This window comes from Deinococcus fonticola, assembly GCF_004634215.1.
GTDB lineage: Bacteria > Deinococcota > Deinococci > Deinococcales > Deinococcaceae > Deinococcus > Deinococcus fonticola.
Genome location: NZ_SMMH01000008.1, coordinates 1 through 56,887, shown reverse-complemented (window position 1 = coordinate 56,887; position 56,887 = coordinate 1). Strand labels below are relative to the sequence as shown.

At 64.5% G+C, this 56,887-nt stretch carries 50 protein-coding genes (1 of these 50 cut by a window edge); 24 read left to right on the top strand and 26 right to left on the bottom strand.

Annotation, left to right across the window (positions count from 1 at the left end; all coding sequences use genetic code 11):
• Together E5Z01_RS06565 and E5Z01_RS06560 are read left to right on the top strand one after the other, a co-directional pair.
• Window positions 1-407, top strand: the 3' portion of a protein-coding gene (locus tag E5Z01_RS06565) for an ABC transporter ATP-binding protein (RefSeq protein WP_135228638.1). The gene continues 529 nt to the left of window position 1, outside the view; 407 of the gene's 936 nt are visible here — the last part of the coding sequence; the start codon falls outside the window, past its left edge; it ends in the stop codon at window positions 405-407.
• Window positions 395-1,138, top strand: coding sequence for an ABC transporter permease (locus tag E5Z01_RS06560; RefSeq protein WP_135228637.1), 744 nt, complete (start codon window positions 395-397; stop codon window positions 1,136-1,138). The genes E5Z01_RS06565 and E5Z01_RS06560 overlap by 13 nt, the downstream gene beginning before the upstream one ends.
• A 150-nt stretch (window positions 1,139-1,288) precedes the next feature.
• On the opposite strand, the gene E5Z01_RS06555 is transcribed toward E5Z01_RS06560, so the two are convergent.
• Window positions 1,289-1,993 (bottom strand): gamma-glutamyl-gamma-aminobutyrate hydrolase family protein, encoded by a 705-nt coding sequence (locus E5Z01_RS06555; protein ID WP_135228636.1) that lies wholly within the window; start codon window positions 1,991-1,993, stop codon window positions 1,289-1,291.
• Window positions 1,994-2,150: 157 nt separating this feature from the next.
• Here E5Z01_RS06555 and E5Z01_RS06550 point away from each other — a divergent pair, with 157 nt between their 5' ends.
• The 5 genes from E5Z01_RS06550 (at window position 2,151) to E5Z01_RS06530 (ending at window position 6,696) form a co-directional block, all read left to right on the top strand.
• On the top strand, window positions 2,151-2,639 hold the full coding sequence (locus E5Z01_RS06550; RefSeq protein WP_135228635.1) for a heme-binding domain-containing protein: 489 nt from the start codon (window positions 2,151-2,153) through the stop codon (window positions 2,637-2,639).
• A gap of 115 nt (window positions 2,640-2,754) precedes the next feature.
• A complete protein-coding gene (locus tag E5Z01_RS06545) occupies window positions 2,755-3,525 on the top strand; it encodes a 3-hydroxybutyrate dehydrogenase (RefSeq protein ID WP_135228634.1) in 771 nt (256 codons plus the stop codon).
• A gap of 129 nt (window positions 3,526-3,654) precedes the next feature.
• The gene (locus E5Z01_RS06540; protein WP_135228633.1) at window positions 3,655-4,353 is read left to right on the top strand and encodes a CoA transferase subunit A; all 699 of its coding nucleotides are present in this window, start codon (window positions 3,655-3,657) and stop codon (window positions 4,351-4,353) included.
• 67 nt (window positions 4,354-4,420) lie between these two features.
• Entirely contained in the window at window positions 4,421-5,050 is a 630-nt protein-coding gene (locus E5Z01_RS06535; protein WP_119766879.1) for a CoA transferase subunit B, read from the top strand.
• Between the two features lie 113 nt (window positions 5,051-5,163).
• Window positions 5,164-6,696 carry a hypothetical protein gene (locus E5Z01_RS06530; protein ID WP_135228632.1) on the top strand — a complete coding sequence of 511 codons (1,533 nt, stop codon included), beginning with the start codon at window positions 5,164-5,166 and terminating at the stop codon, window positions 6,694-6,696.
• On the opposite strand, the gene E5Z01_RS06525 is transcribed toward E5Z01_RS06530, so the two are convergent.
• The 16 genes from E5Z01_RS06525 to E5Z01_RS06450 form a co-directional block, all read right to left on the bottom strand.
• Window positions 6,656-7,816 carry an acyl-CoA dehydrogenase family protein gene (locus E5Z01_RS06525; protein ID WP_135228631.1) on the bottom strand — a complete coding sequence of 387 codons (1,161 nt, stop codon included), beginning with the start codon at window positions 7,814-7,816 and terminating at the stop codon, window positions 6,656-6,658. The genes E5Z01_RS06530 and E5Z01_RS06525 overlap by 41 nt on opposite strands.
• A 31-nt stretch (window positions 7,817-7,847) precedes the next feature.
• Entirely contained in the window at window positions 7,848-8,681 is an 834-nt protein-coding gene (locus tag E5Z01_RS06520; protein ID WP_135228630.1) for an alpha/beta hydrolase, read from the bottom strand.
• Window positions 8,682-8,762: 81 nt separating this feature from the next.
• On the bottom strand, window positions 8,763-9,503 hold the full coding sequence (locus E5Z01_RS06515; protein ID WP_135228629.1) for an ABC transporter ATP-binding protein: 741 nt from the start codon (window positions 9,501-9,503) through the stop codon (window positions 8,763-8,765).
• Window positions 9,493-10,239, bottom strand: coding sequence for an ABC transporter ATP-binding protein (locus E5Z01_RS06510; RefSeq protein ID WP_119766884.1), 747 nt, complete (start codon window positions 10,237-10,239; stop codon window positions 9,493-9,495). The genes E5Z01_RS06515 and E5Z01_RS06510 overlap by 11 nt, the downstream gene beginning before the upstream one ends.
• Window positions 10,240-10,372: 133 nt before the next feature.
• Complete coding sequence (locus tag E5Z01_RS06505; protein ID WP_135228628.1) at window positions 10,373-11,311, bottom strand: branched-chain amino acid ABC transporter permease; 939 nt, start codon at window positions 11,309-11,311, stop codon at window positions 10,373-10,375.
• Between the two features lie 79 nt (window positions 11,312-11,390).
• Window positions 11,391-12,311 carry a branched-chain amino acid ABC transporter permease gene (locus E5Z01_RS06500; protein WP_119767023.1) on the bottom strand — a complete coding sequence of 307 codons (921 nt, stop codon included), beginning with the start codon at window positions 12,309-12,311 and terminating at the stop codon, window positions 11,391-11,393.
• Window positions 12,312-12,416: 105 nt separating this feature from the next.
• Complete coding sequence (locus tag E5Z01_RS06495) at window positions 12,417-13,580, bottom strand: ABC transporter substrate-binding protein (RefSeq protein WP_135228627.1); 1,164 nt, start codon at window positions 13,578-13,580, stop codon at window positions 12,417-12,419.
• An 86-nt stretch (window positions 13,581-13,666) separates the two neighbouring features.
• Window positions 13,667-14,080 (bottom strand): RidA family protein, encoded by a 414-nt coding sequence (locus tag E5Z01_RS06490; protein ID WP_135228626.1) that lies wholly within the window; start codon window positions 14,078-14,080, stop codon window positions 13,667-13,669.
• A 104-nt stretch (window positions 14,081-14,184) separates the two neighbouring features.
• A complete protein-coding gene (locus E5Z01_RS06485) occupies window positions 14,185-14,637 on the bottom strand; it encodes a cupin domain-containing protein (RefSeq protein ID WP_135228625.1) in 453 nt (150 codons plus the stop codon).
• Window positions 14,638-14,714: 77 nt separating this feature from the next.
• Window positions 14,715-15,980 (bottom strand): styrene monooxygenase/indole monooxygenase family protein, encoded by a 1,266-nt coding sequence (locus tag E5Z01_RS06480; protein ID WP_167757800.1) that lies wholly within the window; start codon window positions 15,978-15,980, stop codon window positions 14,715-14,717.
• Window positions 15,981-16,126: 146 nt separating this feature from the next.
• Window positions 16,127-17,749, bottom strand: a complete 1,623-nt coding sequence (locus tag E5Z01_RS06475) for an AMP-binding protein (RefSeq protein ID WP_135228624.1) — start codon at window positions 17,747-17,749, stop codon at window positions 16,127-16,129.
• Window positions 17,746-18,906: an acyl-CoA dehydrogenase family protein gene (locus tag E5Z01_RS06470; RefSeq protein ID WP_135228623.1), complete on the bottom strand. Its 1,161-nt coding sequence runs from the start codon at window positions 18,904-18,906 to the stop codon at window positions 17,746-17,748. Before E5Z01_RS06470 ends, E5Z01_RS06475 begins: the two co-directional genes overlap by 4 nt.
• Window positions 18,906-19,766, bottom strand: coding sequence for an enoyl-CoA hydratase family protein (locus E5Z01_RS06465; protein ID WP_135228622.1), 861 nt, complete (start codon window positions 19,764-19,766; stop codon window positions 18,906-18,908). Before E5Z01_RS06465 ends, E5Z01_RS06470 begins: the two co-directional genes overlap by 1 nt.
• Window positions 19,763-20,260 (bottom strand): MarR family winged helix-turn-helix transcriptional regulator, encoded by a 498-nt coding sequence (locus E5Z01_RS06460; RefSeq protein ID WP_135228621.1) that lies wholly within the window; start codon window positions 20,258-20,260, stop codon window positions 19,763-19,765. The genes E5Z01_RS06465 and E5Z01_RS06460 overlap by 4 nt, the downstream gene beginning before the upstream one ends.
• Window positions 20,257-21,024: an SDR family NAD(P)-dependent oxidoreductase gene (locus E5Z01_RS06455; RefSeq protein ID WP_135228620.1), complete on the bottom strand. Its 768-nt coding sequence runs from the start codon at window positions 21,022-21,024 to the stop codon at window positions 20,257-20,259. Before E5Z01_RS06455 ends, E5Z01_RS06460 begins: the two co-directional genes overlap by 4 nt.
• Window positions 21,021-23,480, bottom strand: a complete 2,460-nt coding sequence (locus E5Z01_RS06450; RefSeq protein WP_135228619.1) for a bifunctional salicylyl-CoA 5-hydroxylase/oxidoreductase — start codon at window positions 23,478-23,480, stop codon at window positions 21,021-21,023. The genes E5Z01_RS06455 and E5Z01_RS06450 overlap by 4 nt, the downstream gene beginning before the upstream one ends.
• A 257-nt stretch (window positions 23,481-23,737) precedes the next feature.
• Between E5Z01_RS06450 and E5Z01_RS06445 the strand changes: the two genes are divergently transcribed.
• Window positions 23,738-24,013: a GNAT family N-acetyltransferase gene (locus E5Z01_RS06445; RefSeq protein WP_135228618.1), complete on the top strand. Its 276-nt coding sequence runs from the start codon at window positions 23,738-23,740 to the stop codon at window positions 24,011-24,013.
• A gap of 1 nt (window position 24,014) precedes the next feature.
• On the opposite strand, the gene E5Z01_RS06440 is transcribed toward E5Z01_RS06445, so the two are convergent.
• Window positions 24,015-25,019, bottom strand: coding sequence for a serine hydrolase domain-containing protein (locus tag E5Z01_RS06440; protein ID WP_135228617.1), 1,005 nt, complete (start codon window positions 25,017-25,019; stop codon window positions 24,015-24,017).
• A 138-nt stretch (window positions 25,020-25,157) separates the two neighbouring features.
• Between E5Z01_RS06440 and E5Z01_RS06435 the strand changes: the two genes are divergently transcribed.
• On the top strand, window positions 25,158-27,173 hold the full coding sequence (locus tag E5Z01_RS06435) for a S41 family peptidase (RefSeq protein WP_167757799.1): 2,016 nt from the start codon (window positions 25,158-25,160) through the stop codon (window positions 27,171-27,173).
• 83 nt (window positions 27,174-27,256) lie between these two features.
• Here the strand turns inward: E5Z01_RS06435 and E5Z01_RS06430 are convergent, their stop codons facing one another.
• The gene (locus E5Z01_RS06430; RefSeq protein ID WP_167757798.1) at window positions 27,257-28,768 is read right to left on the bottom strand and encodes an AMP-binding protein; all 1,512 of its coding nucleotides are present in this window, start codon (window positions 28,766-28,768) and stop codon (window positions 27,257-27,259) included.
• A gap of 283 nt (window positions 28,769-29,051) precedes the next feature.
• Here E5Z01_RS06430 and E5Z01_RS06425 point away from each other — a divergent pair, with 283 nt between their 5' ends.
• From E5Z01_RS06425 to E5Z01_RS06390, 8 genes are all read left to right on the top strand, one after another.
• A complete protein-coding gene (locus tag E5Z01_RS06425) occupies window positions 29,052-29,873 on the top strand; it encodes an ABC transporter ATP-binding protein (RefSeq protein WP_119766899.1) in 822 nt (273 codons plus the stop codon).
• Complete coding sequence (locus E5Z01_RS06420) at window positions 29,870-31,891, top strand: AMP-binding protein (protein WP_135228614.1); 2,022 nt, start codon at window positions 29,870-29,872, stop codon at window positions 31,889-31,891. Before E5Z01_RS06425 ends, E5Z01_RS06420 begins: the two co-directional genes overlap by 4 nt.
• A gap of 10 nt (window positions 31,892-31,901) precedes the next feature.
• Window positions 31,902-32,798 carry a branched-chain amino acid ABC transporter permease gene (locus E5Z01_RS06415; protein ID WP_135228613.1) on the top strand — a complete coding sequence of 299 codons (897 nt, stop codon included), beginning with the start codon at window positions 31,902-31,904 and terminating at the stop codon, window positions 32,796-32,798.
• Between the two features lie 39 nt (window positions 32,799-32,837).
• Window positions 32,838-33,911 carry a branched-chain amino acid ABC transporter permease gene (locus tag E5Z01_RS06410; RefSeq protein ID WP_135228612.1) on the top strand — a complete coding sequence of 358 codons (1,074 nt, stop codon included), beginning with the start codon at window positions 32,838-32,840 and terminating at the stop codon, window positions 33,909-33,911.
• Between the two features lie 224 nt (window positions 33,912-34,135).
• Window positions 34,136-35,326, top strand: coding sequence for an ABC transporter substrate-binding protein (locus E5Z01_RS06405; RefSeq protein WP_135228611.1), 1,191 nt, complete (start codon window positions 34,136-34,138; stop codon window positions 35,324-35,326).
• A 95-nt stretch (window positions 35,327-35,421) separates the two neighbouring features.
• Window positions 35,422-36,606 (top strand): ABC transporter substrate-binding protein, encoded by a 1,185-nt coding sequence (locus E5Z01_RS06400; RefSeq protein ID WP_135228610.1) that lies wholly within the window; start codon window positions 35,422-35,424, stop codon window positions 36,604-36,606.
• 66 nt (window positions 36,607-36,672) lie between these two features.
• Window positions 36,673-37,521, top strand: coding sequence for an ABC transporter ATP-binding protein (locus E5Z01_RS06395; protein ID WP_135228609.1), 849 nt, complete (start codon window positions 36,673-36,675; stop codon window positions 37,519-37,521).
• Between the two features lie 38 nt (window positions 37,522-37,559).
• On the top strand, window positions 37,560-38,708 hold the full coding sequence (locus E5Z01_RS06390) for a phenylacetate--CoA ligase family protein (protein ID WP_135228608.1): 1,149 nt from the start codon (window positions 37,560-37,562) through the stop codon (window positions 38,706-38,708).
• 77 nt (window positions 38,709-38,785) lie between these two features.
• Here the strand turns inward: E5Z01_RS06390 and E5Z01_RS06385 are convergent, their stop codons facing one another.
• A complete protein-coding gene (locus E5Z01_RS06385; RefSeq protein WP_135228607.1) occupies window positions 38,786-40,135 on the bottom strand; it encodes an ArsB/NhaD family transporter in 1,350 nt (449 codons plus the stop codon).
• 171 nt (window positions 40,136-40,306) lie between these two features.
• Here E5Z01_RS06385 and E5Z01_RS06380 point away from each other — a divergent pair, with 171 nt between their 5' ends.
• Together E5Z01_RS06380 and E5Z01_RS06375 are read left to right on the top strand one after the other, a co-directional pair.
• Window positions 40,307-41,194 (top strand): DNA repair protein, encoded by an 888-nt coding sequence (locus tag E5Z01_RS06380; protein ID WP_135228606.1) that lies wholly within the window; start codon window positions 40,307-40,309, stop codon window positions 41,192-41,194.
• A 138-nt stretch (window positions 41,195-41,332) separates the two neighbouring features.
• Entirely contained in the window at window positions 41,333-42,334 is a 1,002-nt protein-coding gene (locus E5Z01_RS06375) for a cytochrome P450 (protein ID WP_135228605.1), read from the top strand.
• Between the two features lie 71 nt (window positions 42,335-42,405).
• On the opposite strand, the gene E5Z01_RS06370 is transcribed toward E5Z01_RS06375, so the two are convergent.
• The 6 genes from E5Z01_RS06370 to E5Z01_RS06350 form a co-directional block, all read right to left on the bottom strand.
• Window positions 42,406-43,779: a TldD/PmbA family protein gene (locus E5Z01_RS06370; RefSeq protein WP_135228604.1), complete on the bottom strand. Its 1,374-nt coding sequence runs from the start codon at window positions 43,777-43,779 to the stop codon at window positions 42,406-42,408.
• Between the two features lie 88 nt (window positions 43,780-43,867).
• Window positions 43,868-45,262 (bottom strand): TldD/PmbA family protein, encoded by a 1,395-nt coding sequence (locus E5Z01_RS06365; protein ID WP_135228603.1) that lies wholly within the window; start codon window positions 45,260-45,262, stop codon window positions 43,868-43,870.
• A gap of 108 nt (window positions 45,263-45,370) precedes the next feature.
• Window positions 45,371-45,538, bottom strand: a complete 168-nt coding sequence (locus E5Z01_RS19425) for a hypothetical protein (RefSeq protein WP_167757797.1) — start codon at window positions 45,536-45,538, stop codon at window positions 45,371-45,373.
• Between the two features lie 262 nt (window positions 45,539-45,800).
• Window positions 45,801-46,697 (bottom strand): N-acetylmuramic acid 6-phosphate etherase, encoded by an 897-nt coding sequence (gene murQ / locus E5Z01_RS06360; RefSeq protein WP_135228602.1) that lies wholly within the window; start codon window positions 46,695-46,697, stop codon window positions 45,801-45,803.
• The gene (locus E5Z01_RS06355) at window positions 46,694-47,896 is read right to left on the bottom strand and encodes an anhydro-N-acetylmuramic acid kinase (RefSeq protein ID WP_135228601.1); all 1,203 of its coding nucleotides are present in this window, start codon (window positions 47,894-47,896) and stop codon (window positions 46,694-46,696) included. Before E5Z01_RS06355 ends, murQ begins: the two co-directional genes overlap by 4 nt.
• A 10-nt stretch (window positions 47,897-47,906) precedes the next feature.
• Entirely contained in the window at window positions 47,907-48,695 is a 789-nt protein-coding gene (locus E5Z01_RS06350; protein ID WP_240738211.1) for a GntR family transcriptional regulator, read from the bottom strand.
• Window positions 48,696-48,832: 137 nt separating this feature from the next.
• Between E5Z01_RS06350 and E5Z01_RS06345 the strand changes: the two genes are divergently transcribed.
• From E5Z01_RS06345 to E5Z01_RS06325, 5 genes are all read left to right on the top strand, one after another.
• Complete coding sequence (locus tag E5Z01_RS06345; protein ID WP_135228599.1) at window positions 48,833-50,602, top strand: ABC transporter substrate-binding protein; 1,770 nt, start codon at window positions 48,833-48,835, stop codon at window positions 50,600-50,602.
• Window positions 50,603-50,744: 142 nt separating this feature from the next.
• Window positions 50,745-52,481, top strand: a complete 1,737-nt coding sequence (locus E5Z01_RS06340) for an ABC transporter substrate-binding protein (RefSeq protein ID WP_135228598.1) — start codon at window positions 50,745-50,747, stop codon at window positions 52,479-52,481.
• Window positions 52,482-52,606: 125 nt separating this feature from the next.
• Window positions 52,607-53,578: an ABC transporter permease gene (locus E5Z01_RS06335; protein WP_119766916.1), complete on the top strand. Its 972-nt coding sequence runs from the start codon at window positions 52,607-52,609 to the stop codon at window positions 53,576-53,578.
• A 118-nt stretch (window positions 53,579-53,696) separates the two neighbouring features.
• Window positions 53,697-54,812 (top strand): ABC transporter permease, encoded by a 1,116-nt coding sequence (locus E5Z01_RS06330; protein WP_135228597.1) that lies wholly within the window; start codon window positions 53,697-53,699, stop codon window positions 54,810-54,812.
• Between the two features lie 92 nt (window positions 54,813-54,904).
• On the top strand, window positions 54,905-56,650 hold the full coding sequence (locus E5Z01_RS06325; RefSeq protein ID WP_135228596.1) for an ABC transporter substrate-binding protein: 1,746 nt from the start codon (window positions 54,905-54,907) through the stop codon (window positions 56,648-56,650).
• Window positions 56,651-56,887: the final 237 nt, after the last annotated feature.

Sequence of the window (56,887 nt, the reverse complement as noted above, 5' to 3'; positions counted from 1 at the left end):
CCTTTCGGCAGATTCAGCGGCAACTCGGCAAGACGGTGGTGATGGTCACGCACGACATCGACGAGGCCCTGCGCCTGGCCGACCATATCGCCCTGATGAACGCCGGGCGGCTGGAGCAGTTCGGTTCGCCGGACGACCTGGTGTTCCGCCCCGCTTCCGGGTTCGTCTCGCAGTTTCTGGGTGAGGACATCGTGCTCCGGCGCCTGGCCGCCGTACCCGTGATGCGCTTCGTGCAGCCCGGCCCGGCACTCGGCCTGCCCGGCGTACCCGCCGGCGTGTCGGCCCGCACCGCCCTGAGCCTCATGCTTCAGGAGCATGTGGACACGCTGGCGGTCGAGCAGGACGGCCAGCCCCTGGGCACCGTGACCTGGGACGACCTGCGCCAGGGCCGAACATGCCTTCCCTGAACCGGCCCTCTCTGAAACGTGGAAACTGGCGCCCGGGCACGCTGCTGTGGCCGGCGCTGCTGGGCCTGGCGCTGCTGCCGGGGGTGCTGCCGCGCCTGATCAACACCCTGAACCTGGGCGAGGTGCCGCTGAGCCCGGACACGCCGTTGTGGCGGCTGACCCTGACCCACCTCTTGCTGGTGGGCCTCGGCACGGTTCTGGTGGTGCTGATCGGCTGGCCGCTGGCGGTGCTGGTCACGCGCCCGGGCCGTGAAGACCTGCGTGACCTGGCGCAGACGCTGGTGGGCTTCGGGCAGACGGTGCCGACCCTGGCCATTCTGGCGCTGGCGGTGCCGCTGCTGGGCTTCGGCTGGCCGCCCACGCTGCTGGGCCTGGTGCTGTACGGTCTGCTGCCGGTGGTCGGCAACGCCGTGGCCGGGCTGCGCGGCGTCGACCGGGGCGCCCTGGACGCCGCGCGCGGCATGGGCATGACCGGCGCCCAGACCCTGCGGCGCGTCGAGTGGCCGCTGGCCCTGCCGGTCATGCTGGCCGGGGTGCGCACCGCCGGGGTGTACAACGTCGGCACCGCCACCATCGGCGCGGCGCTGGGTGCGGGCGGGCTGGGCGAACCCATCATCAACGGCCTCTCGCAGCAGAACACCGCCCTGGTGCTGCTGGGTGCTGTCCTGAGCGCCCTGCTGGCCCTCAGCTTGGACGCTGCCCTGAGCCTGCTGCCCACTTCCGGCGATTGAGGAAGTCCTACGCACGGCGTCCAATTCCATAGGATTGCAGCAAAGCACCGCAATCCTGGTCCATCTCCCGCAGCACGTGTTTTTTGCTTCTCCTTTCAGTAGGGTGATATCGCCGGGAAGCAGCGATATCACCCCAATTGGGATCAGGCACTACAACAGGCGACGAAAGGCCCGGAAAGTGCCCTGTGTGTCCGGGTGCGCTGCAAAAGTCAATTCGGGGTGCCACTGTACGGCGATGAGGCCCTCTCCCTCTAAGGCCTCCACGATGCCGTCCGGGGCGACGGCGGCGCAGCGCAGGGTGGGGGCCAGGCGGTCGAGCGCCTGGTGGTGGTACGAATTCACGAAGACCTTCTGGGCGCCGTGACACTCGGCCAGCAGGCTGCCCGGCGTGAACTGCACCTCGTGGCCCACGGCAGGCGGGCTGGCCTGCTGCGCGTGATCGACCCACGCCTCCGGCACGTCCGGCAGGTGCTGATGCAGCGTGCCGCCCTCCAGCACGTTCAGCAGTTGCACGCCCCGGCAAATGCCGAAGGTGGGTTTTCCGAGTTGCCGCGCCGCGCGGTACAGCGCGATCTCGAAGGCGTCGCGCCCCTCGTCCACGGTTCCCAGGCCGCGCCGGGGATGTTGCCCGAAATGCCGCGGGTGCACGTCCACACCGCCCGTGAACAGCACGGCGTCCAGCTGCCGGGCGTAGCTTTCGGCCAGCTCGGGCAGGTTGGGCAGCAGCACGGGCAGCGTCTCCACCGCCTCCAGGCCCTCCATGTAGCGGCGGGAGGTGCCGTTGAACAGGCGGCCCAGGCCGCTGTCCTCGCTGGGTTGAGAGGTGGTCAGGCCGATCAGCGGGCGGGCGCTCATGCCCGCAGCATAGTGCGCCCCTGGCAAGCCATCTATCCCTGGCAGCTTTCCCGACTAAACCAATGCGGATGCGGGTTGCTGCCGCCCTGCCGAAGCCCTACCCTGCACTTATCAGGAAGTTTTCCTATTCAGTTAGACCCTGAACAAGGAGAAGCCGATGCACCTCACCCGCCAATCACACTGGAGCCCCGCCCGCATCCTGGGCCTGCTGCTAGGTCTGTTTATTGTGCTGCAACTTGTGCCGTATGGTCGTGCCCATGCCAACCCGTCGGCAGCAGTGGAGCCGCAGTGGGACAGCCCCAGTACCAGAGCCCTGTTTGACCGCGCCTGCGCCGACTGCCACAGCCACCGCACGAAGTGGCCCTGGTACAGCAACGTGGCCCCGGTGTCCTGGCTGGTGCAAAACCACGTTGACGAGGGCCGCCACAAATTCAACATCAACACCCCCGGTTTTGGCCGCGACGCCGACGAGGCCGCCAGCCAGGTGCGCAAAGGGGCCATGCCCGAGAAAACCTACCTGCCCATGCACCCCGAAGCGCGCCTGACGGATACCGAACGCGACCAGCTTATCCGGGGGTTGCAAGCGACCTTCGGCGGCGAGCCGGAAGCCGGCAACGGCGAATCGGGTGACAACGACGGCGACTGAAGCCTCTGACCCGCACGCCATGAACGCGTCTGGATATTCACGGCTGTGGGGCAGTTCATACGGCCGGCTGTCAGGCTGTCACCACGCCGTAACGGCCGCTTTCTAGAATCACCGCATGACAGACCGCACAGAAAGTCGTGTCGCGCTGGTGACGGGCGGCACCAGTGGAATCGGCCTGGCCATCGCCCAGCGCCTCAAAGCCGATGGCCTCGCCGTCGCCGTCCTCGACCTGGATCGCCCGCACAGCCGCGAACTGGCCGAACGGGAGGGGCTGACCTTCATCGGCGCGGATCTGAGCCGCCGGGCCGACTGCCGCCGCGCCGTCGATGAGGTCGTGGCGGCGCTGGGCGGCCTGGACGTGCTGGTGAACAACGCCGGCTTCCAGCACATCGACCCCATTCCCGACTTTCCCGAGGACACCTGGGACACCATGATTCACGTGATGCTGACCGCACCCTTCCTGCTCAGCAAGTACGCCTGGCTGCACCTGCGCCGCAGTGGACAGGGCCGCATCATCAACGTCGCCAGCATTCACGGGCACGTCGCCAGCCCCTTCAAGAGCGCCTACATCAGCGCCAAGCACGGCCTGATCGGTTTCACGCGCACCGCCGCGCTGGAAGCCGGCGAGCAGGGCCTGACCGTGAACGCCATCTGCCCCGGCTACGTGCGCACGCCCCTGGTCGAAGGGCAAATTGCCGACCAGGCCCGCACGCGCGGCATTACCCCGGAGGAAGTCGAGCAGAAAGTCATGCTGGAACCTGCCGCCATCAAAAAACTTCTGAACCCGGAGGACATCGCGGCGCTGGCCAGCTACGTCGCCAGTCCCGCCGCCTGGGGCATGACCGGCGCTGTGCTGGACATCGACCTGGGCTGGACGGCCCGCTGAGGGCGCTGCCCACTCGACGGGGCTGGACGTCGGAAAAATCCCCTCCCGGCGTTCTTTTTCCACAATCCTTGCCCTGCTACTGACGGCGTACCGCGCCGCGCCGCCCGCGCACTTTACACTGGAGACACCATGAACAAGGTTTACGCGAGCGCCGACGAGGCGCTGAAGGACATCGTGAAGGACGGGCAGACGGTGGCCGTCGGGGGATTTGGCCTGTGCGGCATTCCCGAGGCGCTGATTCAGGCCCTGCATGACAGCGGCGCCACCCACCTGACCGCCGTGAGCAACAACGCGGGCGTGGACGGCTGGGGCCTGGGCAAACTGCTGGAAACCCGCCAGATCCGCAAAATGATCAGCAGTTACGTCGGCGAGAACAAGGAATTCGAGCGCCAGTACCTGGCCGGCGAACTGGAACTGGAATTCACGCCGCAGGGCACGTTGGCCGAACGCATGCGGGCCGGCGGCGCGGGCATTCCCGGGTTTTACACCAAAACAGGCGTCGGCACGGTCGTGGCCGAGGGCAAGGAGCACAAGGACTTTGACGGTCAGACGTACATCCTGGAGCGCGGCATCGTGGCCGACCTGAGCCTGGTGAAAGCCTGGAAGGCCGACAAAGCTGGTAACCTGGTGTACCGCAAGACCGCGCAGAACTTCAATCCGGTGGTCGCCACCTGCGGGCGGGTCACGGTGGCCGAGGTCGAGGAGATCGTGGAGGTCGGCGCACTCGACCCCGACAGCATCGACACACCCAGCATCTACGTTCACCGGATCGTGCTGAACGCGGCCCCCGAAAAACGCATCGAGCAAAGGACGGTCAGGTCATCATGACTGCCGCCAAGCCCAAGAACGGTGTTTTCCTTCTCTTGACGGAGACTTCGCGTCTCTGGAGGTTGTAATGCCCTGGAACCGTGACCAGATGGCCCAACGCGCCGCGAAAGAACTTCAGGACGGTTACTACGTGAATCTCGGCATCGGCTTGCCCACGCTGGTCGCCAACCACATCCCCGAGGGCGTGTCTGTGATGCTGCAATCCGAGAACGGCCTGCTGGGCATCGGGCCTTTTCCGACCGAGGATCAGGTCGATCCGGACCTGATCAATGCCGGCAAGCAGACGGTCACGGCCCTGCCCGGCGCGAGTTTCTTTTCCAGCGCCGAGTCGTTTGCCATGATTCGCGGCGGCAAGATCAACCTGGCCATTCTGGGGGCCATGCAGGTGAGCGAAAAAGGCGACCTGGCCAACTGGATGATTCCCGGCAAGATGGTCAAGGGCATGGGCGGCGCAATGGACCTGGTGGCGGGCGTGCAGCGCGTGGTGGTGCTGATGGAACACGTGGCCAAGGGAGACGCGCACAAGATCCTGAAAGACTGCAACCTGCCGCTGACCGGCCAGCGTGTGGTAAACCGCATCATCACCGATCTGGGCGTGCTGGATGTGACCGAGCATGGCCTGAAACTGGTGGAACTCGCGCCAGACGTAACCCTGGACGAACTGCGGGCCAAAACCGGGGCTGACATTCACGAGTAAAGGCTGACTTTTCGCTCTGCCTGGAGGGAACTTCCCTGCAGGCTTTTCTTTTGTTGCACACTTCCTGTAGGATTTTTCAAAGAAGAGAAACTCTGGGCCGCTGAGGGGGTGGGATGACAGCCAAATCGTTCTCGACGCCGCTTCAATCATTGCCTGACCCTGCCGCGCCCGCCCTGGAATTGCGTCTGCGCGGAGCTGCCGAGGTGCGCCTGCATGGCCGCAAACTGCCTTGCCCAGACCGCGTGCTGCGCCTGCTGGCGGTACTGGCGCTGGACGGCCCGCAAAGCCGCCTGCAGGTCGCTGACCTGTTGTGGGACGGTTCGAGTTCGCAGGTACTGCACAACCTGCGCATGGCCTTGCTGCGCCTGCGGCAACTGCTGGGCGCGGAGGCCCCCCTGCTGCAAAGTCAGCGCGGAGCCCTGCACCTGGATATGGGGCGCGTGTGGGTGGACGTTCTGCACGTCGGCACCGAGCCTTTCCCGGTGGAGGCAGACTGGCCGGAGTTCATGCCTGCCCAGCGCACCGGCGGCAGTGAACGCTGGCTGGAATGGGCCGCCGGCAAAGCTGAACTGTACCCGCCGCAGAGGCGGCGTTGCCTGCCCGCCACTGCTCTCTTTGACCCGCACAGCGAACCTCTGCTCCGCGCCAGGCCCGCCGACCAACGCGCCGCCGAACAGGCCGACGCCGCCATGAAAGCTCTGGTACAGGGCAAAACAAATTTGGCCCAGACCCTGGCGCAGGATGCCCTGACCCTGGTGAAAACAGGTGAAGGGGCAGCCCTGGCACTGGATGTGCTGACTCACGTGGCCCTGGAACAGGACGAGTATCAGCAGGCCAAACAGCTCAACCGGCGGGCCATGGAGTGCGCCCCGGCCCCTCTAGCCGACGTGTGTTACACCGCCGCATACCTGGCTGACCTGGACGGTCAGGCTGAGCAGGCCGAGCGGCTGGCTCTGCTGGGCCTGGCCCACCAGTCCAGGGGGCAGTCCCCGGCACTGTGGCTGGCCACCATCGCCAGTTCGTACGACACCCGCCAGGACTTTCACACGGCTCGCCTGTGGCACGAACTGGCCCTGAACGCTGCCCGGCGACACCCGGCCAGATACCAGCAGTGCGGCGCCACCACCTTCTACCTGTGGCACCTGAACACCACCGGCTTCGCGCCGCAGGCGCAGGAACTGGCGCGTGAGGCCCTGGATCTGGGGGAATTCAGCATGACCCCATATATTTACAATTCCCTGGCGGTGGCGCAGGTGCACCAGGGCAAGCTGGAACGCGCCCTGGAAACTTACCAGCGCGGCCAGCACCTGTTCAGTGAAAGCCTGACCCTGATGGCCAGTGCGAAAATGGCCCGCATCTATCACCTGCTGGGAGAAACCGGCGCCGCCATCGAGCGGCTGCTGGGCCACCTGCCCCGGCTGGAGCACTCGGATGACGGACGGGCCAGGTTCGAGTGGGCTGTGGCCGCCCTGACCGTCGCGCCAGCTGAACTCGGCCCCACTGAACTTGGCCCCGCAGCGTTGCGCGGCGTGCAGGGCTTTCAGACCAACGAACCCAACCTCATCCGGGAATTCCGGGAACTACGCGCCCGCCACGCCAGTGCCCTTACTCCAGGGCGCCCTGCCCGGTCAGGTGCCGCCCGATGATGAGGGTGTGGATGTCGTGCGTTCCCTCGTAGGTGTCCACCGTTTCCAGGTTCAACATGTGGCGGATCACGGGGTACTCGGTGGTAATTCCGTTTCCGCCGTGCATCTCGCGGGCCAGCCGCGCCCCGCTGAGGGCCACGCGGACGTTGTTGCGTTTGGCGTAGCTGACCTGTGCGAAGTTCATCTTACCGGCGTCCTTGAGTTGCCCCAGCCGCCACGCCAGCAGCAGGCCCGTGGTGTGGTCGGTCGCCATGCGCACCAGTTTGTCCTGAATGAGCTGCCGCGCCGCGATGGGTTTCCCGAAGGTCGTGCGGTCGGTCGTGTAATCGATGCTTGAGCGCAAGACCGCTTCCAACGCCCCGATCGCCCCCCAGGCAATCCCGAAGCGGGCCGAAGTCAGGCACGACAGCGGGCTTTTCAGCCCATTACTTTTCGGCAGCAGGTTCTGCGCCGGAATGCGGCAGTCTTCCAGCACGATCTCCCCGGTCACGCTGGCCCGCAGGCTCATCTTGCGGTGAATTTTCGGGGCGCTGAACCCCGGCGTATCGGTGGGAACGATAAAACCGCGAATCACGCCGTCATCGTCCTTGGCCCATACCACCGCCACGTCCGCCACCGGGCTGTTGGTGATCCACATTTTATTCCCGTTCAGCACGTAGGAATCCCCGTCCTTGCGGGCGCGGGTACGCATGGCGCCGGGGTCGGAGCCGCCGTCGGGTTCGGTCAGGCCGAAGCAACCGATCAACTCGCCCGCAGCCAGCCCGGGCAGCCATTTCTTCTTCTGCTCCTCGCTGCCGAATTCATGGATGGGAAACATCACCAGGCTGCCCTGCACGCTCGCCGCGCTGCGCAGACCGCTGTCCACGCGCTCCAGTTCGTACATCATCGCGCCGTAGGCACTGTAGGATGCGCCCGCGCCGCCGTATTCCTCGGCAATGGTCGGGCCGAGCAGGCCCATGCTGCCAAACTGCTTCATCACGTCCTTGACAGGAAAATCTCCGGAATCCCACCAGTCGGCGATCTGGGGCATGAGTTCCTCGTCACAGTAGGAACGGATCGACTCGCGCACCAGGCGTTCATCGGGTTGCAGCAGGTCATTCACTTTGAATTCATCGAACATGGCACTCCTTCGGGCTGGTCAGGCCAGGGAATTAAGGGTCAAGAGGCTCAGGATTCAGGCGGTCGAGCAACGGTTGGAGTAGCGTCAGCAGGTCGTCCGGGGCGTCGAAGTGGTGGCGTCCAGGCAGGTCGTTGGGCGGGGAGGCGACGGTGGGCCAGGCCGCAGTGAGCTTGCCGCTCTGGTCGTGGAAAGACTTGGACTCCAGGGCGCCGACCGCCACGATGAACGGGGCCGGGCTGGTGGGCGGGTGGCTGATAGGGCTGAGGGCACGGGCCTCGTCTTCACTGAGGTTCAAGTCCGGTTGCAGTTCGGTGAGACGCAGGGGCAGCAGGTCGTACAGGCCGCTGATGCCGATGCTGCCCGCCAGTTGCGGCGCAGGCAGTCCTTCGGCCGGCCAGTCGGTGCAGTGAATCATGGCCGTCAGGTGGCCGCCCGCCGAGTGCCCGGAAACGAACAGCGGGCCTGGATACGACTGGGCTACCAGCGAGGCCGCTTCACGCGCCTGCCGCACGATCTGCCGCAGCGTCACCCCCGGCGCAAGGTCGTAACTCATGACCGCCACGCGCACGCCCTCCCGCAGAAGTGGCGCGCCCACATAAGAGAAGTGATCTTTGTAGAACGCTTTCCAGTACCCGCCGTGAATGAACAGCAGGGTCGCCCGCGCCTCGCCCACGGGTTCAAACACGTCCAGGCGCTCATGCTCGCCGTGGCCGTAAGCCAGTTCCTGCGGCGGGTGCTGTTCACGCAGGGCAGCACTGTCCCGCGCCCACGCCCCGAAATACTCCCGCGCGTTGGGCACGCTCTGAGACGGCATGTACTCCGTGTTCACCGCAGGGTCAAACAGGTTTTGATGTGGGTCAGTCATTGGATTCTCGTCGGATTTCCGTCAAAGGGTCTGAGGGGAGGGGCTGAACGTCATTTCTGGCAGGACACCGGGTTCACGGCTCTACACGCTCAGGTACTCCCAGGCGGTTTTGTCGGCTTCCAGCTGGGCACTGTTGCCCTGCCACACGACCTGCCCGCGTTCCAGGATGGTGTGCTGGTCGGCCAGGGTCATCAGGCGGCGCACGTACTTGTCGATCACCAGGATGCTCTGCCCGCTTTCCCGCAGCAGGGTGAGGCAACGCCACACTTCCTCGCGCATGAGCGGAGCCAGGCCCTCGGTGGCTTCATCCAGAATCAGGAGCTTCGGGTTGGTGATCAGCGCCCGGCCAATCGCCAGCATCTGCTGTTCGCCGCCCGAGAGTTGCTGCCCTCCATGGTGACGGCGTTCGTGCAGGCGGGGGAACAGCTCGTAGACACGCCCCGGTGTCCAGTGGTTGCCGTGGCGCTTCAGGTGAAAGGCAATCAGGTGTTCTTCGACGCTGAGGTTCGGGAACACCTGCCGGCCTTCCGGCACGACCGCCAGCCCGCGCGCCACGACGGCTTCCGGCGAGAGCTTGGTCATGTCCTGCCCGTCGAACAGAATGCGTCCTGAACGCGCGGCATTCAGCCCCATGAGGGTGCGGACGGTGGTGGTTTTGCCCATGCCGTTGCGGCCCAGCAGGGCGTGCGTTTCGCCTTTGCCGACGCGGAACGAAAGGCCGTGCAGGACTCTGGCGCTGCCGTACCCGCCGTGCAGGTCGGTGACTTCCAGCAGCGCAGACTCAGGTGGCCCAGACTCAGGTGATGCCGACTCAGGCCGCATGGTCGTCCCCCAGGTAAGCTTTCTGCACTTCCGGGTCGTTCTTGATGGCGTCCGGCGTGCCACTGGCGATGATCTGCCCGTACACCAGCACGCTCACGTCGCGGGCCAGCGAGAACACTGCGTCCATGTCATGCTCGATCAGCAGGACGGAGCGCGTGGCAGCGATGCGCCGGATGAGCTGCACCATCTGCCCGCTTTCCTCGTGGCCCAAGCCCGCCATGGGTTCGTCCATCAGCAGGAAGCGCGGCTGGCTGGCGAGGGCCAGCGCCACGTCCAGTTGCTTGCGCTCGCCGTGAGACAGCGCCGAGGCCGGCTGATGGAGGCGCGAGGTCAGACCGACTTCCTCGGCAATGTCGGCGGCCTGACGGTACAGGTTCCGCTCGTGCGCGACGGGTTGCCAGAAACGGAAGGAGGAACCGCTGCGGCCCTGAACGCTCAGGGCGATGTTGCGTTCCACCGTCCAGTCCGGGTAAATGCTGGTGATCTGGTAGGTGCGCGACAGGCCGCGCGCCACGCGGCCCGGCATGTCCACGCGGCTCACGTCCTGCCCGTCCAGCAGCACCCGCCCGGACGAGGGGGTCAAGGCGCCGGACAGCAGGTTCACCAGGGTGGTTTTGCCCGCCCCGTTCGGCCCGATCAGCGCGTGAACGCCGCTGCCCTCGACGCGCAAATTGACGTTCTGCGTGGCGGCCAGCGCCCCGAAATTCTTCACGAGGTTCTCGGCGACGAGGCTCATATAACCTCCGATGGAAAGCCCCAATCGTGGGGCCTGGAATCCGACCAGAGGGAGAAAGAGCAAAGATGGCCTTCGTGAAATGCAGCCAGAAGTGGAGCTTTCCCACTTTTGGCGAAATGGAATGGATGCCATCTCACGGCGTCACCCCTTTCTTACGGTTAAAGAGTGTGCCCAGACTGCCCAGACCTTTCGGCACGAACAGCATCACGCCCAGCAGAATCAACCCCACGAAGAGGGGCCAGCGCTCGGTGATTTCGCCGAGGTATTCCTCCAGGCCCAGCAGCACCACCGTGCCCAGCAGCCCTGCCCAGAAGGAACCCACGCCGCCCAGAATGACCATCATCATGAACTGACCCGACTGGTGCCACGACAGCAGACTGGGGTTGGCAAACCCGCTGAGCTGCGTCATCAGGACGCCGGCCAGGCCCGCCAGCGCCCCGCCGATCACGAAGTTCACCAGCTGCACCTGCCGCACCGGATAGCCCAGCGCCAGCGTGCGCGTCTCGTTGTCGCGGGCGGCCTGCACCACCTCGCCAAAGCGGCTGTGAACCACGCGCCAGATCACGAACAGGCCCAGCGTCAGGAAAACAAGCGCCGTGTAGTACATGGCCCGGTCGTCTCCCAGCGTCACCTCGCCCCACAGCGCGGCGCGGCTGAGGCGCAGGCCATCCTCGCCGCCCAGCGAAGCGGACGACACCGCCAGGTAGTACAGCATCTGCGCCAGCGCCAACGTGATCATGATGAAGTACACCCCACGAGTCCGCAGCGCCCCCCAGCCGAACGCGAACGCCAGCAGAGCCGAAACGCCCGTTCCTCCCAGCAACTGCGCCGGGAACCCCGCGCCCTTGGCGGCCAGCAGCGCCGCCGCATAGGCCCCCGCCCCGAAGTACGCCGCGTGACCGAAACTCACCAGGCCGCCGTACCCCAGAATCAGGTTGAGCGCACTGGCGGCCAGCGCGACCACCAGAATGCGCGACGCGAACGAAATGTAGTACTCCTGCCCGAGCGCCGTCAGAATGAATGGCAGGGCCAGGCCCAGCGCCAGCAGAAGAAAAGGCAGGGCGCGTTTCATGGCGCCGTCCTTTCGCGGGAGGCGGGGGCGTATGGCCCACTTTCCCGCCCAATCCAACCCACGCTCCATTCTCTGCGCTTCACGCCGTCCCCCGGGCCGGGAACAGGCCCCTGGGTTTGAAGAACAGCACGGCCGCCATCAGGACATAGATGGCGATGCTGGCCAGCGCGGGGCCGAGGCTGGCGGCCAGTTGCGGATTGCCCAGGGCGCTGAGCCAGCCAGGCAGGAAAGCCCGCCCGGCGGTGTCGAGAATGCCGACCAGCAGCGAGCCTATGAAGGCCCCTTTGATGCTGCCGATGCCACCGATGACGACGACGACGAAGGCCAGGATCAGGATGTTCTCGCCCATGCCGACCTGCACGGACAGCAGCGGGCCGAGCAGGGCGCCAGCGAGGGCACACAGCCCCGCCCCCAGCGCGAAAATCAGGGTGTAGAGCGGCCCTATTTTTACGCCCATGGCGCGGGTCATCTCGCGGTTGCTGGCCCCGGCGCGCAGCCACATGCCGACGCGGGTTCGGTTCACGAGGTAGGCCAGGCCCGCACCGACGCCGAGTCCGGCGGCAATGATGAACAGCCGGTAGGCGCTGTACTTGAAGCCGGGCAGTTGAAGGGGCTGCGAGAGGGCTTCCGGGGCGCTCAGGGCGACCGGTTGCGCCCCCCAGAGCATCCGCACGACCTCGTTGGCAATGAGCATGAGGGCAAACGTCGAGAGCACCTGCGTGAGGTGGCTGCGGGCGTACAGGCGGCGAATAATCAGCATTTCCAGCAGGGCGCCGATCAGCATGGTGCCCACGATGGCCAGGGCCACGGCAGGAAAAAACCCGACCCTGGGCGCAAAGGTGGCGGTCAGGTACGCGCCGATCATGTACAGGCTGCCGTGCGCGAGGTTGATCAGGTCCATCACGCCGAAGATCAGGGTGAGGCCGGCCGCCAGCAGAAACAGCATCAGACCGAACTGCACGCCGTTCAGAAGTTGTTCGAGGATGAGGTCAATGGGCACCGATGAACTCCGATTCAAAAGTGAGGTGTGGTGGGGAGAGGCACCACACCTTTTTGGCGGGAAGAGGTGGAAGCTTTTAGAGGCTTGCGGCCCGGTTCATGGGCTTTACTTCATCTTGCATTCCCTGGCGTAGGCGTCCACGTGCGCGGTAAACACCTTGCCCACCTGGCGGTTCACGACTTCGTTGCCTTTCTTGGCCACCTGGCGCAGGTAGATGTCCTGAATGGGGTAGTGGTTGGCGCCCATTTTGAAGGGGCCGTGCGTGCTGGTGAAGGTGGCATTCTCCAGGGCTTTCCGCATGGCGGCGTCGTTGCCGAGGTTGCCTTTCAGGTCTTTCACGGCCTCGTTCATGAGCAGCGCGGCGTCGTATCCCTGCGCGGCGTACAGGCTGGGGGTGCGGTTGTACGTTTTCCTGAAGTCCTCGACGAATTTCTTGTTCGTGTCGTTCGCCAGTTCCAGCGTCCACTGGCTGGTGTTGAAGATGCCCACCATGCTGGGCCCGACGGCCTTGATGACGTCCGCGTCGGCGCTGAAACCGGGCAGGAACAGCGGAATTTCCTTCAGCAGGCCGGCCTCAGCGTACTGCTTGATGAAGTTGATGCCGCTTCCGCCGGGCTGGAAGGTGTACACGGCCCTGGGCCGGGCGGCGCGAATCTGCGCGATCTCGGCGGCGAAGTCCAGCTGGTTCACCTTGGTGTACATCTCGGCCGCCACCTTGCCCTTGTAGAAGCGTTTGAACCCGGTCAGCGCGTCCTTGCCGGCGGGGTAGTTGGGAGCCAGCAGGTACACGCCGTCGAACTTGCGCGACTGGACGTATTTGCCCATGGCCTCGTGCAGGTTGTCGTTCTGCCACGCCACGTTGTAGAAGTAAGGGTTGCAGTCCTTGCCGGCGTACTGGCTGGGGCCGGCGTTCAGGCTGACATACGGCGTCTTGCTGTCGAAAATGGTGTCCCCGACCGCCAGCATCAGGTTACTGAAGATAATCCCGGTCAGGAAGTCCACCTTGTCGCGCTTGATGGCCTTCTCCACCGCCTGGCGCGCCGTGTCGGCGTCCTGTTTGTCGTCACTGAAGCTCACGTCCACGTTCAGCCCACCGAACTTGTTCCCCAGGTGCCTCAGCGCCAGGTTGAAGCCGTCGCGGGCGTCCACGCCCAGGCCACTGCCGGGGCCGGACAGGGTGCTGACGAAGCCGATTTTCACGCTGCCCTGTGCCAGTGCGGACGTGGAGAGCAGGGCGGTCAGGGCGGTCAGTTTCAGAATCTTATGCATGGCGGTCTCCTTGAGCAGGCTTGAGGCGGGGGTGAGTGAAAAAACATGGGTGGGAGGGCCTTCCCATCCCCTGGCGTGAAGCGGAGTTAATCCGGAATGACGGCGGTGCCTTCGATTTCGACCTGGGCGCGCTCTTCCATCAGGGCGGTCACGGCCACCACGGACATGGTGGGAAAGTGGCGGCCCAGCACCTCGCGGTACGCGGCGCCCAGTTCCTTCTGGTGCGCCAGGTACGCGTCCCGGTTCGTGATGAACCAGGTCAGGCGCACGATGTGCTGTGGCCCGCCGCCTGCCTGCTGCACCACTGCCAGGACGTTTTGCAGGGCCAGTTTCGTCTGCTGCACGAAGTCGTCCGACTCGAACTGCTGCTGGGCATTCCAGCCGATCATGCCCGCCGTGAACACCAGCGTGCCGCGCGCCGCCACGCCGTTCGAGAACCCCCTGGCCTTGGCCCAGTCCGGCGGGTGAAGAGTCTGAAGGGTGGGCGTCGTTGTGGTCATCAAGAACTCCTCTCTTAAAAAGTGTGTCTCAAAGTGGTTCTGCTGTTGTGGAGGGGCAGAAAGTATAGAGGCTGAACACCTCCACACCCTCTGCCCTGGGTGTTTTATCCGCCTTTCACGGCGTCAGGGGGCAGGAAATCCACATCGTGCGCGGCGCTGCGTTTCACGACTTCATCCGGGTCGGTCAGGTCGTGAAGCTGCTCGAACAGGTTCTTGAGCTTCCCGGCGGGACTGACCCAGAACAGGGCGCGGCTGGGCTTATCGGTCTTGTTGTAGTACCCGTGCGGCACCCCTTTGGGCATGCGAACCAGGTCGCCGGGGTGCGCCTGCATCCACTGGCCGTCCAGATACAGGTCGAATCTGCCTTCCAGCACGTAAATGAATTCGTCCTGCGTGGTGTGAATGTGCGGCGGCACGAACGTCCCTGCCGGGTCGTAGGTCTCGAAGCTGAAACTGCTGTCGCACTCGTGCTTGGCGTGGTAGATGTGGCCCAGGATGCGCCACTCTTCGCCCGTGATGCTCTCTCCAGCTTTCGTGATTCCTGCGGTCAGATCCATGATGTTGCCTCCTGTGGCGAGAAAAGAGCGGTGGTCGGATGAGGTCAGTGAAAGGGGGGGGCCGGGTTTGACGTCTGTTAAGCGTTCGCCTGCGCCCTGGCGGTGTGCTCGGCCACGAGGTCGGCGGCGGCCTGTGGGTCACCCAGCCACGGGAACAGGGTTCTGGGGCGGTTGAACGCGTTGCAAAAGAGGCCAGCCAGACTGGGGACATTCTGGGCCGCGCCGAAATAGTTCAGAACGTGCTCGGGAGGCGGGGCCAGCATGGCGTTCGTCCACATGCACGTGAACTGCGCGTAATCGTTGTAGAAGTCCTCGAAGGTCTGCGTCATCCACGCTTCGTCGAACGGCTGGTCGCCGCGTTCCAGAATGCGCGTCAGGTAGTGGTCGGCCGCCTTGGCAGCGGTGCCGGAACCCTGCCCGGTAATCGGGTCGTTCACGATCACCGTGTCGCCCAGGCCCATGACCGGGCGCCCGCTGGGCAGGGTGGCAACGGGAAAGCGCACCTCGGGTTTCACGCCGCCCATCAGCCACGCCTGTGCGTCGGTCAGTTCGGCGTCCTTCAGGCGCTCCGCTTCCCACGGAATGAACTGCTGAATGTAGTCCTTGAGTTTCGCGGTGAGTTCCTGCGGGTCTTTCACGTCGCGGAAAATGTCCATCGGGCCGCCGGGAATCGCCTCGAACAGCAGGGAGTCGTAAGAGAGTGGGCGGCCCTGCTCGTCCTGGGTCAGGCCCGGAATAATAAAAATCTCGCCGGCGCCGGGGATCAGGTTGGCCGATACCCCCTGGCCGTTCTCGCGCGGCGCGGCATTCCTGACGTACACCAGGCTGCACTGGCGCTGCGGCGCGTCGTAGGGCGTGCGTTCCGGGTTCTTCCGGAACAGTTTCCCCAGGTCGCCCTTCCCGGCAGAAATGAGGGTGAGGTCGTGGGTGGCGGCCAGGTCATCCACACTTTCCGGCGTGGCGGCCTGCATGACGACCGTCCCGCCCGCTTCCTGAAAAGCCCGCAGCCACCCGGCGAATTTCACGCGTTGATCGACGGCGTGACCGTGAAATTCCAGCGGCGACGAGAAGTGCATCAGCCGTTCCCCCGGCACGCCGGGATGGGCCACGTTCACGGAGAACGTCTCTACCTCGCCCCCTTGGCCTTCCCAGTGGTTCAGGCCCAGCCTGCGCTCGGTGTCCAGGCCATCGCCGAAAATGCACTGGGTACTCAGCACGCGCCCCTGCTCGAACTGCTCCGGCGTGCGGTCCGACACCAGCGTCACGCTGAAGCCCTTTTGCAACAGGCCGTGCGCCAGTTGCAAGCCCGCCTGCCCCGCCCCCACGATCGCCACTTTTCGCATACATTTCCTCCTGAAAAGGATTACAGCATTTGACAAAAGAACGCAGTGCTTTTGTTCGAGCAGAGCGAGTGAATTCAGATGAGCAGGACGAAGAATGGAGCGATCTGGGGTGCTCTTCCACAGAGCGCGTCATTCGGAGAACTGTTCTAAGAGCTCGACTCGGCCTGTGGCCGCAGCTGGAAACGCTGGAGTTTGCCCGTCGCGGTTTTCGGCAGCGCGCTGCGGAATTCGATGCGGCGCGGGTACTTGTACGGCGCGATTTCGTCTTTCACGAACGCCTGCAACTCTTTTTTCAGCAGGTCGCTGGGCTGGTGGTTCGGCGCGAGCACCACGAACGCGCTCACCACCTGCCCACGCAGGTCGTCCGGGAAGCCCACCACGGCGCACTCGGCCACGGCGGGGTGGCGCAGCAAGGCCCCCTCGACTTCGGGCGCGGCGATGTTGTACCCGCTGGAAACGATCATATCGTCACTGCGGGCCTGGTATTCGAAGTACCCGTCCCCGGTCAGCACGTAGGTGTCCCCGGTGATGTTCCAGCCGTTCTGCACGTACACCGCCTGCCGTTCATCGTCCAGGTAACGGCACCCCACCGGGCCTTTCACCGCCAGGCGGCCGGCCTGACCGGGCGGCAGAGGCTGGCCGTTGTCGTCCAGCACGCACGCCCGGATGCCAGGAATGGCCTTGCCGGTGCAACCGGGCCGCGCGTCCTGCTCGTCGGCACTGATGAAGATGTGCAGCATCTCGGTGGCGCCGATGCCGTCGATGAGCTCAATGCCGGTTTTCTCGCGCCAGAGTTGCCGGGTGGCGGCGGGCAGGGCCTCGCCCGCAGAGACGCACTTGCGCAGGGTTTTCAGGCCGCTCAGGTCCGGCATCGAGGCCAGCATGCGGTAACTGGTCGGGGCCGTGCTGCACACCGTGGCGCCAAACTGGGCGATGGCCTGCGCCAGGTTCGGCGGCGAACCGTTCTCGACTAAAGCCGTCGTTGCGCCGATGCGCAGCGGAAACAGCAGGGAAACCCCCAGCCCGAAGGTGAAGGCAAATGGCGGGCTGCCGATGAACACATCCTCCCTCTCCGCTTTCAGGATGTACTTGGCGAAGGTGTCGCAGATCGCCAGGATGTCGCGGTGGAAGTGCATACAGCCCTTGGGCTGGCCGGTCGTGCCGGACGTGAACGCGATCAGGGCCACGTCGTCCGCCGCGGTTGGCACGGCGTCGAAGGATTCCGGGCGGGTGCGGGCCATCTCCAGCAGCATCCCCCCGTCCTTCTTGAACCCGTAGATGTGCCGCAGGGAATTGGTGGTTTCCATCGCGTCATGAACGGCGGTGCGGCAGGTCACGTCACTCAGCGCATGAGAGATTCTGGCCTTGCTGATTACCTTCGCCAGCTCGTGACCGCGCAGCAGCGGCATGGTGGACACCACGATACCGCCCGCCTTCAGGATGGCGAACCAGCACGCCGCCAGCATCGGCGTGTTGGGGCCGTGCAGCAGCACCCGGTTTCCCGGCTTCAAGTCCATCTCGTCCCGCAGGATGTGGGCCAGCTGATTCGAGCGCACGTCCAGTTCGCGGTACGTCCACACCTGCCCGTCGGCCAGCAACGCGGGCTTGTCCGGCTGCTCCGCCGCCAGGCGCAGCAACTCCACCGCAGCATTCAAGCGCTCCGGGTAGTGCAATTCCGGCAGCTCGAAAATCAGTTCTGGCCACTGCTCGGGCGGGGGCAGGTGGTCACGGGCGAACGAGTCTTCATGGGCGCTGGGACTGAGTTTCACGCGCGGGCCTCCTTCAGCAGTTCACGGGCAATGATGAGCTTCTGCACCTCGGTGGCGCCCTCGTAGATGCGCAAGGCGCGGATTTCGCGGTACAGGCTCTCGACGATGTTGCCCACCTGCACGCCCGCGCCGCCGAACAGTTGCACGGCCATGTCGATCACGCGCTGGGCGTCCTCGGTGGCCGTGAGTTTCGCCATCGCCGCCTCTTTCGTGACGTTCTCTGCGGTGTCCCGGAGCCAGGCGGCTCGGTAGGTCAGCAGGGCGCTCCTGTCCACCATCGTCGCCATGTCGGCCAGCATCGCCTGCGCCAGCGGTTGCTGCGAAAGCGTGCCGCCGAACATCTGACGGTTCAGGGTGCGGTTCGTCGCCTCACACAGCGCGCGGCGCGCAAATCCCAGCGCCGCCGCCGCCACGGACGTGCGGAAGATGTCCAGTGTCCGCATCGCCAGCTTGAACCCCTGCGCGGGCGCCCCCAGCAGGGCGGACGCCGGCACCCGGCATTCCGTGAAGGTCAGTGTGGACAGCGGGTGCGGCGCAATCACTTCCAGCCGCTGCGAATCGTCGAGTCCCGGCGTGCCCGCCTCCACGATGAACGCACTGATGCCGCGCGCTCCCGGCGCTTCCCCCGTGCGGGCGAACACCACGTAGAAATCCGCGATCCCCCCGTTGCTGATCCACGTTTTCTGGCCGTTCAGGATGTAGGCGTCCCCGTCCCGGCGGGCCTCCAGCTGCATGGCCGCCACGTCCGAACCGCTGTCCGGCTCGGTCAGGGCAAACGCGGCAATAAGTTCTCCCCTCGCCACGCCCGTCAGGTACTGCTCCTTTTGCTGTGGCGTTCCCTCCAGCGTGATCGCGCCGCTGCCCAGCCCCTGCATGGCGCACACGAAATCCGCCAGGCCATCGAACTCCGCCATCGTCTCGCGCACCAGACAGATCGAGCGCGTGTCGATTCCCTCAAACTCGCCGCCGAAAGCCTTGCCGCCCACCGAGTAACGGAACAGCCCCGCGCGCCCGATCGCGCCAGCCAGCTGGCGGCAGGCCCTGTCCGTGTCGTGGTGATCGATATTGTTCAGGTTGGACGCGGCCCACTCGCGCAGTTCCGAAGCCAGGGCGCGGTGCGAAGGGTCAAAGAAAGGCCAGTCGAGGTGAGAGGCCATCAGTCTCCCTCGAACACGGGGCGCTGCTTCTGGGCGAACGCCTCGAAGGCACGGGTGTAGTCGTTCGTCATCATGCAGATGGCCTGGGCCTGGGCTTCGGCCTCGATGGCCTCGTCGAGGCTCATGTTCCACTCCTGCCACAGCATTTTCTTGGTCATGGCGTGCGCGAAGGTGGGGCCGGCGGCGATTTCGGCGGCGAGTTTCTGCGCTTCGGGCAGCAGTTGCTCGTTTTCATGCAGGGCGTTGTAAAAGCCCCACTGCTGTCCCTCTTCGGCGGTCATGCTGCGGCCCCGGTACAGCAGTTCACTGGCGCGGCCCTGCCCGATGATGCGCGGCAGGATGGCGCACGCACCCATGTCGCACCCGGCCAGCCCGACGCGGTTGAACAGAAACGCGGTCTTGGTACCAGGCGTGCCGAGGCGCAGGTCGGAGGCCATCGCCAGAATCGCCCCTGCCCCGGCACACACGCCGTCCACCGCAGCAATGATGGGCTGCGGGCAGCCGCGCATGGCTTTCACGAGGTCGCCGGTCATGCGCGTGAAGTTGAGCAGGCCCGGCATATCCGCTTGCACCAGCGGCCCGATGATCTCGAACACGTCCCCGCCCGAGCAGAAGTTCCCCCCCGCGCCGCGCAGGATCACGACTTTCACGTCGCTGGCGTACACCAGGGCGCGGAAGGTGTCGCGCAACTCCGCGTAACTGTCGAACGTGAGGGGGTTCTTGCGCTCCGGGCGGTTCAGCGTGATGGTGGCCACGCCGTCTTCGACTTCCCAGCCAAAATGCTGCGGCTCGAACTCAGCCAACGTTCGCCCGTGGGAGGGCAATTCCAGTCTGTTCAGTTCCCGTTGTGGGGGTTTCATGCCTGTTTGCGCTCCTTGAGGTGGCCTTCTTTGAGGTGGGTCTTCACTTTTCCCAGCAGGTTCGATAGGTGCTGCTGTTCGCGCGGCGTCAGGGCGCTCAGCAGGTCGATGACCCAGGCCTCGTGCGCCTGCGCGATGTCCCCGAAGCGCTCGCGGCCCAAAGTCGTCAGTTTCAGGGTCACGCTGCGGCGGTCCGTGCCGCTCAGGCGCTCGACCAGTCCCTCGCGTTCCAACTGATCGGCGAGGCCCGTTACGTTCCCCTTCGTGACCATCAGCCGGGCGCTCAGTTCCCCCATGCGCAGCCCGTCCGGTTCGCGCTCCAGCTGCGACAGCAGGTCGAACCGCGGCAGGCTCATCTCCGAATGCTCCTGAATCCGCGAACGAATGGCCGACTCGAGCAGGGTGGTGGTCGTCAGCAGCCGCAGCCACAGCTTGATGGCCTGGTGGTCGTCCTGCGCCAGGCGCGTCTCGAAATCCAGCGGCTCGGTGGTCATCCGGTCATCACCTCGCCCCCGGCAATGGCAATGGCCTGCCCGGTAATAGAAGCCGCGCCGGGACGGCACAGCCACAGGACGGTGTCGGCGACCTCCTGGGGCTGAATCAGGCGTTTTTGCGGGTTGCTTTTCGCCAGTTCCGCTTTCGCTTCGGCCTCGCTGCGTCCGGTCTTCTGCATGATGTTGTGCACGGCGTCCGCGAGGAGTTCGGTTTCGGTGTAGCCGGGGCAGACGGCGTTCACGGTGACATTCTTTGTGGCCAGTTCCAGCGCCAGGGCGCGGGTCAGGCCAATCACCCCGTGTTTGGCGGCCACGTAGGCCGAGACATACGCGTACCCGACGAGTCCGGCGGTACTGGCGACATTCACGATTCGCCCGCCCCCTGCCAGCAAATCAGGCAGCGCCGCCCGCGTGCATAGCCATGTTCCCGTGAGGTTCACGTCCAGCATCTGCCGCCATAGCGCCAGGTCAGTTTTCAGCGCCGGGGCGCTGCTCGCCTGCCCCGCGTTATTCACCAGAATGCGGATGGGGCCGTTCACGGCGCGGGCGGCCTCAAACGCCTGCTGAACGCTCGTTTCCTCGGTTACGTCCACCTGTTGACTGTGAACGCCCAACTCCCGCGCCGCTGTCTCCAGGCGCGCCACGTTTCGCCCCGCAATCGTGACCTTCGCGCCCGCCCGCATGAGCGTTTGGGCAGTCGCCCGGCCGATGCCCGACGCGCCGCCGGTCACGAAGGCGTGCTGGCCGGCAAGGGGGCTGGTCATACGCTTCCTTCCAGTTCCACTTTCATGCGGGCCAGGGCCGCGTCCGCGCCTGCCTGGGCCTGCTGCATCTGCTTTTCGCGTTCCAGGTTGCGTTCCAGTTGTTGCTGGCCGGCCCAGTAGGGTTTGGGCCAGTCCTGCGCGGCAAAGCCCAGCTTGGCGGTTTCGTGCAGCGTCCAGAAGGGGTTACTCAGGTGCGGGCGGGCAATGGCGCACAGGTCGGCGCGGCCGCTGCTGATGATGCTGTTGACGTGGTCGGCCTCGTAGATGTTGCCCACGGCGATGGTGGGAATGCCGGCTTCGTTGCGTACACGGTCCGCGAAAGGGGTCTGGTACATGCGCCCATACACAGGCTGTTCTTTTTTGCTGACCTGCCCGCTGGAGCAGTCGATCATGTCGGCCCCGGCCTCCTTGAACAGGCGCGCAATCTGCACGGCGTCGTCGGGCGTGATGCCGCCTTCGACCCAGTCGTGGGCGCTGATGCGCACACTGATGGGTTTTTCTGGCGGCCACACGCCGCGGATGGCCTGAAACACTTCTAGGGGGTAGCGCAGACGGTGGTCGAGGCTGCCGCCGTATTCATCGGTGCGTTGGTTCGTGAGGGGCGAGATGAAACTGCTCAGCAGGTAGCCGTGGGCGCAGTGGAGTTCGAGCCAGTCGAAACCCGCCTCGTCGGCGCGGCGCGTGGCGTCCACGAAGGCCTCCTTCACGGTGTCCATGTCGGCGCGGGTCATGGCGCTGCTTTTCTGGCTGATGCCGTCGAGGTACTGCTGCTCACTGGCCGACATCAGGGGCCAGTTAGGTTCGGCGGGGTCGCTCAGAGGCAGGTCGGTGCCGTCCCAGGCGCGGCGGGTGCTGCCTTTTGCGCCCGCGTGCCCGAGTTGAATGGCGACCTTCGCGCCCTGCCCATGCACGAAGTCCACGATGCGTTTCCAGGCGTCCCTTTGCGTGTCGTTCCAGAGGCCGGCGCAACCGGGCGTGATGCGGCCTTCGGGCAGCACGCAGGTCATCTCGGTAAAGATCAGGCCCGCCCCGCCGAGCGCCCGCGCCCCCAGGTGAACGAGGTGGAAGTCGTTGGGCAGCCCGTCCTGCGCGGAGTACACCGCCATAGGACTCATGACGATGCGGTTTTTCAGCGTCACGTCCCGCAGGGTGTACGGCGTGAGCATCGGCAGCAGGGGCTTGCCCGTTTTGTCAGGGGCAGGCAGCCCGGCCTGTTCCGCCACCCAGCTCTCCACGCCCCCCAGATACTCGGCGTCCCGTTCGCGCAGGTTCTCGTGACTGATGCGCTGCGAGCGGGTCAGCAGGCTGTAAGCGAACTGTGCGGGCGGCAGGGCGGCGTAACGCTCGACGTGCTCGAACCATTCGGTGCTGTTGCGGGCGGCGTTCTGGATTTTCAGGACTTCCACGCTGCGCTCGGCCACGTAGGCTTCCAGCGCGGGCTCCAGCGCGAAATCCTTCCTTTTCAGATGCCCGACCAGCGAAATGGCGTCCTCGAAGGCCAGTTTCGTGCCGCTGCCGATGCTGTAGTGCGCGGTGTGCGCGGCGTCACCCATCAGCACGATGGGGACGCGCCTGGCACCGAACTCTTCCCAGTGCACCCATTCTTTGGTGATGACGCGGGGAAACTTGATCCAGATGGCGCTGCCCCGCAGGTGCGCGGCGTTCGACAGGAGTTTCTGCCCGTTCAGGATGCCCTGGAACAGGTGCTCGCAGTACGCGATGCCGTCTTCCTGGGACATGTCCTCCAGTCCGGCGGCCTTCCAGACGTGTTCGGGCGTCTCGACGATAAAGGTGCTGGTCTCGGCGTCGAACTGGTAGATGTGTGCCTGAAACCAGCCGTGCGGGGTCTGCTGGAAGTCGAAGGTGAAGGCGTCGTATTTATGTTTCACGCCCAGCCACACGAAACGGTTGTGCCTCACGTCGATGTCGGGCCGGTACGTGGCGGCGTACTTCTGGCGGGTGCGGCTGTTCAGTCCGTCGGCGGCGATGACCAGATCGGGCTGGTGCCGAGCTATTTCTTCCTCGACATCCTCGAAGGGATGCTCGAACACCAGCTTCACGCCCACTTCGCGGCAGCGGTCTTGCAGGATGTTCAACAGCCTTTTGCGCCCAATACCGATGAAGCCGAAGCCCCCGGCCCGCGTGACCGTGCCCTTGAAGTGAACTTCCACGTCGTCCCAGTGGTTGAACTCGCTGTAAATCGTGTGGGCGCTCACCGGGTCGGCGTCCATCAGGTTGCTGATGGTCTGGTCGTTGAACACCACGCCCCACCCGAAAGTATCGCCGGCCCGGTTGCGCTCCAGAATGGTCACGTCTGCGTCCGGACGGGCGAGTTTCAGCAGCAGCCCGAAGTACAGGCCGGCGGGGCCACCGCCAAGAATCAGGGTTTTTGGGGATAGCGTGGGCTGAGCGGCGTTGGCGGGCTGATCCGGTTTTGACTGATCCGGGTTTGACATGGGTTCCCCACAGCGGAGCGACAAGGCTGAAAACTGAGTGCTGAGAACTTAGTTTAGAAGTGAATTGTTGACTTATGAAGAATCTTAAGCCCAGGAGGCCGGATGTGCAAGCCCTGACCGGACGTTCCGGGAACTGGCGGTGGACGGTAGGCCCTCTGTGCACCCGGGCAAAAGTGAAGGCCAGGCCTGGCAAACTCTGTGCCTGACCTTTGAGATCGGCTCATTTTCCCGCCGGGCCGTCTCCGTAGACTGCCGCCATGCCAGAGATTCGCAAGAACATCGAGAAAAGTCGCTACGAAGCCGTGGAGAACGGCCAGGTCATCGGTTTCGCGGAATTCGTCGACCGGGGCGACCACGTGGTCATGCCCCACACCGAAGTGAACCCGGAGCATGAGGGCGAAGGTGTGGGCGGCCAGATGGCCGAGTTCGCCCTTGACGACCTGCGCCGCGCCGGACGCAAGGTGCAGCCCTCCTGCGCGTTTATTGCCGGGTACATTCAGAAGAACCCGCAGTATCAGGAGCTCGTTCAGTAAATCAGGGCAGGTGCGCCAGCAGGGAATTGCCCACGGCGCGGCGCAGCCCCTGAATGTCGATGCTGGTGTGCCTGGAGGGGTGCACGCGGTTGGTCAGCAGCGTCCAGCCCAGGCCGCGCAGCGGGTCGACCCACAGGCCCGTGCCGGTAAAGCCGGTGTGGCCGTAACTGTGGGGGCTGGCCAGGCTCCCGGCGCTGAAGCCGGGTTGCGCCAGCACGAAGGCGGTGGTGCGGCCTTCAGCGGCGGGGCGCGTGGCGAGTTCCTGCGCGGCCGCCGAGAGCCAGCCGCCGTTCAGCAGCAGGCTGACCTGATGCAGCACGCCGCCCAGTGTGCCGAACAGCCCGGCGTGTCCCGCCACTCCGCCCTGCGCGGCGGCATTCTCGTCGTGCGTTTCGCCGCGCAGCACGCGACCGCGCCAGGCGCAGTGTTCGGTGGCCACGCTACGATCCGGGTCAGGGGTGAAGGTCAGCCCTTCATCAAGTGGGAAAGCCTTTAAGCGGTTGCCGTGAACCGTTTCCAGCACGCGGCCCAGCAGCATGTATCCGAAGTCTGAGTACACCACCTGGCCGGGTTCCTGCATCTCGAAGGGTTCCTGCATCAGTCGCGCCCGGATGGTCTCGGCATCGCCCCAGGTGTACGCGGGCAGCCAGGCGGGGAGCCCAGCGGTGTGCGTCATCAGTTGCCTCAGCGTGCGGGTCTTCAGCGGCGTGTCCTGCATCCAGCCCAGTTCGGGCAAAAACTGACTCAGGGGGTCATCCAGATCGAATAACCCAGCCTCGACGCCCTGTAACACAGTGCGCGCCGTGAACAGCGGCTTGGTCAGGCTGGCCAGATCCCACCAGAAGTCGCGCTCCAGCGCAAGAGGCTCCGGATTGCATTGCGCCCCCCCCAGCAGCAGCGTGACCTGTTCGCCCCGGCGGTTCACGACGCCCAGCGCGGCCCCGCTGAGGTTCTGTTCGTTCACGGCGCGTTCCAGCAGCTCACGGGTCACGGTGGGGAGGTTCATCCGTTCAGCTTACTTTGGCCTGGCGCAGTGATGGCGTCTCGGTCGCTCGGAGCAGGTAAGAGTGAAGACCATTCACCCCGCCGGCATTGGCATCTTCGCCCGTTTTCCTCACGGGGTTGTCCTCTAAGCTGGGCGGCAATGAAAAGGAACGGAAGGGGCTTCATGCGGGCCATTACGCTGGCGTTGGCGCTGCTGGGCAGCGTGCTGGCCCAGGTACCCAGCCCGCCGGGGCTCAGCACGCAGAGTAATGTGGCGGGTGTGGTGTTCAGCGGGTCGGGGGACGCGGCGGGCGTCCTTGCGCGCGCGCTGGCCGTTCAGGGGTTGGCCGCACCGGACAGCCTGCAAACGGCCCTCTTCACGCTGGAAGCGCATTTTCTGGACGTGGACGGCCCTGAAGCCACCGAAGTCGACCGCATCCTCTACGACATTCCCGGTGCACGGGCCGCCACCATGGACAACATCGGCCTACCGGACGAGGCGCAGGCGGTCGTGACGCCCACCGCAGCATACTTCGCCTCGAAGGGAACAGGCGTGCTGACGGTGCCGCGCAAGGAGGTGTACAAGTGGCATTCGCCGTTCGACCTGGGCCCAGCGGGACTGGCGCTGGCCCGCACGCCCGGCGCGACCGTGGAACTGGCCGGACAGGACGTGTGGGACATCACCGAAGGCCAGAAGCGGACCGGGGACGTGCTGCGCTTGCGCCTGCACAACCACAGTGTCGACTACCTGCTCGACAGTGCGGGCCGCGTGCAGGCTGTCCGCAGCTTTCAGGACGTGGATGACGAGGACGGCCTGATCATTGTCCCTACCGCCTGGGAGAATATCGGCCCGGTGAACTGGATGGTGCAGGGACAGATCTATTACGCCGGGGAGCAGGTGGGCACGGCACGTTACCGCGACATCCAGCTCAACGCGCCCGCGCCGGACACTTACCCGCTGCGCAACTTCACGCTGACCGGCACGCCGACAGACCTTCCGCGCCTGCACTCCAACGTCGCGCCGGAGCCGGCGAGCGTGACCGCGCAGGACATCCTGGACGAGGCGATCTTCAACGTCGCGCGGCGGTACGGTGGACTGGCCAGAATCAACCCGTCCACCTGGCCGGGCGACCTGCAACCGCGCCTGAATAGCCTGTGCAGCGCTCAGGCGGCCTGCCCGCCCGCCACCGCCACGCCGGTCATCCGTGAACTGCTGGGCCGCGTCGCCGACCCGCACATGAGCTTCCAGCCGGCCGCCCGCGTGGCCCGCGAGAAACCCGGTGTGGCGCTGCACCTGGGCTTAGAAGTGCTGCTCGCCACGGACGGCGCGGTGGTGCGGCAGGTGACCAGCGGCACGCCCGCCGCCCAGGCTGGCTTTCAGGTGGGCGACATCATCACGCAGATCAATGGGGCCAGGGTCACGCCTTACTCGTACTACAAGCAGCTCCCGGAAGAAGCCCGCCTCACCACTTTCACGGTTCTCCGGCAGGGACAGCCCGTCAGCCTGCGCCTCACCCCCAGCAGGGAGGAGCCCACGCCCGTTCAGTACACGCTGCGCCCGGACGGCATCGGGGTCGTGCGCATCGACAATTTCGAGCAAAGCGGCACCGGGCAGAAAGTTCACGACGCCGTGCGCAAGGCCATGACCGACCAGGTCAAGGGCCTGATTCTTGACCTGCGCTGGAACCCCGGGGGGCAACTCACGGAATTTCTGCTGAGCGCCGGGGCCTTCACGCAACCGTCCACGCTGTGGCTCAAGCAACCCGCTGTCCGCCGCAACTTCACGTATCAGAACGGCCTGTTAAAGGTGGGCAACATCGAGTACACCAGCATCAAGAACCCTGTGCGCTACAGCGGCCCGCTCGCTGTTCTCGTGAACGAAAGTTCTGCCAGCGGCGCGGAGTTCCTGGCCCGCGAACTCCAGGGGCGGCCCCGCACCGCCACGCTCGGCAGCAAAACCGTCGGCGTCGGCAACACCGCCGTGCGCCGGGTCGTCCTTTCCGACGGCTCTGAACTTCGCATTACCATGTCCGTCGTTCAGGACGAACAGGGCAACCTGCTGGCGCCCACCGTCACCCCGCAGGTCGCCAGCACCCTGAACTTCAGGCGCCTCGTGACCGCCGGCCAGGACAGCATGATCGAAGACGCCGCCAGAGCGCTGGAAGACGTGCGGTAACTGGCGGGTAGGGAAGGCCGCCACCACCGAAAACGGGATGGGTTCAAACCCCTTTAATTCACATCGTTGTTGCTGACTGGCGGTTAATCCGTGCCCACAGCCGTCTTTTTCTCCTTCACCTGTTCGCGCAGGACATGTTTCAGCACTTTGCCGCTGGCCGTTTTCGGCAGCTCCGGAACGATCTGGACGCGTCTGGGCAGGGCGTACTCGGGCAGATGCGGGGTGCAGAAACTCACGATTTCGCGGCCCTGCACCTGGGCGCCGGGGTGCAGCGTCACGAAGGCCACGGGCTGGTCGCCGCTGCCGGTGTGTGAGGCGACCACGACGGCCTCGCGCACGCTGGGGTGGCGGTACAGCACCGTTTCGATCTGCACGCTGGAAATGGGCTGTCCCGCGACTTTCAGCAGGTCGCCTTCGCGGTCGAGGATGTCCATGCGCCCATCCGGGTGAATGACTGCGAGGTCCCCGGTGTGGAGCCAGCCGTCCTTGATGGCGCGTTTTGTGGCGCGTGGGTTCTTGTAGTAGCCCTTCATGACGGCGTTGCTGCGAATCACGATTTCGCCGGGCGTCACGCCGTCGTGCGGTACGGGCGAATGCTCCTCGCTCACCACGGCAATTTCGCCGCCGAACAGCATGGGGTGGCCTTGCCGCGCCACGATGCGGGCGTCCGGGCCGATGGTTTTCTCTTCGTACAGGTCGGTAATCGTCAGAATCGCGGTGGTTTCAATCAAGCCGTAGCCGTGCAGCACCTCGAAGCCCTGGGCCTGCAACGCGCCGATCATGCCGGGGCGGGGGCTCGTGCCGGCCAGCATGATCCGTACCGGGCGGGGCAGGGGAGAAGCCGAAGCCGGGTCGGCCAGCGAACCCATCAGCGAAGGAGAGGCGCACAGATGAGTGATGCCGTTTTCCACGGCCTGGCGCAGGTCTTCGGTGCGGCGCAGCATGACGTGGGTGGCCCCGGCGGCGGACACGGCCCACACGCACCCCCAGCCGTTGCCGTGGGCCATGGGAATGGCGTGCAGGTACTGGCTTCCGGGGCGCAGGTTCAGGTGGTACAGCATGTTCACGTTGTTCACGAACACGTTGCGGTGGGTCAGCATCACGCCTTTTGGGTCGGCGGTGGTGCCGCTGGTGTAATTGATGCTGATGGGCGCGTTCTCGTCCAGGTTCTCCGGGAGTGTCAGGGGCTGCGGCATGAAGTCCTGCCAGAGCGGATTCAGGTCATCTGGCGTGCAGATGGGAATGATCGGGATGTTCAGCTCATTCAGGGTGTCCTGCACACGCTCAAGGTGGGCCTGAGCCACCAGGGCGAGCTGCGGGTCGCTGTGCCGGCTCAGCACCTTCAACCCTTCGTCGTCGAAAGCCGGGTTCAGGGGGACAAGCACGCCGCCGGCGAGGGGCACGGCGTGGAAGGCCAGCAGCGTGTCAGACCGGTTCGGGGCGATCAGCAGCACGTGCCCGCCCGCCTGCAACCCTCGACTGTGCAGGAGTTGCACCAGTTTCGAGATCTGCCCGGCAAATTCGCCGTATGTCAGCCGCAGAGTCCCATCGACGACGGCCGGGCGTTCCGGGTGAACGGCGAACGTTCGCAGCACAGCTTCAAGTGGAGTGAAGGATGTTTTCAAAACCGCTCCATTTCGCCCGCTGTTTTTATCAGTGATGGGCTTAGCGAGAGTTTGCGAGCGTCCATTAAAGGCTGCATGAATTGGTCTAGACAAATCAGAGTCGGCTTCTCACTCGAGAACAAGATGTCTAGATATCTTGCTTAATCCCTGTTCATCTCTGCCCGCATAATCCAACCATCCAGTTTCGAGTCCTTTCGCTCCGGCACCGTGCCGGGGAGACCTTTCCTCTTGCTTCACTCCACCGGGAGGTGCCATGCCCCAGTTACACGTCGAAAACGTAACCCTGCAATTCGGCGGCGTGAAGGCGCTCAGAGACGTGAGCCTGATCGTTCCCGAGGGCGAGATCGTCAGCATCATCGGCCCCAACGGTGCCGGCAAAACCTCGATGCTCAACTGCATCAGCGGGTTTTACCACCCCACCGCCGGGCGCATCACCTTCGGCGACCACGACCTGAGCAAGGCCGCGCCCAACGTGGTCACCAGTTACGGCATTGCCCGCGCCTTCCAGAACCTGGAACTGTTCCGGGGCATGACCGTGGTCGAGAACCTGCTGCTGGCCCGCCACACCCACCTGCGCTACAACCTGCTGCAAAGCATCCTGTACTACGGCAAAGCCAGCAAAGTCGAGGCGTTCAACCGGCACTACGTCGAGCAGATCATCGACTTCATGGAGCTGGAGGAATACCGTCACCACCATGTCGGCACGCTCGCTTACGGCGTTCAGAAGCGCGTGGAAGTGGCCCGTGCCCTCACCCTCGAACCCAAACTGCTGCTGCTGGACGAACCGATGGCGGGCATGAACGTCGAGGAAAAAGAGGACATGGTGCGCTTCATCCTCGACATTCAGCGCGAACGCGGCATCACCGTGGTGCTGATCGAACACGACCTGGGTGTGGTCATGGACATCAGTGACCGGGTGTACGTGCTGGACTTCGGTCAACTGATCGCGGGCGGCACGCCGGAGGAAGTCAGTGTGAACCCCAAAGTCATCGAAGCCTATACCGGCGTGGCCGAACACGAACCCGCCCCGCACGGCGAAAATGCGCCCACAAATGGGCAGATGGTGACGGTATGACTGCTGAAAATCCCGTGCCGGCCGCACCCCGCGACATCTACGCCAACACCAGCAAACTGGGCGATGTCACGCGCTTCACCATTCCGCAACTGCTGGCGGAACGCGCCCGCCTCTCGCCCACTGGCATTGCGCTGCGTCACAAGGAATTCGGCATCTGGAACGAAACCACCAACCTCACGTACCTGGAACGCGCCCGTGAAGTCGCCGCCGGGCTTCACGCGCTGGGCGTCGGGCGCGGCGATAAGGTCGCGGTGCTCGCCGAGAACATTCCCGAATGGGTGTTCATGGAAGTGGGTGCGCAGGCGCTGGGCGCCATCAGCGTGGGTGTGTACCAGAGCAGCGTCGCCAGTGAAGTGAAATACGTCGTGGACTACACCGACGCCGTGGTGGTGCTGGCCCAGGACGAGGAACAGGTGGACAAGCTGCTGGAGTACCGCCACGAACTGCATCATCAGGCAGGCGGCAAGGTTCGCCGCGTCATCTTCGAAGACCCGCGCGGCATGGCCAAACACGCCGACGACGAGTGGTTCATGTCCTTCGAGGAACTGCTCGACCTGGGCCGCCGCCAGGGGCAGGAAATCTTCAACATCGAAGCCGCCAAGGGCGACCCGGACGACGTGTGCCACTTTTCCCTGACCTCTGGCACCACCGGCGCCCCCAAAGCCGCCATGCTGTCTCACCGCAACCTGCTGTACATGGGCAAATCGCTGGGTGAGGTCGAGAAATTCAAACCCGGCAGCGATTACCTGAGCTTCCTGCCGATGGCCTGGATCGGCGAACAGATGATGACCATCGGCGTGGCGCTGGCCGGCGGCATTACCGTCAATTTCCCCGAAAGCAGCGAAACCGCCATGCAGGACCTGGTCGAGATCGGGCCGCACTTCATGTTCGCCCCGCCGCGCATCTGGGAAGGCATTCAGTCGCAGATGTACATCCGCATGCAGGAAAGCTACGGCCCCAACCGCGCCGTGTACCGCAAACTCCTGAAGTGGAGCACCGACGCCGCCGACGCCTCGCTGTCCGGCAAGAAACCAGGTGGCCTGGCCGCACTGAAAAGCAAGATTGCCTACTGGGGCCTCACGCGCCCGCTGCTCGACCAGCTGGGCTTCCTGCGCCTGACCCACGCCTACACCGGCGGCGCGGCGCTGGGGCCGGACGTGTTCCGCTTCTACCACGGCCTGGGCGTGAACCTGAAACAGATCTACGGCCAGACCGAGAACATCGGCATCGCCTATGTTCACCGCGACGGGGATGTGCGCTTCGATACGGTGGGCAAACCGCTGCCCGGGGGCGAATGCCGGATCACCGAGGACGGCGAGATCATCAGCCGCAGCCCCGCCGTGTGCAAGGGCTACTACAAGAAGGAAGATGCCAGTGCTGAAACCATCCGTGACGGCTGGCTGCATTCCGGCGACGCCGGGCGCCTCACCCCGGACGGCCACCTGCAGGTTATCGACCGCCTCAGCGACGTGATGCAGAATTCCCGCGGCGACCGTTTCAGCCCGCAGTACATCGAAAACCGCCTGAAGTTCAGCCCGTACATCAAGGAAGCGGTGGCGCTCGGGCACGGCCAGGACGAGGTGACGGCCCTGCTCAACGTCGATCCGATGACGGTGGGCCAGTGGGCCGAGAAGAAGCAGATCGCGTACACCACCTACATGGACCTCAGCAGCAAACCCGAGGTGGCCGAACTGCTGCTGCGCGAGGTGCAGCAGACCAACGAACGTCTGGAACCGCACGAACGCATCAAACGTTTCGTGCTGCTGTACAAACTTCTCGACGCCGACGACGACGAGCTGACGCGCACCGGCAAGGTCCGGCGCAAACTCGTGGGCGAAAAATACGCCCCCATTGTCAATGCCCTCTACGACGGCAGCGAGAAGATCAACGTGGAAGCCGTGTTCAAGTACCAGGACGGCCAGGAACAGCGCGTCCGCACCGATGTGGTGATCTACCGCACGCCCGGCGAGGGGCAGGCCATTCCACCCCAGCGCCCGGCCACCGGGGCACGGGCCTAAAGGAGCATTCGTGGACTTACTTCCTCAATTACTCATCGCCGGCGTGGTGATCGGCAGTATTTACGCCCTGGCGGCGCTGGGGTTCGTGCTGATCTACAAGTCCAGCCGCGTGATCAACTTCGCGCACGGGCAGATCATCGCCACCGGGGCCTTCATCGCCTTCGCGCTGACGCAGAAGGGCGTGAACTTCTGGCTGGCGGGCTTGATCGCCATGATCGCCACGTTCTTCCTGGGCATGATCATCGAGCGGGTGTTCCTGCGCAAGATGGTGGGCGAACCCATCATCTCGGTCATCATGGTCACCATCGGCCTGAGCAGCGTCGTGGAAGGCCTGATTCACCTGACGCCCTACGGCGCGGGCAATTTCAGTTTCCAGACGCCCGCTGTGCTTAGCGGCGACGGCATCAGCGTGCTGGGCACCCAGCTTTCGCGCACGCAGATCGCCGGGGTGCTGGCTGCACTCGGTCTGCTGGGAGGCTTTACTTACTTCTTCAACAAGTCCACGCTGGGCATCACCATGCGGGCCGTCGCGGACGACCAGATGGCTGCCATGAGCGTCGGCACCAGCGTCGAGCGCGTGTTTGCCCTGGCGTGGGCGGCGGCTGGACTCACCGCCGCCGCCGCTGGCGTGATCCTGGGCCTGATGAGCGGCCTCACCCTTGGTGGCCTCGCCGGAATAGGCCTCAAAGTCTTTCCCGTCGTCATTCTGGGCGGGCTGGACAGCGTGGCGGGCGCAATTGTGGGCGGCATCCTGATCGGCATCCTCGAAAACCTGGCGGCCGGTTACCTCGACGGCCTGGTGCCCGGCGGCGGCACCCGCGAGGTGTTCCCCTTCATCATCCTGATCGCTGTGCTGCTGCTGCGCCCCTACGGGCTGTTCGGAACGAAGGAGATTGAACGTGTTTAAGTGCCTCCTTTTCACTGTCAACCCCGCAGGAGTCATCTGATGGGCGCTTCCCGATTCACCCAGACTGGCAATTACCGGGTGCGTTACCAGCAGGATCAGACGATCTTCGCGACCTACGCCGAGCAGGCGAGCCTGATCGTGATGCTGGGGCTCCTGCTGCTGCTGCCGCTGGTGCTGCCCAAAACGCTCCTGCGCGACGTGAACATGATCATGATCTACGCGGTGGCGGTCATTGGCCTGAACGTCACGACCGGGTACACCGGCCTGATCAACATCGGGCAGGCGGCGTTCATGGGGGTGGGAGCGTATGCCACGGCACTGGCGGCCACCCGGCTCAACCTGCCGTTCTTCCTGGCGATTCCGCTGGGGGGCGTGGCCGGGGCGATCATCGGGACGTTCGTGGGCCTTCCAAGCCTGCGCCTCAAGTACCTGTACCTGGCCGTCGCCACGCTGGCCTTTCAGATCGTGTTCGAGTGGGTGGTGGGCCACTCGCCGCTGCTGGCGCAGGGGGGGGCGATCAGTATGCCGCCCGTCGAGATTTTCGGCATCAAGGACACCTTCCTGAACCACAACAGGTTCTGGTACTACATCATCCTGCCGGTGCTGGTGCTGATGGCGCTGCTGTGGCGCAATATCCTGCGCAGCAAGCACGGACGTTCGTTTATCGCGGTGCGTGACAACGACCGCGCCGCCGCCGCGATGGGCATCAACCCCGGTACGGCCAAACTGACCTCGTTCATGGTGGGCAGTTTCTTCGCCGGAATCGCGGGCGGGCTGTTCGCGTACTTCCAGAAAGCCGTGGTGATCGAGGATTACGGCCTGCACACCAGCGTACAACTCCTCGCTATGGCCATTGTGGGCGGACTCGGGAGCCTGCCGGGATCGTTCCTCGGCCCCATGTTCATCATCGCGCTCGATCGGGTCATGGGCGGCCTCAGCAACTGGATCGCCGCCAAGGAACTGTTCCCTGCCGGTGTGGACGCCGCCACCGCCCTGCGCCCCCTCGCCTTCGGCCTCTCGATCATGCTTTTCCTGATGTACGAACCGCGCGGCCTGGCCAACTGGTGGCGCCTGGGCCGGATGTACTTCAAGAAATGGCCGTACAAGTTCTGAACCGGCCCCGCGAGCAGAGCGAGTTGCCGATGAAAGAGCGTTCATGCAGTGCAGTGCCAGTCGGCGCTGTTCCGACCGGCACCGAACGAAATGGACGCGACCCGCCAGACCGGATTACCCCAGCTTCCCCACAGGTTCACCTCCTAAATTCACGCATCCACAACCTCTTAGACCCCTCGACTCTTAGACCCTTAGACGCGCCGCGAGGCGCATGGAGGAACCCCATGAAGAAAATTCTTACCCTGACCGCCCTTGTTTCCCTGACCTCGTTCGCTGCGGCGCAGAAGAACATCACGCTGGTGTGGTCTGGCGCGGTGACCGGCCCGACCAGTGACGCGGGCAGCAGTTACGGCAAGGGCGTGGAGGATTACTGCAAGTACGCCAACGCCCAGAAGATGTTGGGCGGCGTGACCCTCAAGTGCGTGATCCGTGACGACCAGTACAACAACGCCAACACCCAGCGCAACTTCGAGGAGTTTGTTGGCAACGAGCAGGTGCCCGTGTTCCTGGGGTACGCCACGGGCGGCATGCTGCAAATCAAGGGCACCGTGCAGGAAACCAAGGTGCCGACCCTGACCGCCAGTTACCACATCGGCATCATCGACCCGCCGAACAACCAGTACATGTTCCTGCCGATCGCCAGTTACTCGGAGAACATCGTGGGGCTGCTGGAGTACGTCGCCAAGAAGGAAAAGGGCGCGAAAGTGGCGCTGGTCGTGAACCCCAGCCCCTTCGGGCGTGACCCGGTGGTGGATGCCCGGAAGGCCGCCGACCGTCTGGGCCTGAAGATCACGGACGTGCAGGAAGTCGGTGGGAACAACCTGGACAACACCGCCCTATTGAAGCGCCTGGAGTCTCAGGGAGCGAAGTACATCATTCACCAGAACACCGCCGGCCCGGTCGCCAACATCCTGAAAGACGCCAAACGCCTGAACCTGCTGGGCAAGATGCAGCACCTCGGCGCGCACTACACCGGCGGTGAGGACTTGCAGAAACTGGCCGGCGACGCCGCCGCTAACTTCATCTGGGCCACCAGCTACTACATGTACGACGAGGACAGCAAGCCCGGCATCCAGCTCGTGAAGAAGATCGGCGCCCAGATGAACCAGAAGGCCGACGTGGTTCGCAGTGTCCACTACACCAGCGGCATGCTGGCCGCCAGCATCGCCATCGAGGCCATGAAGCGTGCGGGCAGCAACATCAACAATGCCAGCGTGTACAAAGGCATCATCAGCATGGTGGGCAGCAAGAAATTCGACCCCGGCTTCACCGTCGGCCCCGTGACCTTCAGCGCCAAGGATCACGTGGGGGCCGAGATGATGCGCCTCTTACAGGCCGACAAGGACGGCAACTTCAAGGCCATCACCGGCCCCATGCAGAGCCAGCTGTTCAAACTCGTTCACCCCCTGAAGTGACCTGGGCAGGGCAGCGGAGAGTGTGAAGTATGTTTCATCAATGCCGGGATTCGTCATTCACCTGTCAAACCCCAGACGGTATGACAGGAACACCCATGCGCAAATCACAGGCCCTGACCGCTGCCCTCGTGCTCTCGACCTTCGCCGCCGCCCAGAAGACCGCCCTGATCGGCTGGTCCGGGGCCATCACCGGCCCGACCAGTGATGCCGGAGCCAGCTATGCCGCCGGCATCGAGGACTACTGCAAGTATGCCAACGCGCAGAAGCTCGTGCCCGGCGTCACCCTGAAATGCGAGGTCGACGACGACAAATACCTGAACGACGTGACGCAGAAGAACTTCAGGGCGTTCGTCGCCCAGAAGGCCAGCGTGTTCCTGGGCTACTCGACGGGCGGCACCCTTCAGATCAAGGATGAGGTTCAGAAAGCCAAGCTTCCCACCATCGCGGGGAGTTACCACATCGGCAACATCGACCGTCCCAGCGGGGATTACGTGTTTCTGCCGATCAGCAGTTACTCGGAGCAACTCGTGAGCCTGGTCGAGTACGTCGCCAAGCGGGAACGCACGGCGAAAGTGGCCCTGGTCCTTAACCCCAGTCCCTTCGGCCGGGCGCCCGTGCCGGATGTCAAGGAAGCGGCCAAACGCCTGGGCGTGAACATCGTCAGCGTGGAGGAGGTCGGCGGAAACAACACCGACAACACCGCGCTGCTGAAAAAGCTTCAGGGTCTGGGCGTGAAGTATGTCATTCACCAGAACACCGCCGGCCCGGTGGCCAACATCCTCAAGGACGCCCAGAAACTGGGGATAACCGGCGACATGGTGCATATGGGCGCCCACTACACCGGGGGCGGCGACCTGGTGACCCTGGCCGGGGACGCCGCCACGAACTTCATCTGGGCCACCAGTTTCTACCTGTATGACGAGGCCGACCGGCCCGGCATCCAGTTGATGCGGCAGATTGGCCGGGACATGAAGCGCAGCACCGACACGGTGAAAAGCGTGAACTACACCGCGGGTATGCTGGCCGCCAGCATTGCGGTCGAGGCCATGAAACGCGGCAAGGGAGACACCAGCCCCGCGGCCGTCTACAAGGCCCTGACCAGCATGGTGGGCAGCAAGACCTTCGATCCCGGGTTCAGTGTCGGCCCGGTCAGTTTCAGCGTCAAGGACCACATCGGAACCGAGAACCTGCGCCTGCTGATGCTGACCCCCACCGGGAAGTTCATGGCCCTGACGGCGCCCCAACGCTCGCAGATGTTCAAGCTCATTCGCCCGAACTGAGCCCACCGCGCGCGGCGCAGGGGCCGTTTTGGGAAGGTGGCTGACCACAGCCCCGCAAAGGAGCGTATGACCTTATCCACTCAACCCCAGCCTCACACTGCGCCGCCAGTCACCCCGGCCACCCACGGCGACCTGACCGTGAACAATGTGGAGGTCGTGTATCACGACATCGTTCAGGTGCTGCGCGGCGTGTCGCTGACGGTGCGGGCCGGCAGTGTCACCAGCCTGCTCGGCACCAACGGCGCGGGGAAAACCACGACCCTGCGGGCCATTTCCGGGCTGCTGAAGCCGGAAAACGGCAAGATCCGCGAGGGTACCGTTAGTTTCGAGGGCAAAACCCTGTCCAGCCTGCTCGGCTCGGACGTCGTGAAATCCGGCGTGGTGCAGGTGCCGGAAGGCCGGCGGGTGTTCAAGCACCTGTCCGTCGAGGAAAACCTGCGCGCTGGGGCCATTCTGGGCCGCGGCAACTGGCGCGACGACCTGGAGCGCATGTACTCGTATTTCCCGAAACTCGCCATGATGAAGGACAAACAGGCCGGGTACACGTCGGGCGGCGAACAGCAGATGCTGGCTATTGGCCGGGCGCTGATGGCCCACCCGAAAGTCCTGCTGCTGGACGAGCCCAGCCTGGGGATTGCCCCGCTGCTGGTGCAGGAGATCTTCGAGAACGTGCGCCGCATCAACAAGGACACGGGCGTCAGCGTGCTGGTGGTCGAGCAGAACGCCAACGTCGCCCTGCGCAACAGTGATTACGGATACGTCATGGAAGGCGGACGCATCGTCATGGAGGGGGCCAGCGCAGAACTGGCCAGCAACCCCGACGTGAAGGAGTTCTACCTGGGCGTTACCGAACACGGCAACCGCAAGAGCTTCCGCGAGGTCAAAAGTTACAAGCGCCGCAAACGCTGGATGTAAATCTCTCCCTGCCGTGCCGATTTTCCCTGAGGTTTTCCATGACCAACACGTTATCCCCCCCTTCTTCTGCTCCGCCTGATGTCCAGGCGCTCCTGGGGCGTCTGCGTGAACTGCCGCTGTACCGTGCGTCTCTTGCTGACGTGCCAGGCAGCGTGAACTGGCCCGACGTTCCTTTCCTGACCCGTGACCGCCTGACGCAGGCGTTTCAGGCCGGTGAACTGAGTCACCCGGACGCTGTACGGGTGCATTTGACGCCACATCCCGGCGGGCACTGGCTCCCGGAATACGCCACCCGCCGCGACGTGGAGGCGCACGGGCAGGCCGGGGCGCGGGCCTTTGCCGCCGCGGGGGTCAGCGCCGCCGATTACGCGCAGGTCGCTTTCGGCTACCACCGGTTCGCGGGGGGCTGGCTGATGCAGGACGGCCTGGAGGCCCTGGGCGCCAAAACCGTTCCCTTCGGCCCCGGTGAATCTGCAGCCCAACTGGAGTGCATTCAGCAACTGGGCGTGCGTGTTCTGGTGTCGGCGCCCAGCTTCGCGCAGAAGCTCGGCGAGGCGGGGGCGCGGGTAGACCTGCTCATCTCGTCCGGCGAACCGCTGACCAGCATCGAGGGCCGCCGCGAAAAGGTGGAAGCGGCGCTGGGGTGCACGGCGCTGGACTGCTTCGCCAGCAGCGAGGCGGGCCTGATGGCCCTGGAAACGCCCGCGAAGGACGGTCTGCGCGTGCTGGACGACTGGGTTTACCTGGAAGTCATCGACCCGGAAACGGGCGCGGTCTTGCCGGACGGCGAGCGCGGCGAACTGGTGGTCACGCACCTGACCAAGGAAGCCATGCCCCTGCTGCGCTTCCGCACCGGTGACCTGACCCGACTCGAGCACCGCACCGACGGGGTTTACCTGCCCGGGGGCGTGTTCGGGAACGTGGGCGGGATGCTGAAGGTGAAGGGCGTGAAACTCTTTCCGCGTGAGCTGGCCTTCTGGCTGGCGGGCCACGGCCTGGACCACACGCAGCACACCCTGCGGATCTGGAGCCAGCATGGGGCCGACCGGGTCGGAATCAGCGTGCGCGGCAAAGGGGATCTCGACGCGCTGAAGGCCGATTTCCAGAAGCGGTTCGCCATGAAGCTCGACGAACTTCTCCTCGACGACACCCACGATGGGAAAGGCGTGCTGGACGAGCGAAATTGAAGGGCAATACAAAAGACGAAGCGGAAGGCCAGTGACGGTCTTCCGCTTTCGCCTGACTCTCTTTTACCGGCGCAGGCTTACCCGCGCAGGGTGTAGACCAGCGCGTACAGCCCCACGGCGACCAGCGTGGTGACTGTCGCAATCGGAAAGCCGTACTTCATGAAGTCGGTGAAGCTCATGGGGTGCCCCTCGCGCCGGGCGATGTCCGACACCACGATGTTGGCCGAAGCGCCGATCAGGGTGAGGTTGCCGCCCAGGCACGCGCCGAGCGAGAGCGCCCACCACAGCGGCTCCATGCTGTTCCCCAGCGTGCCCTGAAGTTCTTTCAGCACGCTCGCCATGCTGATGGTGAAGGGGATGTTGTCGACAAACCCGCTGATCAGGGCACTGAACAGCCCGACCAGCAAGATTCCCTTGCCCATGTCGTCGCCGACGGCCTGCGTGAGCGCCTGCGCGACCTGTGTGAACACCCCAGCGTGTTCCAGGGCGCCGACCACCACGAACAGGCCCATGAAGAACAGCAGGGTCGTCCACTCGACCCGCTCGAACAGTTCCGCCGGGTCGAGGCGGGCGATCAGCAGCAGGAAGGTGCTGGTGGTCAGGGCGATCAGGCCCGCTTCCAGCCCGATGGGGTGGCCCACCATGAACAGCAGCAGGGTCACGGCGAACACCCACAGGGCTTTTTTCATGAGTGGCGGGTCGGTGTGCAGCGGTGTGGGGTCGTGCAGCGCGGCCTGCAACTGGTCACTGCTGAAGTTGGCCTTCAGTGAGCCGTTACGGCGCATCATCAGGTGCATCAGCCCCACGGCGATAAATGTGACCAGGATGGCGTAGGGGGCGACGTTCAGCAGGAAGTCCCCGAATCCTTTGCCAGCCACGGACCCGATGATGATGTTGGGCGGGTCGCCGACCAGCGTGGCGGTGCCGCCGGTATTGCTGGCCAGAATCACGGCGACCAGGTACGGCAGCGGCTTCAGGCCCAGGCGGCTGGCGACCGTCACCACCACCGGGGCCATGAACAGCACCGTGGTCACGTTGTCCAGAAGAGCACTGAAAGCGGCGGTCAGCAGACTGAAAATCCACAGCACGCGCACCGGCTCGCCGCGCGTGAGGGTCAGGGCGCGGCGGGCCACCAGGTCGAAAAATCCGCTGTGGCTCAGCACGTTCACGATGTTCATCATGCCGAACAGCAGAAAGAGGGTATTGAAGTCGATGGCGCCCCAGGCCTGCGCGGGCGTCAGCAGGCCCAGCAACATCACGGCGCACGCGCCCAGCAGGGCCGCCACCGTGCGGTGAACGTACTTTTCCAGCAGGATCAGCAGGTAGGTCAGGAGGAACAGCAGCAGGGCGAGGCCGGTGATCTGGGCGGCACCGAGGTGCAGGCCCAGGGCTGTCAGGAGGGAATGGGTCGCGGCGGTTTCGTGCATGGCGTTTCCTTGGGGTGAATGAAGGCATGAAAAAAAGGAGCCGGCGTGGTAGCAGACTCCTCCAGTTCGGCGTATGGTCGCCGGAACCCGCCACGGGGGCAAGGTTGTGCTGACCAGTATACCGGCTGACTCGCCCACAATCCATTCTGTTTATGACATAATAAGTCCGTTATGGCACGAGTCAAAGCGAAACCCACTGAAACCGAAACAGCGCCCGCACCAGCCGCGCCAAGCGTCAGCCCTTTCGAGGCCTTCGATACCCTGATGAGCACCGCCGCCGTGGACAGCCAGGTTCACGCCCTGGCCGACAGCCAGCCCGACGCCCAGACCCTGAACGCGGCCCTCAGCGAGGCGCTGAGCAGCGCCCACCAGCGCTGGGGCCTGGGCCTGCACCACCTGACCCACGAAGCCAGAGTCAGCGACGACGGCACCGATATCCTGCTGCTCACCGACGGGCGCGAGGTGGCCCGCATCAATGAGCAATACGGTGCGATTGCCGGCGCCTACGAACCTATGCGCTCCACCGACGAAAACGGCCTGAGCGAATGGGCCGCCCTCAGCGACGGTTACCGCGCCCCCGCCGACCTGCCCGCCAGCAGCCTGAAAATTCTGATCGAGCACGCCCGCGACTTCGAGACGCACTGGATGAGCGGCAAGGGCGGCGTTCACCACCGCGTCTGGCGCAAGAACGACACCCTGTTCGTCGAGGTGAACCGCCCCGTCTCGGCCCAGACTGCCCTTTCGGACGCCGCCTGGGACGTGATTACCAGCATCAAAGACCGCGCCTTCCAGCGCGAACTGATGCGCCGCAGCGAGGAAGTCGGGATGCTGGGCGCCCTGCTGGGTGCCCGCCACGCCGGAGCGGGCGCCGCCCTGGCCCGCCTGCCCGAAGCCCACTTCGCGGTGCAGGCTGTTGTCCACACCCTGAAAAATGCTGCTGGCCGCAACGCCGACGAGTACCGCACCGCCCTCAAGAACGCCACCGCCGAACTGGAAGAAGCCCAGGGCCTGATCACCAAACAACTGGGCGAAGTGCTGCGTCACGGCCTGAACAGGTAAACCGCCCGCGTGGGCGACACCTGTAAAGTTGAGCGGCGTAGCATGCGGGCATGACCGTCGACGCCGCCCCCAGAAGATCCCCGGCTGACTTATGACCACCACCTGAGACAGTGCCCTGTTCACGCGCAGGGCGATCAGGTGGTGGTTTACGGTCACCGGGAAGTGCTGGAAGTCGTGACGCAGCCGCAGTTGTACTCCAGCGCCGTGTCGCGGCATCTGCAACTGCCCAACGGCCTGGACGGTGCCGAGCACGCGGCGTTCCGGGCCCTGATCGATCCGTACCTGATGGACGGAGGCGCGCTGCAAAGCATTGAAAGCATGGCCCGCGAAGTCATGCAGGCCCTGCTGGCTGACCTGCCTCTTCCGGCCACCGTGGAGGCCGTAACCGACCTGGGCGCGAAATACGCCGTGCGTGTGCAGCAGCGCTGGCTGGGCTGGCAGCCAGGCCTGGAACCGTGCCTGCTGGCCTGGATGGAAGAAAACCGCGCGGCCCGCGCCTTCGACGAGATCATTCAGGGCGAACTGGCGCTGCGCCGCGACCACGCCGGCTACCCTGCTGGCGACGATGTGACCTCCAGGCTCATGCGGGATGACTGCCTGGGCCGCCCGCTGCGCGAAGAGGAACTGGTGTCCATCCTGCGCAACTGGACGGCGGGTGATCTGGGTTCGCTGGCCCTATGCACCGGCGTGGTGCTGCACGCCCTGGCGGAGAGCCCGGCACTGCAAGCCCACCTGCGCGCTGGCCTGCCGGTTCCTGCGTTTGACCGGGTGCTGGACGAACTTCTGCGCCAGGACAGCCCTTTCGTTGCCAACCGCCGCCGCGCTACCCAGCACACCACCCTGGCCGGCGTGGACATTCCCGCCGGCACCGTTGTGCACGTGAACTGGACAGCCGCCAACCGCGACCCGCGCACCTTCTCCCATCCCGACGGGTTCGGCCCGGAGGAAAACGCCCCCGCCAACATCGTGTACGGTGCCGGGCCGCATGCCTGCCCCGGACGGGCCCTCTCGACGCTGGAACTCCGCGTCTTCACGCAGGAACTTCTGAACGCCACCACACGCCTGTCGCTGGGCGGTGAAACAGAACGCGAACTGCCCCCTGGCGGCGGGTACGCCAGAGTGCCCCTGCGGCTGGAGTAAGGGCTCAACAGCAAAAAGAACCCACCACTCAGGTCGCGCCTGGCTGGTGGGTTCTTCCGGTGGCTCGACCCTTAATCTTTGGCCTGTCCTCCCGCCACCGCAAGTTTGCTCACGCGCACGCTGGGCGCACTCACGGCGTAATACGTGTCGTGCAGCTCGCTGCCGACGGCTTCCACGTCACTCAGCAGTTCCAGAATATTTCCCGCCACGGTGAATACGTCCAGCGGATACGCCACCTCTCCGTTCTCCAGCCAGAAGCCCTCGGATTCCAGGCTGAAATCGCCCGTGATGGGGTTGGCGCCCGCGTGTCCGCCGGAAACGCCCGTGAGCAGCACCCCCGTGAAGTCACGCTGCAACTCGGCGGGGCTGGTCGCCCCGGCCTGCATCACCAGGTTGCTGGGGCCGACCGTAACACCCGACTGAAGCCCGTGGCGCGTGGCATGCCCGGTGCTGCGCGTCCCGGCGCGGGCGGCGGTGTCCGCGTTGTGCAGGAACGACGTCAATTGCCCCGCCTCGATCAGCGTCAGGGGCGCACTGGGGCAACCTTCCGCGTCGAAAGCGCGGGAGTTTAGCCCGGTAGGCCGCAGCGGGTCGTCCAGCAGGGTGACCAGCGGGTTCACGATCTGCTCGCCCAGCCGGCCCCCCAGTGGACTCTTGCCTTCCTCCACGAACTTGCCGCTGAACATCACGCTGTACAGCGCCAGCAGTTCCGCCAGCGCCTCGCCGTCGATCAGGGCCGGAAACGTTCCCGTCGGGGTGGGCCGCGCCCCCAGCAGGGCCAGCGATTTCTCTACCGCCCGCAGGGAAGTCTGCGTGGGGTCAAGTTGCGTGAACTCGCGTGTGAACTGCCAGTCCTCCTTCATCTTGTTCTGCCCGTCCTCGCTGACCAGCGGGCAGGAGAACTGCATGGCATAGAGCTGCCGATCTTCGCGCTCCAGCCCCTCGGTGTTGGCTACACCCACCAGCATGTCCGCGTCCTGGTATTGCAGGTAGGGAATGGATTTCACCCGCGCGTCCGCTTCCCGCGCCGCGCGTTCCAGTTCCAGCGCCACGTTCACCTTCTGCTCCACGGTGACGCCGCTGAGGCCCTCGCCGTACAGGTCGAGGGCGGGTGGGGCCGGCCACTGCTGCAACGCCGCGCCCTGCTCCGCATTCACCAGTTCCGCGTTCTCCACCGCGTCATCGAGCGCCCGCGTGAGGGCCGCTTCCGACAGGTTCTCGCTGTAGCTTTGCCCCCACGCGCCCTGCACCAGCGCCCGCAACGCCACGCCCTGCCGGGTAGACAGCTTGAATTCGGACACCTCGGCCTGAAACGCCTGAATCTGCGTGCTGGCGTGGCGTGAGCTGTAGACCTCCAGCTTCACGTTACGTGCGGCCGCTTCCTGCAGCAAAAAGGCCCGCGCCTCGCTCAGACTCAATTGACGGTTGGTCACGGTCACGCGCATCCCCTCCCGTTCGCGTATTTCGTAAAAGGACGTGTTTCCGGTGTTCCGCCTTGCAAGGCTCCCGTTCCACTCGGGTTCGCATTCGTTTTCATGCCCGGCCCCCCACGGTAATTTCCGAGATCAGCAGGTGCGGTTGCCCCACATCCGTCGGGAGGCTGCCGGACACGCTGCCGCACATGCCCTGCCCCAGCGTCAGGTCGCCTGCCACACCCACGATGTTCATCAGGTCACGTGCCCCGTTGCCCACCAGCGAAGCGCCTTTCAGCGGGCGCGTGACCTCACCGTTCTCGATCAGGTACGCCTCGTTCACCGCGAAGTTGTAATCCCCCGTTCCGGGCGTGACGCTGCCGCCGCCCATGGTGCGGGCATAGATGCCGTGCGACACGGACTTGATCAGGTCGTCGGGTGTCTTGTCGCCCCTGTCGATGTAGGTGCTGCGCATACGGCTGGCCGGCGCAAACGTGTAATTCTGCCGCCGCCCGGAGCCGGTGCGCTTATATCCGGTCTTGAGCTCGCCCACCCGGTCGACCATGAAGGACTTGAGCACGCCGTTTTCGATCAGTACCGTGCGCTGCCCCGGCATGCCCTCGTCATCGACATTCACCATGCCCCACGCTCCCGCGATGGTGCCGTCGTCGATGGCGCTCACGCACGAACTGGCGATGGCCTGACCCATTCTGTCCGCGAACACGCTGGCGTTCTTTTCCACCGCCGTCGTTTCTAGAATGTGCCCGCAGGCCTCGTGGAAAATGACCCCGCCGAACTCGTTCCCGATGACCACCGGCAGTTTCCCCGCCGGGGCGTACTCGGCCCGCAGCATGGCGTTCGCAATGCGGGCCGCCTCCGCGCCAATGGCTTCAGGTGTTTTCTCCTCGAAGAATTCCAGCCCCTTGCCGGCGCCCGGCCCGTAATACCCGCGCTCGCGCAGGGTGCCGTCCTGGGCGATGGCTGAAACCATCAGGCGCGTCCACACCCGCTCGTCCTCGGCCCACAGGCCCTCGCTGTTGGCGATCAGCACTTTCTGAATGCGGTCGAGGTAATTCACGTCCACCGTTTTCACGTCGCCCACGCCTGCCGCCGCCCCATGAGCACGCTGCATCAGCGCCAGTTTCTCGCGTTTTCCGTGACTGAGGGGATGCTGCCGCGCCTGGTACAGCGGCTTGACTTCCAGACGGCGAAAATCCAGCCCGCCTGCACCACTGCGGTCGGTCATGCCCGTCCCGCCACGTGCCTGCGCCACCGCGTCGGCCAGTTGCCGCAGGCCGTCCGCCGTCACGTCGTTCGTGTACGCGTAGACGACTTTATCGCCGTACAGCAGGCGCAGGCCCGCCCCGAACAGGTTGCCGCCTCCGGCCTCCTTCACCTGCCCCTGATGCAGCCGCAAGGTCGTGGACAGCGTGTCTTCCACGAACAACTCGCTGAAGTCCGCCCCACCCGCCCGGGCTGCCCCCAGCACCTCCGAAACCAGATTCTGATCTAGCATTCCCTTTCCTCCCTCAGGGGCAACATTCTTCCCCGCAACCTCAGCAAGGCCAGTGTGAACAACTTCCCGTCCGGGCCGTCTCCTATGGACTTTACGTCCTGTGTGGTCTCATGCATAATCCGCTGGGTTCGTCCCTTCAACTGCATCAGCAAGGCCAACTCCTGCCAGGGCCGTTTGCTTGAGCCTCAGCCGTTCAGGGTTCAGCCACTCAACGCGCTGAAGCGCCAAAAGCTGCGCCTCCGAGCAGATGGGGAACAGGTCGGTGTTGTCTAACACGTCCCCACTCTGCACCCTCACGCTTTCAAAAAAAAGCCGCTTTGCTAAAAGTAAGCCGATTGGCGTACCTGTCTGGGCCACGCGAACCCCACACTCCGGCGAAAACCCAGGAGGATAAGAGCCCTCGGAAATGCCCCCGGGTATCGCAGTGTTCTCCTGTCCTATACGACGGGAGTGGATTGAAACCTCTGTAGGGCGTGTGCTGGGACGGAAATCGCGTTTCTCCCACCACTCGATTATGTACCTAGCCTGGATTCTTCTCTTACGGTTTCTCTTGAAGCGCTGCCCGGGCATGTCCGCCGTGCCTTCCCAGCAACTCCTCGGCCTCACGGGCTTTCAAGCCTAATTCGAGCATGACAATCGCGGTTTTTACGCTGCCCTTCGCTTCCTCAAGGGCCGTGCGGGCTGTGGCCTCGTCTCTCTCGGTGGCGTGTTGCACCAGCCGGACGGCGCGGCCTTCCAGTTTCGTGTTGGTGGCTTTCACGTCCACCATCAGGTTCCCGTACACTTTGCCGAGTCTTACCATCAGGGCGCTGGAAATGGTGTTCAGTGTGATTTTCTGCGCGGTGCCGGCCTTCAGGCGGGTAGAGCCGCTGATGATTTCCGGCCCGGTGTCGAGCAGAATGCCGCACTGCGCGGCGTTCAGAATGGGGGCGCCGGGGTTGTTGGCCATGGCGATGGTAAGCGCGCCTGCGTCTCTGGCGGCCTGCAACGCACCCAGCACGTAGGGGGTGGTGCCGCTGGCGGCAATGCCGATCAGGATGTCGTCCGGGCCAAGCTGCGCGGCCTGCGCGTCTTTGATGCCCAGGTCGAAGCTGTCCTCTGCGCCTTCCACAGCCTGACGGATGGCGCGTTCGCCCCCGGCGATGAGGGGCACGGCGCGTTCAGCGGGCCAGGAAAAGGTGGGGGTCAGTTCGGTGGCGTCGAGCACGCCCAGCCGGCCGCTGGTGCCGGCGCCGGCGTACACGAGTCGTCCGCCGCGTTCCAGTCGGGGCAGCGCGGCGTCCACCGCCGCCGCAATGGACGCCCCGGCCTTCTGCACGGCCTGCACGGCGCCCAGCTGGTCATCGGCGAAGGCCTGCACCAGTTCGGTGGTCGGCAGGGTATCCAGGTGGGTGTACTGCGGATGAACATGTTCGGTGCGGCGCGGATCGGTCATGCTTGCCCTCGGGGTGGTTGGGGGTGTGGGTTGGGGGTAAGTTTGCCGCCACTGACGGCCCGCCGCGCCCCGGTGGTTTGCGGGAGGGTATTGGCCCAGCCCTGCACGCGGGCGTACCCCAGGAAGGCGAAGGCCGCGGCCTCGCGGGTGGCCTCGTTGAAGCCGTGCTCGTGCCAGCCGACATCCTGAAAGGTGCGCAGGGGAACGGTGTCCAGCGCCGTCTGTAATGCGCGCATCAGGACGGGGTTTTTGGCGCCGCCACCTGCCACGATCACTTCATCGGTGCGGGCGGGCAGGAACCGCAGGGCGTCCGCGATGGTGCGGGCCGTGAACACCGTCGCGGTGGCAGCCAGGTCAGGCAGACTCAGGCCCGGCAGACTCAGGCCCGGCAGACCCAGTTGCGAGAGCGTCCACACCTCGCGCCCGGTGGCTTTGGGTGGGGGTTGGTGCAACTCGGGGTGGGCCAGCCAGCCCAGCAGCGTGCCGCCGTCGGCCTGGCCCTGAGCGGCGAGTTGCCCGCCCTCGTCGAAGCGCTGGCCGCGCAACTCGGCCACTTCGTCGATCAGGCAGTTGCCGGGGCCGGTGTCGAAGGCCATCACCGCGGCCGGGTCAAGGCCGTTCAGAAACGTGATGTTCGACAGTCCACCGATGTTCAGCACGACGCGGCGACGGTTGGCTTCGGCGAACAGCGCCCAGTCCGCGAACGGCACCAGGGGCGCCCCCACCCCGCCCGCCGCGATGTCCGCCGTGCGGAAGTCGGCCACGACAGGTTTACCGCTCTGCTCGGCAAGGACGGCCGCTTCTCCCAGTTGCAGGGTGGCGGGCCGCGCCCAGCCGCGCCCGGCGTCGGGTCTGGGATGGTGCTGCACCGTCTGGCCGTGAGACGCGATCAGGTCGGCTTCCCCGGCTAGCGGCGCGGCGGCCTCGGCCAGCACCTCGCCCAGCCACCAGTGCAACTGGGTCAACTCGGCGGTGCTGGCCTGGTCGTACATGGCTTTCAGCACGGCTTCGCGTAGTTCACGGCTGAACGGCAGGAAATGATGCTCGACCACCCGTCCGCGCGGCACGCCAGCTGGCAGGGCCGGAAAAGCTCCGCCTGAGCCCAGTTCAGGCCAGCCGGGAAGTTCCAGCAGCGCGGCGTCCACCCCGTCGGCGCTCGTGCCGCTCATGAGTCCCAGAATGCGCGGGGCGCGGGTCATGCCGGCCCCCTCATGCGCCGTCCTGCGCGTGGAGTTCCATTACGAAGTCGTACCGGTCGCCCCGGTACAGGGCGCGGGCAAATTCAATGGGTCTGTTCCGGTTCGTCCACGAGAGGCGTTCGGTGCTGAGCATGGCGGTGCCCACGCTGACTTCCAGCAGCCCGGCGGCGTCCGCGTCGGCGTTCACGGCCCGCAGGTGACGGATGGCCCGCTGGGGTTGCAGGCCGCGCGTGCCCAGCAGCGCGTACAGGCTGGCGTCGGTCACGTCCTGCGCGGTGATGTGGCCCACCAGCACAACCGGGAGGGTGCTTTGCTCCAGGGCCAGCGGTTCGCCGTCGGCGGTGCGCAGGCGGCGGATGCGGTACACGAACTCGGTGGGGGAGAGGCCCAGCGACATGGCTTCCTGGGCGGTGGGGCGCGTGTGCTCGAAGGTCAGCACCCGGGCGCCGGGCCGCTGCCCGCGTGAAGTGACGTCGCCGCTGAATGAACTGAGCAGCCCCAGCGAGTGAGACGGCAATTCCGCTGTCTGAGGCGGTGTGATGAAGGTGCCGCTGCCATGTTTGCGTGACAGCAGTCCCTGTTCGGCCAGCAGGGCGAGGGCCTGACGCACGGTCACGCGCGACACGTGCAGGTTGGCGGCCAGTTCGCGTTCAGCAGGAAGGGCACTGCCGACGGGCAGTTCTCCCTGCTCGATCCGTTCGCGCAGCCCCTGGGCAACCTGCACATATACGGGCGTGGCGCTGTGCAGGTCGAGCGGCACGAGCCACGGTGCGGCCGTCATGGGGGCGTTGAGGGACATCGCTGCAACCATACCACTCTAAAGCCACTTTGCAAATCACTTGCAAGTGGCCGCAAAGTGGTATTAGGCTAGGTGGGTACAACCACGACATCCACACCCCCTCGTGATCGGAATGATCACTTCACCGGAGGACACGCATGCGTAAACGCACCACCCTGGCCCGGATCAGCCTCGCCCTGATCGGCACCGCCCTGCTCACCACCGCTTCCGCCGCTCCCAAGAAAGTCACCGGATACGGCTCTCTGGGTGTGGTCGACGGCAAGAGCGGCGGCACCTACACCCTGGCCCTGGGCGACAGCCCCCAGAGCCTCTTTTATTACGGCGCCATCGACAACAACCTGGGCCTGATCTCGCAGCAACTGTTCGACGGACTGGTGGAATTCAACTTCGCCACCTACAAGATCGAACCGGCGCTCGCCGAGAGCTGGACGGTCAGCCCCGACGGCAAGACCTACACCTTCAAACTGCGCCAGGGCGTGAAGTGGAGTGACGGCCAGACCTTCGACGCCGACGACGTGATCTTCACGTACAAGAACCTGATCATGAACCCCGACGCCAAGGCGGGCGACCCGGCCAACTTCAAGCTGGACGGCAAGGACATCACCATCAGCAAGGTGAACCAGTACGCGGTGAAGTTCACCCTGCCGCGCCCCGCACCGGCTTTCCTGTTGCAGCAGCGCTACTTCATCGTGCCCAAGCACAAACTGGTCAAGTACACCCCCGAGGGCGGCGCCAAATCCAGCGACATCAACAACGCCTGGCCCGGCAACACCGCCGCCAGCGAAATTGTCGGCACCGGCCCCTTCAAATTCCAGAGTTACACCACCGGGCAGAAAGTCAGTCTGGTGAGAAACCCCAACTACTGGAAGGTGGACGCCAAAGGCCAGAAGCTGCCTTACCTGGACAAGCTGGAATTTTTGATCATCCGCGACCCGCAGGCCCAGATGGCGCAGTTCCTGGCCGGCAACCTTGACCAGCTCAATTCGTCAGGCGCCCAGTTCCCGGATCTGAAACAGAAGGAAGTCAGCGGCTCGCCCATCAAGGTCGGGCGCTTCACGGCCCTGTTCGGCAGCCCGCCCTTCATCGCCTACAACTTCGACGCCAAAGACCCTGAACTGGCCAAGGTCTTCAGTGACGTGCGTTTCCGCCAGGCCCTGCAGAAGGCCGTGAACCGCAACCGCATCATCGACAGCGTGTACAACGGCCTGGCCAGCCAGCCCGGCTGCGGCGTCGCCCCGGCCAACAAGGCCTTCTACACCAACTGCTCGACCCTGCTCGGCAAGTTCGACCTGGCCGCCGCCAACCGCGCCCTGGACGCCATGGGCCTCTCTAAGAAGAACAGCGCCGGCACCCGCCTGCTGCCCAGCGGCAAGGCCCTGGAATTCGACCTGACCTACGGCACCGACAGCGCCGTGTACCCGCCCATCGCCACCATCCTGCAAAACGACCTCGCCAAAGCCGGCGTGAAAGTCAACCTGAAAGGCATTCTGTCCAGCAAGCTGATCTCCACCGGACAGAGCGGCGACTGGGAAGCCCTGCTGGGTGCCTTCGGAGACCAGCCGGATCCGGAACTGCGCCGCCCCATCTGGCAGCCCGGCGGCAGCCTGTACTACTGGCACCGTTCCACCCAGCCCGCCAAGGACGGCGACCCCGCCAACACCGCCAGAATGGCCGCCTGGGAAAAAGACATCTACGAGATCTTCAACCAGGCCGCCGTCACCACGGACCCTGTCAAGCGCCGCGCCCTGTACACCAAGTGGCAACTGCTGTTCGCCAAGAACCTGCCGGTCACGCCCATCGCCAAGCCCGAGAACATCGGCGCGGTCAGCAGCAAGTACGGTAACTACATCTACAACCTGGGCGTCATCCCCGGGTACAACCCCGTGCCGCTGATCTACCAGAAGTAAACGGGACGTGCTGAGTGGGAAGTGGTGAGTGGAAAACAGTCTTGCTCCCGCTTCCCACTGTCTTTTTAGCCGCTTCGCCAGCGAAAACCCTGTGCCCCGAAAACCCTGTATTCCCGAAAAACCCGTACTCCCCGGAGGTTTCATGCATAAATTGACGTTCCTGACCCTTGGCCTGCTCCTCCTCGGCGCGCCCGCCCTCGCCGCGAAAACCGTCGGCGCGAACCTGAAAAGCGTGGGCATCGTTCCCGGCAAGCCCGGCGGAACGTACACCCTGCCGCTGGGCGACAACCCCAGCACCTTCAACTACTACGGCGCCATCGACAACAACACCTACACTGTGCTGAACAACGTGCTCGAAAGCCTGGTCGAGTACAACCTCGCCACCTACAAACTGGAACCCGGCCTGGCCGAAAGCTGGACGACCAGCAAGGACGGCAAGGTCTGGACGTTCAAACTCCGCAAGGACGTGAAGTGGCACGACGGCCAGCCCTTCAATGCCGACGACGTGGTGTTCACGTACAACAACATCATCCTGAACCCCGGCGTACGGGCCAACCAGATTCCCAACCTGACCTTCGGCGGGCAACCCGTGAAAGTCGAGAAGGTCGACAACTCCACCGTCCGCATGACGCTGAACCAGGCGGCGGGCGCCTTCCTGCAACCGCTGCGCACCTTCATTTTCCCGCAGCACGTGTTCGCCAAAGTCGATCCCCTGAAAAACCCCGAGAACTTCATGAAAATGTGGAGCACCGACAAGGCCAGCGAAGTGGTCGGCACCGGGCCGTTCAAGTTCGGCGGGTACGTCACCGGGCAGAAGGTCACGCTGGTGAAAAACCCGCTTTACTACAAGGTGGACAGCAAGGGCACGAAACTGCCGTACCTCGACCGCCTGGAGTACCTGATCGTCCGCGACCCGCAGGCGCAGGTCTCGCAGTTCGTGGCCGGCAACCTGGATGAAGTCAACATCAACGGCGCCCAGTTCCCGGACCTGAAGCAGAAGGAAGTCGCGGGCGCGCCCTTCAAGATCCAGCGCAGCAAGGCCCTGTTCGGCAGCCCGCCGCACTGGTCGTTCAACTTCGACGTGAAAGACCCGGCGCTGGCCAAAGTTTTCCGCGACCTGCGTTTCCGGCAGGCCATGCAGAGCGCCGTGAACCGCCCGCGCGTCATCAACGACATCTATAACACCATCGCCATGCTGCCCGGTCACGGCGTGTCGCCCATCAGCGAGTTCTACGTGAACACCACGCGCGCGCTGGGCAAGTACGACCTGAAGGCTGCCGCCGCCAAACTGGACGCCATGGGCCTCAAGGACACCGACAAAGACGGCTTCCGCAACCTGCCCGGCGGCAAGAACCTGGAATTCGACGTGACCTACGGTACCGACAGCACCATCTACCCGCCGCTGATCACCATCCTGCAAAACGACCTGAAAAGCATCGGCGTGAAGATCAACCCCAAAGGCATCCTAGTCGCCAACCTGCTGTCCACCGGCATGAGCAGCAGCTTCGAGAGCATGATCCTGGCCTTCGGGGATCAGCCCGACCCGCAACTCAGGCGCGAAATCTGGCAACCTGGCCAGGCCCTGCACTACTGGCACCTGTCCACCCGCGACAAGGACGGCAAGCCGGTCTTTAGCGCCATGCAACCCTGGGAAAAACGCATCTACGACATCTTCGACCAGGGCGCGACCGTCACCGACCCCATCAAGCGCAAGGCCCTGTACGGCGAATGGCAGGCGCTGTTCAGCAAGAACCTGCCGGTCATCATGATCGCCAAGGCCGACAACCTCGCTGCCGTCAGCAACAAGGTCGGCAACTTCGTGTACAACCTCGGCCCCATCCCCACCTACAACACCCACACGTTCATTTACATGAAGTAATGAAAACGGGCGGGTGGACGTGTTCTGTGGACGTTCCACCCGCCGTTGCCCCTGTTGAAATGGAGTCACACCTTGTTCCTAGATAAGTTTCTCTCTTCTCGCCGCGTACCGGGCACCGCACGGCCATGCTGACCTACGCGCTGCGCCGCCTGCTCGGCATTCTTCCGACCATGCTGGTGATCAGTGCCGTGTGCTTTCTGGTCATTCAGTTGCAGCCCGGAAGCTTCATCGACCAGTACCTAGAAGACCCGCGCATGTCGCGCGAGACGGTGGCGCGCATCACCGAGCAACTGGGCCTCAACCAGCCCGCGTGGATGCAGTACCTGAGGTGGATCGAGGGTATCTTCCTGCGCGGGGACTTCGGGTTCTCGTTCACCAACTCGCGCCCGGTCACCAGCATGATCTGGGATTCACTGGGCTGGACGGTGTTTCTGGCGGTCATCACCATGCTGGTGTCGTGGCTGGTGGCCATTCCGCTCGGGGTATACACCGCCCTGAACCGCTACGGCTGGCCCGCCACCATCATGAATTTCATCGGGTACTTCAGCCTCGCCACGCCGGATTATCTGGTCGCCATGCTGCTCTCGGCCCTGGTGCTGAAACTGGGCTGGACGAACGTGAACGGCCTGTTCAGCCCGCAGTTCATCGACGCGCCCTGGAGCGGGCCCAAGGTGCTCGACCTTCTGAACCACCTGTGGATCCCGGTCATCGTGCTGGGCCTGGAAGGCGTGGCCAGCATCATGCGCCAGATGCGCGCCTCCATGCTCGACGTGATGAATCAGGACTTCGTGCGCACCGCCCGCAGCAAAGGGCTGGCCAGCAAAGTCGTGTTGTGGCGCCACACCTTCAGGAACGCCGTGAACCCGCTGATTTCCATCGCGGGCCTGAGCCTGCCGAACCTCATCAACGCCAGCATCATCGGCAGCATCGTGTTGAACCTCCCCACCATCGGCCCCCTGCTGTACTCCAGTCTCATCAATAAGGATCAGTACCTCGCCATGACCCTGCTGATGCTCAGCGCCCTGCTGCTCCTGATCGGCAACCTGCTGGCCGACCTGGCCCTGGCCTGGGCCGACCCCCGCGTGAGGTTCGAATGACTCGCTCCGCTTGTCGTCTAAGGGTCGAAGGGTCTAAGGGTCTAAGGACTACGGCCCTTTCCACTTCCCACTTCCCACTCCCCACTCCCCGAGCACCGCTCACCCCGGCGGTGTCCGCATGACCGCCGTGCCTGCTCAACCCCGTTCGGATGGCGTGGTGGTGGCTCGCACGCCCATCCAGATGGCTCTGCGGCGGTTCCGGCGCAACCGGGTGGGCGTGATCAGTTTCTGGGTGCTGGTGGTCATGTACCTGTCGGCCATTTTTGCGCCGTTCCTCGCGCCTTACAGCATCACGACCCAGCACGAGGAGTACCCCTACGTGAAACCCAGCGGCATTCATGTGGTTCACCAGGGACAGTGGCGCGGGCCGTTCATCTACGGCTCCAAGACCGAACGCGACCCGGTGACCTTCAAGAAACTGTCGGTGGTGGACAGGGAAAACCCCATTCCCCTCCAGTTCTTTGCGCGGGGCGAGGACTACCGCTTCCTGGGCGTGTTCCGCAGCAACCTGCACCTGTTCGGCGTCGACCCGGAAAAAGGCTATTACTTCCCGCTGGGCACCGATAAGTTCGGGCGTGACCTGCTGTCGCGGATGCTGGTGGGCGGGCAGGTGAGCCTCACGGTGGGCGTGGTGGGCATCCTGATCAGTTTCACCATCGGTATCGTGCTGGGCGGCATCAGCGGGTATTTCGGCGGCTTTATCGATGGGCTCATTCAACGCGTGATCGAGGTGCTGCTGTCGTTCCCGCGCCTGCCGATTCTGCTGGCCCTCTCCACGATTATCCCCGCCAAATGGCCCTCCACCTGGGTGTACCTGGGCATCGTGGCGGTGCTGGCCTTTATCGGCTGGGCGGCGCTGGCCCGCGTCATTCGTGGCCAGGTGATCAGCGCCCGCAGCATCGATTACGTGCAGGCCGCGCGGGGCCTGGGCGCGGCCGACATGCGCATCATCCTGCGCCACATCATGCCCAACCTCAGCAGTTTCCTGATCGTCACCGCCACCCTTTCGCTGCCCGGTTACATCCTGGGCGAGAGCGGCCTGAGCTTCCTGGGCCTGGGCATCAAGGAACCCATGGCCAGCTGGGGCCTGCTGCTGAACGACGCCCGCACCGACGACGCCTTCAAGACGTACCCCTGGCTGCTGCTGCCGGGCCTGATGATCGTGATTTCCGTGCTGGCCTTCAACTTCATGGGTGATGCCCTGCGCGACGCCGCCGACACCCAGAGCCGCTGAGCCGGGCCGGTGCGTGGTGCTTTTCTGTCCCTTCCGCTACACTCGCCTCACTCTTCAACCCATTTCTCGCGCCTGCTCATGGAGGTTCCCTCATGTCCCCTAAAGCCGTCTTTCTGACTCTGACCGCTGCCCTTACCCTTTCTGCCGCTTCGGCCCAGAAGAACAACGTCCCGGCCAGTCTGTTCCAGAGCATCGGCAAGAAGGGCGGCACCCTGACCCTGAGTTTGGTGTCCAGCCCGCAGAGCTTCAATTACTTCGCGGTGCTGGACAACAACAGCTACACCGTCCTGAACAATGTCTTTGACCGTCTGATCACCCTCGATCCGCTGACGAACAAGCTGTATCCGGCCCTGGCAGAGTCGTGGACGTTCGCGCCCGACGGGCGCACGGCGACCCTGAAACTGCGCCGGGGTGTGAAGTGGAGTGACGGGCAGGATTTCAACGCGGACGACGTGATGTTTACGCTGGTCGACCTGGCGAGCAACACCGGCCTCAAAGCCAACCAGTCCGCCGTGTTCAAGGTGGGCAAAGACCCGCTGAAATTTGAGAAAGTGGACGCCTACACCGTCAGGGTCACTGCCCCCAGACCCTACGGGGCGATGCTGCAGGCGCTGACGTTCGTGCCGATCCTGCCTCAGCACAAGCTGGCGAAGTACAGCCCGCTGAAAGACCCGGACGCCTACATGAAAGCGTGGGCGACGAACACCAACCTGGAAGACATCGTGGGCACCGGGCCGTTCAAGCTCAGCAACTACACCGTGGATCAGAAGGTGACACTGGTGCGCAACCCGAACTCGTGGCGGCGTGACCCGGAAGGCAACCAGCTGCCGTACATGGACAGGCTGGAATACCTGATCATCAAGAGCCCGGAAGCGCAGATCGCGGCGTTCCGGGCGGGGCAACTGGACAGTGCGCCCATCACCGGGGCGCAGTACCCGGATCTGAAACAGCAGGAACTGGCGGGTGCCAAATTCCGCGTAATTCGCGGCGTGGGCCTGAACAACCCGCCCGTACACCTGAGTTTCAACCAGAACGACAAAGACCCGGTGCTGGCGAAAGCCTTCAGCGACCTGCGTTTCCGGCAGGCCTTGCAGTACGCCGTGAACCGTGAACGCATCATCGACACGGTATACAACGGCCTGGCCAGTGACCCCGGTTTTGGCGTCGCGCCCATCAGTGAGTGGTACAACCCCCTGACCCGCAAGATGCTGGGCGAGTTCGACCTGAAGAAAGCGGGCGCCCGTCTCGACGCGCTGGGTTACAAGGACACCAACAGGAACGGTATTCGTAACGCGCCCGGCGGTGGCCCGGACATTCAGTTCAACCTGCTGCACGCGGCTGACAGCAGCGTCATGCCCGGCATCGCCACCATCCTGCAAAGTGATTTCGGCAAGATCGGCATCAAACTGAATTTGCAGGGCATCACCGGCAGCAACGTGCTGCCCACCGCCATCAGCGGCAATGTGGACGCTGTGATCCTGGCCTTCGGTGACCAGCCCGACCCGCAATTGCGCAAGGACATCTGGCAACCCGGGGGCGCCCTGAACTACTGGCACCGTGCTGTGCAGCCGGCCAAGGAAGGCGACACGCCCAATATGGCCGCCATGCAGCCTTACGAGAAGCAGATTTACGACCTCTTTGCACAGGCCGAAGCCAGCGGCGATCAGCAGAAGCGCAAGCAGCTGTACAACCAGTGGCAACTGCTGTTCGCCAAGAACATCCCCGTCATCATGATCGCCAAGCCCGACAGCGTGGCCGCGTTCCAGAGCCGTATCGGGAACTTCTACGTCAAGAACAATGCGGTGATCAGCAGCAACTACACCATGTACGAGAAGTAAATTTCTCGACCTCATCAGGTCGGCCTCCCTGGTCAGCGCTAACTGCGCGACCGGGGAGGCCGGTTCAGCTTTGACCCTTGTTACGGGGCAGAGGAGACCAACTGCCCTTTATACGGGACTAAAGTGATAATCAACTATGCGAGCTGCCCAGTTGACCACACACCGCACGACCGATGAGCTGGAACAGGCGTACCGAGCTGCCACGCGACCCGTCGAACGCTCACGCTGGCAACTTCT

Coding starts and splice junctions, on each gene's coding strand:
- E5Z01_RS06395 (WP_135228609.1), top strand. CDS start 36,673: ATGACCTTATCCACTCAACCCCAGCCTCACACTGCGCCGCCAGTCACC.
- E5Z01_RS06535 (WP_119766879.1), top strand. CDS start 4,421: ATGCCCTGGAACCGTGACCAGATGGCCCAACGCGCCGCGAAAGAACTT.
- E5Z01_RS06355 (WP_135228601.1), bottom strand. CDS start 47,896: ATGACCCGCGCCCCGCGCATTCTGGGACTCATGAGCGGCACGAGCGCC.
- E5Z01_RS06520 (WP_135228630.1), bottom strand. CDS start 8,681: ATGACTGACCCACATCAAAACCTGTTTGACCCTGCGGTGAACACGGAG.
- E5Z01_RS06330 (WP_135228597.1), top strand. CDS start 53,697: ATGACCGCCGTGCCTGCTCAACCCCGTTCGGATGGCGTGGTGGTGGCT.
- E5Z01_RS06405 (WP_135228611.1), top strand. CDS start 34,136: ATGAAGAAAATTCTTACCCTGACCGCCCTTGTTTCCCTGACCTCGTTC.
- E5Z01_RS06445 (WP_135228618.1), top strand. CDS start 23,738: ATGCCAGAGATTCGCAAGAACATCGAGAAAAGTCGCTACGAAGCCGTG.
- E5Z01_RS06325 (WP_135228596.1), top strand. CDS start 54,905: ATGTCCCCTAAAGCCGTCTTTCTGACTCTGACCGCTGCCCTTACCCTT.
- E5Z01_RS06470 (WP_135228623.1), bottom strand. CDS start 18,906: ATGGCCTCTCACCTCGACTGGCCTTTCTTTGACCCTTCGCACCGCGCC.
- E5Z01_RS06550 (WP_135228635.1), top strand. CDS start 2,151: ATGCACCTCACCCGCCAATCACACTGGAGCCCCGCCCGCATCCTGGGC.
- E5Z01_RS06410 (WP_135228612.1), top strand. CDS start 32,838: ATGGGCGCTTCCCGATTCACCCAGACTGGCAATTACCGGGTGCGTTAC.
- E5Z01_RS06435 (WP_167757799.1), top strand. CDS start 25,158: ATGAAAAGGAACGGAAGGGGCTTCATGCGGGCCATTACGCTGGCGTTG.
- E5Z01_RS06420 (WP_135228614.1), top strand. CDS start 29,870: ATGACTGCTGAAAATCCCGTGCCGGCCGCACCCCGCGACATCTACGCC.
- E5Z01_RS06490 (WP_135228626.1), bottom strand. CDS start 14,080: ATGACCACAACGACGCCCACCCTTCAGACTCTTCACCCGCCGGACTGG.
- E5Z01_RS06515 (WP_135228629.1), bottom strand. CDS start 9,503: ATGCGGCCTGAGTCGGCATCACCTGAGTCTGGGCCACCTGAGTCTGCG.
- E5Z01_RS06505 (WP_135228628.1), bottom strand. CDS start 11,311: ATGAAACGCGCCCTGCCTTTTCTTCTGCTGGCGCTGGGCCTGGCCCTG.
- E5Z01_RS06495 (WP_135228627.1), bottom strand. CDS start 13,580: ATGCATAAGATTCTGAAACTGACCGCCCTGACCGCCCTGCTCTCCACG.
- E5Z01_RS06530 (WP_135228632.1), top strand. CDS start 5,164: ATGACAGCCAAATCGTTCTCGACGCCGCTTCAATCATTGCCTGACCCT.
- E5Z01_RS06480 (WP_167757800.1), bottom strand. CDS start 15,980: ATGCGAAAAGTGGCGATCGTGGGGGCGGGGCAGGCGGGCTTGCAACTG.
- E5Z01_RS06465 (WP_135228622.1), bottom strand. CDS start 19,766: ATGAAACCCCCACAACGGGAACTGAACAGACTGGAATTGCCCTCCCAC.
- E5Z01_RS06525 (WP_135228631.1), bottom strand. CDS start 7,816: ATGTTCGATGAATTCAAAGTGAATGACCTGCTGCAACCCGATGAACGC.
- E5Z01_RS06390 (WP_135228608.1), top strand. CDS start 37,560: ATGACCAACACGTTATCCCCCCCTTCTTCTGCTCCGCCTGATGTCCAG.
- E5Z01_RS06345 (WP_135228599.1), top strand. CDS start 48,833: ATGCGTAAACGCACCACCCTGGCCCGGATCAGCCTCGCCCTGATCGGC.
- E5Z01_RS06560 (WP_135228637.1), top strand. CDS start 395: ATGCCTTCCCTGAACCGGCCCTCTCTGAAACGTGGAAACTGGCGCCCG.
- E5Z01_RS06485 (WP_135228625.1), bottom strand. CDS start 14,637: ATGGATCTGACCGCAGGAATCACGAAAGCTGGAGAGAGCATCACGGGC.
- E5Z01_RS06425 (WP_119766899.1), top strand. CDS start 29,052: ATGCCCCAGTTACACGTCGAAAACGTAACCCTGCAATTCGGCGGCGTG.
- E5Z01_RS06370 (WP_135228604.1), bottom strand. CDS start 43,779: ATGCGCGTGACCGTGACCAACCGTCAATTGAGTCTGAGCGAGGCGCGG.
- E5Z01_RS06555 (WP_135228636.1), bottom strand. CDS start 1,993: ATGAGCGCCCGCCCGCTGATCGGCCTGACCACCTCTCAACCCAGCGAG.
- E5Z01_RS06545 (WP_135228634.1), top strand. CDS start 2,755: ATGACAGACCGCACAGAAAGTCGTGTCGCGCTGGTGACGGGCGGCACC.
- E5Z01_RS06385 (WP_135228607.1), bottom strand. CDS start 40,135: ATGCACGAAACCGCCGCGACCCATTCCCTCCTGACAGCCCTGGGCCTG.
- E5Z01_RS06335 (WP_119766916.1), top strand. CDS start 52,607: ATGCTGACCTACGCGCTGCGCCGCCTGCTCGGCATTCTTCCGACCATG.
- E5Z01_RS06510 (WP_119766884.1), bottom strand. CDS start 10,239: ATGAGCCTCGTCGCCGAGAACCTCGTGAAGAATTTCGGGGCGCTGGCC.
- E5Z01_RS06350 (WP_240738211.1), bottom strand. CDS start 48,695: ATGTCCCTCAACGCCCCCATGACGGCCGCACCGTGGCTCGTGCCGCTC.
- murQ (WP_135228602.1), bottom strand. CDS start 46,697: ATGACCGATCCGCGCCGCACCGAACATGTTCATCCGCAGTACACCCAC.
- E5Z01_RS06340 (WP_135228598.1), top strand. CDS start 50,745: ATGCATAAATTGACGTTCCTGACCCTTGGCCTGCTCCTCCTCGGCGCG.
- E5Z01_RS06380 (WP_135228606.1), top strand. CDS start 40,307: ATGGCACGAGTCAAAGCGAAACCCACTGAAACCGAAACAGCGCCCGCA.
- E5Z01_RS06365 (WP_135228603.1), bottom strand. CDS start 45,262: ATGCTAGATCAGAATCTGGTTTCGGAGGTGCTGGGGGCAGCCCGGGCG.
- E5Z01_RS06450 (WP_135228619.1), bottom strand. CDS start 23,480: ATGTCAAACCCGGATCAGTCAAAACCGGATCAGCCCGCCAACGCCGCT.
- E5Z01_RS06460 (WP_135228621.1), bottom strand. CDS start 20,260: ATGACCACCGAGCCGCTGGATTTCGAGACGCGCCTGGCGCAGGACGAC.
- E5Z01_RS06400 (WP_135228610.1), top strand. CDS start 35,422: ATGCGCAAATCACAGGCCCTGACCGCTGCCCTCGTGCTCTCGACCTTC.
- E5Z01_RS06440 (WP_135228617.1), bottom strand. CDS start 25,019: ATGAACCTCCCCACCGTGACCCGTGAGCTGCTGGAACGCGCCGTGAAC.
- E5Z01_RS06455 (WP_135228620.1), bottom strand. CDS start 21,024: ATGACCAGCCCCCTTGCCGGCCAGCACGCCTTCGTGACCGGCGGCGCG.
- E5Z01_RS06540 (WP_135228633.1), top strand. CDS start 3,655: ATGAACAAGGTTTACGCGAGCGCCGACGAGGCGCTGAAGGACATCGTG.